This window comes from Vibrio zhanjiangensis (assembly GCF_030161235.1).
GTDB lineage: Bacteria > Pseudomonadota > Gammaproteobacteria > Enterobacterales > Vibrionaceae > Vibrio > Vibrio zhanjiangensis.
Map to the genome: position 1 here is coordinate 1 of NZ_BSPW01000094.1, position 54,329 is coordinate 54,329.

A 54,329-nucleotide genomic window follows, 5' to 3' on the forward strand; every position below is an offset into this window, starting at 1 on the left:
GTTAACGTAATGACAAAGTCGCTTGGTAATTAAGGTACGACAGAATCGCTTGGTGATCACACGAGGTGGGTTTGGGGGACGCTCCTCAAATGGACAATCGTACCACACTGGCGGCAATTGGCAGCAAGCGTCTGCGACTGATCAGCTTGGTGATGCCTACAAACTTCTGGGCATAGATAGCAGTGCTGATGCAAAGGCTGTTAAACGGGCACACAGAAAACTGATGAATGAGCACCATCCTGACAAACTTATGGCAAAAGGTCTACCACCTGAGATGATGAATGTTGCTAAGGAGAAGGCTCAGGAAATTCAAAGTGCTTATGATCTAATTAAAAAAGCGAAAGGTTTTTAGTAGAAAAGCATCTAGTCTAAATTTGGCAAAATAAAAAGCCTGATGAAATGTCATCAGGCTTTTTGTATTTGGTGGCCCCTCGCAGATTTGAACTGCGGACCAATCGATTATGAGTCCTAGAGTAGTTGTTTCTATCAATTCTCGCCTAATCTCACATTAGTATTATTGTCGTTTAAGTTCATGTGCTTACTGTCTTTGTGGTTCTTGTCTATTCTCACGGTATGTCATTCAGGTACACTCTTATTTGACTAATAACTTGACTATGAACTTGCCATAGTCAAATAACATACAGTGTTATACAGGTGTAGGATGGGTGTTTTAACAGTTTCAGGAATAACAGGGCTAAAGCCGAAAAGTAAGCCATATTACGAGTGGGACTCTGATGGTGAGCGAGGGACGGGTAAGTTAGGGGTTCAAGTTACCCCTAATGGAACAAAGCGATTTACTTTCCGCTACTTCACGGACAAGAAAGCTAACTTTATCCCTTTGGGGCAGTTCCCTGAATTATCGTTGTCAGATGCTAGGAAGAAACGTAAAGAGTATGGTGAATTGCTGCTACAAGGCATTGACCCCAAAGAACATATCGAAGCCACCAGCAAAGCCACTGAGCAAGCGAAACGGGAAGAAGCTAGAAAAGGTACGTTAGAACAGCTTTTTAACTCCTACACTTTTCAGATGAAGAAAGACGGTAAGCGAACCTATCGGCAAGTGCTTGAGTCATTAGAACGCAATGTCTATCCGCATATTGATAAAACCACCAAGGCCAAGGACGCAACCACCCATGACTTTATGTTGGTGCTGGCTGATATGATCAAGCGTGATGCGACAACTCAATCGAACCGAGTTCGTAGCTATTTGATGGCGGCGTATAACTACGGACTATTTCACGATAACGACCCTGCAAACTTCATTGATGAGGCTAAGTTTGGCCTAACAGTAAACCCAATCGCAGCGATACCAAAGCAGAAACACGCTGAGCGAGTCGGTGAGCACTATCTCAACCACACCGAAGTAAAACAGTTACTTGATGACCTTGAGCATGTGTTTGACCGCTTCAAAATGGGCCATTCAATCCGCAACCTATTAGCATTGTGTTTTTATACTGGTGGTCAGCGACCTTATGAACTGATTTCAAGTCGTTGGGATTCAGTAGACTGGCAACAGAAAACCCTACTCATTACTCCAGAATTATCAAAAAACAAGCGTTCGCACATCGTGCCATTAACCGATAGTGCTTTGCTGATTTTGCAGCGTCAACAAGAGCAATCACCAGAGAGCGATTACATATTTCCACATCGCTTTGAAAACAAGCCGATGCGCACTGATTCACTTTCACAAAGCATTACTCGTTATCGTGAAGCCACGTCACTTGTACGCCCGTTTGTTGCTCGTGACATTCGTAGAACATGCAAAACCTTAATGGGTGAGCTGGGTATTGGTAAAGACATTCGAGACAGGTTACAGAACCATGCGCTCAATGATGTGAGTTCAAAACACTATGATCGCTATGAGTATTTACCAGAAAAGCGCATAGCATTGGAGGCGTGGGAAAATAAGTTGAATCAATCTGAGGTTGATAACGTTGTAATGTTCGGGGGTATAGATGCTAAATAAAGACCAAAAGCAAGCCGTTAAACAATGGCTGAAAGACCATTCCATACCCGAGCAGGATTGGGATTTTATCTTCACTTCATTAGGATATGATCTTTGGGAAGTAAAAGGCCAAGAAAGCTATGCAGAGCAGCGAAAACAGTTAAATAAAATAGAGAAGAAAGCTACAGCCTTACTCAACGCATTGAATGAACTATCGTGGGAATTATCAGAAGAACTACATAATGAGTTAGAAACTCAATATGATGATAGGTCAGATATACTCATCGATGAAGATGAGGATGAAGATGAGGATGAAGATGAGGATGAAGACAGCGAGTCAGGCTTTGAATTTAGAAGTGAATTTGAAAAGGGGCTAGACGAAAATTTAGAGAAATCAGAGTTACTCTACCTTCACGATAAAGAGTTAGATGATTGGTACTCAAAAGTGCCAATTGATGGACAGGCCAATATATTCAATTACTTGGAAAGGCTTATAACTTCAAGTCAAAACCTCATAGAAACTAAAGCATCAAGTCGTGATAATGAACTTTACCCGTTATTAGTACTAAGTTGCGAGCGAATCGGTGAAAGGCATGATGTTACGTTGAACGAAGAAAGCATAAAACTTTTTATTTGTGCCTGTACCAGTAAAGATAGAGAAGCAGTACATCGGCAATGGCAGCGATTGAAGGTTACGACTTCTAAGAAGGTAGGCACTCAATTCAATGAGGTTGTGGATCTTGAGACAGAAATTGCGGCTCAATATGAACAGCAGTGGAAAACTATTTTTGATCACAAGCTCAAATCAGATGGTGGGGTAGCTCCTATGTGGATTCATTGGGAGTTAGTTGAGCTGTTTAACGAAAGCCAATCGGAAAACGATTACCCTAGTTTTTTGCAAGATGTACTTGATAAAGGGGTTGGGGACATTTTGAAAAAATACGGTTTAAATTGTCCCTTACCTGATTGAGAATACTTGAAATAATCTCACCACAATCAAGAACCAATAGGAGGTACGATTGTGGTAAACCCATCCAAATATCCATCTAAATTTGACCGTGTATTAAGCGCTGATGAAGTTGCTTTTATTCTAGGTAAATCTAAGAAGACCCTGTGGCGTTTATGGCGCAAACAAAATGCTTTCCCTAAACCTATCTTGATCGCAGGGCGTTGCTGTGGCTGGCGAGAAAGCACTGTTAACCGCTTTCTAGAAACTGGGGAGGTTGCATAATGCTGTATCGTGACCGAATCCAACAGTTAGGACTGCCAGAGTATAAAGGGGGTAAGCATCGTCACTATTTGATGATGTTGCTCATTCAAGGCTATCGTATCAATACTCGCTTGTGTCGATTCATTGGAATAGGCAATCTGCATAGTGAAATATCCACCCTAAAGGAAAAGTACCGTTTTCCTCATTCAAAAAAAATGGGTTTAGTTGCTGATCCTGTTACTGGTGAAGTGCCACCTAAAGAGGTGCTGATCGTCTGGATGAGCGAGGCTCAGAGAAAGGATTACCTTGCTAGAAAGAAAGCCCCCAATCGTAAGCCTAAAAGCAGATGATTGAGAGCTTATCTGTGAATATGCTGGTGGATTGAATCTTGGCGGAGTCGTCCACCAGTCAAAACAGCATAAGCGAGAACTGACGCAAAAGCCATCAATTCACGGTGGCTTATTATCTGTCCCTACGTGAGAACTCATTTCTAGGTTTTTTAGGCTGAATTTTTGCAAGCCAATTTAGGTTAGGCAGTACAAGCCTAAAAGCCAAAGGTTAGCAAGGTTGATGTAAGTGCTTGCTAACTTAGGTTCTTGGGTGGGGGTATTTCATAATATCTATAGGGCATTTAACTGTTACCTATGCGATACCTATCTAATTCACCATATATAAAGCATCAAGGGCAAATTTGGTCGGTTAATGCTGGTGACAAATATCAAATCAGCCCTAAACACATAAAGCGCATCATAGAGCAACTTAACTTGATGTGTGCAAAGTATCGGCGTGTGTTTGTGGTGGTGTTTGATTTACACATGAACAGCTATACCGAAGATAACCAGATTATTAGCCATTTCCAGCGCAAGCTGTTTGCCAGCATCAAATCGAAGTATCAAGTTAAAGACATTGGTTTTGCGTGGGTGCGAGAGATGGAGAAAGCCAAGCAGCAGCATTATCACTATGCGTTGTTTCTCGATGGCAAACAGATTCGACACCCCGATACACTGTTAGACGTGATTCAAGAAAAGTGGATGTTCGCTGGTGGTGGTCATGTATATACGCCTAAGAACTGCTACACCATGATTTTGAAAAATGACTTTGAGGCAAAGCAGCAGGTTATCTATCGGTTGTCGTATCAGGCAAAAGAGCGCGGTAAGGGTTATCGAGCACCGCAAGCCAAAGACTATTCAACCAGCCGCTTAAAACCCTAAGTTTCTAATCTATTTCGTATGGCCCAAAGTGCCTTTGTGCTTCACCGATACCAAAGCGCTGGTTAATGTCGTCAAATATAGATTGATGGAGGGATTTGATTTGTGAGTCTAATTGGCGGTATTTCTGCCAGTGCTGCCCCTTGCGTTTAAAATGACCGTCAAAGCGGAAACCAAAGTTTTGAACCTTTGCCAGTAGGCGATCTAATTTGCGGTATTTACGTTCGCTGGTGCTTTCTGATTGGCTTTTATAGTGGAGGCCATGACAACAGCGACACGCCGCAACACCACCCTTAAAATAAAGCTGCTTGCGGTTCTGAGAGCATTTAGGGCATTGCAGATAAACACGTTCACCACCAAGGTTAACCGCTTGCCTAATTAGAGTTAGTTCGTGGCGATGGCTTTTGCCTCGTAGCTCATAACTGACAATGGCAATGTCACCAAAGAACCCCCAAGAGAAGCCCCATAATTGAAAGCCATTGCGGGAAGCCTTAGTTTGACCCGTTGAATTGTCTCTAACCATTTCCTTTTTATGCAAGGCGGTTAGGTCAAGGCATGGCACATCATCGGTATAAGTTCTAGTTTGCTGTTTCATATCGTTTCCAATCGTATTGATTTAATTATAACCGATTGAATAGGCGAGATTTTGGAAGAGGAGATTTACGCGATAAATTCTAATGCGAAAATGAAAGGCACGTAGTCCTTATTTGACTAACTATTTGACTATGTAATGACAGACATAAAAAAAGGTTAGTAAACACTATGCTTACTAACCTTCTAGAATATGGTGGCCCCTCGCAGACTTGAACTGCGGACCAATCGATTATGAGTCGACTGCTCTAACCACTGAGCTAAGGGGCCTTTGTAGGTCCAAGATTATAGGGGATGATGATCGGGCTGTCTAGAGACTATATAGGGTAATTTAGCCTATATTTTATCCACTTAAACTGTTTGATTATAAAAAAGGCGAGCATGTGCTCGCCTTTTGACCTGACAGGTTAATTATTCATCTAAGAAGCTGCGCAAAGTTTCTGAGCGGCTAGGGTGGCGAAGCTTACGCAGTGCTTTCGCTTCGATTTGTCTGATACGTTCACGAGTTACGTCGAACTGTTTTCCGACCTCCTCAAGAGTGTGGTCAGTATTCATATCGATACCAAAACGCATACGAAGAACTTTGGCTTCACGAGGTGTGAGGCCTGCTAGAACATCTTTTGTCGCAACTTTTAAGCTTGTAGAAGTTGCTGAGTCTAAAGGGAGCTCCAGAGTTGTATCTTCGATAAAATCCCCTAAATGCGAATCTTCATCATCGCCAATTGGGGTTTCCATTGAAATAGGTTCTTTCGCAATTTTAAGCACTTTACGAATTTTATCTTCGGGCATTTGCATGCGCTCTGCCAGCTCTTCTGGGAGTGGTTCTCTACCCATTTCCTGTAGCATTTGACGAGAGATACGATTCAGTTTATTGATCGTCTCAATCATGTGTACCGGAATACGTATAGTGCGAGCTTGATCGGCAATAGAACGAGTGATCGCTTGTCGAATCCACCATGTTGCATAAGTTGAGAACTTATAGCCGCGGCGGTATTCAAACTTGTCAACGGCCTTCATCAAGCCGATATTACCTTCTTGAATCAGATCCAAAAATTGTAGACCACGGTTGGTGTATTTTTTGGCGATTGAAATGACAAGACGTAAGTTAGCCTCGACCATTTCTTTCTTCGCTCGGCGTGCTTTCGCTTCACCGATAGACATTCTGCGACTGATGTCTTTTATACTTTGAACCGTTAAAGAAGTTTCGTCTTCGATCATTTTAAGTTTCATGATTGAACGACGTATATCTTCCTCATTATGCCGAATTTTTTCTGCATAAGGTTTATCTGATGATAGAATTTCATCTAGCCATGCTTCGCTTGATTCGTTGCCGGTGAATAAAGTGATAAATGACTTCTTCGGCATCTTGGCGTATTCAACAGAGGCTTTCATAATCAAGCGTTCTTGAGTACGAACACGTTCCATTGAAGTGCGTAACTCGTCAACTAAATAGTCAAACTGTTTTGGCGTTAGGCGGAACTCTTTGAAGACATCCAAAACAAGTTCATGGGCTATCTGAGCTTTCGGGCTTTCGTTGCCGAACTCATTACAAGCTAGCTGATAGTTTTGGAAGGTATTCCGTAGTGAAGTGAATTTCTCGAGTGCGAGTTCAGGATCAATGCCTGTTTCCTCTTCCTCTTCCTCGCCATCTTCATCATCGTCATCGACATCTTCGTCGTCTTCATCATCCAAATCTGACTCAGCAAGCTCTGAACCTATGTGAGTTGCTGTTGGCGCTGTTGTTTCATCAGCATTTGGATCAACGAAGCCTGTAATGAGATCAGTAAGGCGCAGTTCTTCAGCTTGAACTTTATCGAACTGCTCAAGAATGTAAGGAATGGTTCCCGGATATTCAGCAACAGCATGTTGAACTTGGTTAATACCATCTTCAATGCGTTTTGCAATATCGATTTCGCCTTCACGAGTCAGTAGTTCTACTGTTCCCATCTCGCGCATGTACATACGCACTGGGTCCGTGGTACGGCCAATTTCATTTTCTACGCTAGATAATGCTGCTGCAGCGGCTTCTGCGGCATCTTCATCGGTAATAGTGTCATCGTCATTCAAAGCGAGATCATCGGCATCCGGTGCGGTCTCTACGACTCGAATGCCCATGTCGTTGATCATTTGAATGATGTCTTCAACCTGCTCAGAATCTACGATTTCTGCTGGCAGGTGGTCATTAACTTCTGCGTAGGTCAGATAGCCTTGTTCCTTGCCTTTAATGACAAGTTGTTTTAGCTGTGACTGCGGATTTTGATCCATAGACGGTATCCAACTTAGTATCTGGTGAAGGAATTAGTATGCGAGTGCAAACCACATATAATAACACATTAAATTGTTGCTGACTATTCGAACAGGGTTACGCCTTTTAAATCTAGCATTAAAGCTAGCAGCTCCCTTCTTTCTTCGGTTGATAAACCGACACTTCTTTCTTTGGCCTGCAGATCTTCAATCTGTTTTTCGACACACTGAGCTAATATTTTATCCAGTGAATCTAAAAAAATATCTTGTTCATTGTCTTGATCAAGCGGGATTGCCCATCCTGCTAAGCGAGACAAAAGAGCCTCATGGCTCGTATTTCGCCAATGCTCGATGAGTTGGCCTGTAGTTATATTGGGGTGTTGATGGCAGTATTCAAGCACCTCAATGAATAATCTTAATCCGGGTACGGACAGCTCTCTTACTGCTGATAGATCCGGTACCATTTGAGCATAGCTTGGATTTTGAATAAGCAAAGCAATCACTTCACGCATTGGTGTTCGTTTTAGTTCTTTGTGGGGCTGAGGTGTTTGATCTTTATGCCTTATTCTCGGTTGGCGTCTGTAGCTGTCAAAGCCAGTTATCTCATCCAATCTCTTTTCCAAAAGTTCTTGGAAGTAGGGATCAGGAATTTTATCGATCAATACGCTGGCGTATGCTCTGAGTGCTGATTTACCCTCATGGCTACCTAAGTTAAGGCTATGAATATCAATTAAATTTTCAAAAAGATAATGAGAAAGTGTTATGGCGTTGTTTACTTTATCTTCAAATGATTCTTTGCCGTGCTTACGAATATAGCTATCAGGGTCTTCGCCATCTGGAAGGAATAAAAATTTGAGTGTGTTGCCCGTTTTTAGATATTGCAGTGCATTTTCTAGCGCACGCCAAGCAGCTTCTCGACCAGCTCGATCGCCATCATAACAACATATTACAGTGTTTGTTTGTCGAAACAGTACTTGGATATGATCACCTGTTGTTGATGTACCCAGTGATGCTACAGAGTAATTGATACCATACTGAGCCAGTGCCACCACATCCATATAGCCTTCAACAACCAATATTTGAGGGGGCTCGCGATACGCCTGCATCACTTCATAAAGGCCGTATAACTCTTTCCCTTTATGAAAGATGTCGGTTTCTGGTGAGTTTAAGTATTTCGGTGTGCCGTCACCAATGATTCTGCCGCCAAAGCCAATAACTCTTCCTCTTCTGTCACGAATAGGAAACATGACTCGACCGCGAAAACGGTCATATCGACTGCCTTTATCGCTTTCTATTAGCATTCCACCAGATAGAAGCATGGCTTGATTTTGGGGTGTTTGACCAAAATTCCTTCGAACGAGATCCCATTCATCAGCGACATAGCCAATGCCGAACTTTTTAACGATCTCACCAGAAAGCCCTCTATCTTTGAGGTAGTCTATCGCAATTTTACTACTCGCAAGCTTTAATTGGTCGCGGTAAAAATTGGCAATACTTAGCATTAAGTCATAAAGACTACGCTTTTGTTGGCTGCTTACTTGTGTTGTTTTGGTATGAGGTGTGCTATTTTGACGTTGTTCTCTAGGCACATCTAAACCTAGATAGGAGGCAAGTTCGTCAATCGCTTCTGGAAACTCTAATCTTTCGTATTCCATCATGAAATCGATGGCGTTGCCGTGTGCGCCACAACCGAAACAGTGATAGAATTGCTTTTCCTGACTGACACTAAATGACGGTGTTTTTTCGTTGTGAAATGGGCAACATGCACCGTAGTTTTTGCCTTTTTTTTTGAGCTTCACACGAGCGTCAATGATGTCGACGATATCGAGTCGAGCAAGCAAGTCATCAATAAAGCTTCTGGGGATTTGTCCTGCCATAAACCTCTAGAATACGAAAAAAGAATAATCGGCTAGATACAAACAAGCCGTGCTTTCCTTAGGTTAGCACGGCTTGTTGCAATGTGATGTGGGCATTTAGCCAAGCTTAGCGCGAACTAAACCACTTACTTTACCCATGTCTGCACGCCCTTGAATTTGTGGCTTTAGCACACCCATTACCTTACCCATATCTTGCATGCCAGCTGCTTGTGATTCAGCAATTGCATTTTCTATTAATGCAGTGACTTCTTCATCAGTCAGTGGTTGAGGCATGAACTCTTTGAGTACTGTAATTTCAGCTTGCTCAGCGTCAGCAAGGTCTTGTCGACCTGCGGATTCATACTGGGCGACAGAGTCGCGACGTTGTTTAACCATTTTCGTCAGCACAACGAGAATATCATCGTCGTTCAGAGTAATCCGTTCGTCAACTTCACGTTGTTTGATAGCGGAAAGAGCTAAACGTATTGTGCCAAGGCGTAATTTATCCTTGGCTTTCATCGCTAATTTTTGCTCTTCTTTGAGACTGTCAATCAGAGCCATAACTAAATTCCTTTTCGAACTTAGTTAATTAGTACAAGCGAACGCGACGAGCGTTTTCGCGAGCTAGCTTCTTAGCATGACGCTTTTGAGCAGCTGCTTTAGCGCGTTTGCGAACAGTAGTTGGCTTTTCGTAGTGCTCACGACGACGCACTTCAGAAAGAATACCTGCTTTTTCGCAAGAGCGTTTGAAACGACGTAGAGCAACGTCGAACGGTTCGTTTTCACGTACTTTAACTATTGGCATATGCCTTTCACCTCGGGGGTTATTCATTAATGCTGAATTTAAGTACCTAGCGTCAGTGCTGGGTCAATAGTCAGCTTGATCAAAAATGGTGCCGAATTTTAATCCGATCATATAGGGTTTGTAAAGCCCTTTGTCGTCAATCGCAAACTGCTCATGACTAACTATAAGGGTAGCAGTCAATCCAAAGCTTAAATAAACAGTCTATCTACTGGGCTATTTTGACAATCAGCACACAAGATTTGTTTGCCATGCAAAGCCAAGGTAAGATTGCGCTAATGAAAAATTACAGAATAAGGCACCTAGGTTAACCATGCGCATTATTGGTATTGAAACCTCGTGTGATGAAACGGGCATCGCGATTTATGATGATGAGAAAGGGTTACTTTCTCACCAGTTATACAGTCAAGTAAAACTCCATGCTGATTATGGTGGAGTGGTGCCTGAACTCGCTTCTCGAGATCACGTTAAAAAGACGATTCCACTAATAAAATCTGCAATGGCAGAGGCTGGTATTTCGCCTCAAGATGTGGATGGTATAGCTTATACCGCGGGCCCTGGTTTGGTTGGGGCATTATTGGTAGGAGCGACGATAGGTCGCAGCCTTGCTTATGCTTGGGGAGTGCCCGCTGTCCCTGTACACCATATGGAGGGGCATCTACTTGCACCTATGTTAGAAGATAACCCGCCGCCTTTTCCCTTTGTTGCTGTGCTGGTATCTGGTGGACACTCTATGATGGTCGAAGTTAGGGGAATTGGGAATTATAAAATTCTAGGCGAGTCGATTGATGATGCTGCCGGTGAAGCTTTTGATAAAACAGCCAAATTAATGGGACTGGATTATCCTGGAGGGCCAATGCTGTCCAAATTGGCCGAACAAGGTACGCCGGGAAGATTTAAGTTTCCTCGCCCAATGACCGATCGTCCGGGTTTAGACATGAGTTTTTCTGGTTTGAAAACATTTACAGCTAATACCATTGCCGCTAACGGCAGTGATGAACAAACACGAGCAGACATTGCATTAGCATTTGAGGAAGCGGTGTGCGCAACCCTTACCATCAAATGTAAGCGTGCGCTTGAACAAACAGGACTTAAGCGAATTGTCATTGCTGGTGGTGTCAGTGCCAATCGTAGGTTACGTTCTGATTTAGCTCAGCTGGCCGATAAAATAGGCGGTGAGGTTTATTATCCTCGCACTGAGTTTTGTACTGATAATGGTGCCATGATTGCGTACGCAGGTATGCAGAGACTCAAAAATGGTGAAGTATCCGATCTGTCAGTACAAGCCGTTCCTCGTTGGCCAATCGATCAACTTAACCCGATAGACTAAGTTGATCACTGCCAATAGGCCATTTGTCAAAACTGGCTTTTCTTCTTGCTCCCTTATCATGGGAGATAGCTTGAATCTCTGTATTAGGTATAGCGAACGGAATTAAGTATGAATAAATTCCTGGTAGATGATCACCAAATGACTTATCTGGATGTTGGGCAAGGGCCAGTGATCATCTTTGGTCATAGTTTTCTAATGGATAGTCAGATGTGGTGGCCACAAGTCGAGATGTTGAGTCAGCAATATCGATGTATTGTGCCTGATTTCTGGGCTCATGGTGAGTCCCAAAATGCGCCCCCCTTAACCAAAACGCTGAAAGATTATGCGAAGCAGATTATCGCTTTGATGGATCAAATAAAGGTTGAACAATTTTCCATTGTTGGCTTATCACTTGGTGGAATGTGGGGGGCAGAAATAGTGGGCTTGGTTCCTGAGCGTGTTCAATCTTTGGTGTTGATGGATACTTTTGTTGGTTTAGAGCCCGAAGTTGCCTATGAAAAGTGTTCGGCCATGCTGGAAAATATTTCATCGGCGCAGCGAGTCTCTCAGGCCATCATAGAGGCACTTATTCCGATATTTTTTGCAAGAAATGCCGAACAAAACACTCCTGAACTGGTCGCTTATTTACGTCGCAGTTTGTCGAACATCAAAGGTGATAGAGCTATTGAAATTGCGCGAATAGGGCAGATGGTATTTGGTCGTCGTGATCAGTTTAGCGATATTGAACAATTTGACTTACCAGTGTTAATCGCTGTTGGTCAAGAAGATGTGGCTCGGCCAGTTTTGGAGTCTTTTCTTATGCATGACAGTATTGCAGGCTCTGAACTGGTTCAAATTCCGCAGGCTGGGCATATATCAAACCTAGAGCAGCCTGAATTTGTCTCAAGAATGCTATTAACTTTCTTCGCCAAAGTGTTCTCAGATAAATAGTCTGAGCTTGGGGGAATACCTTGTTAGAGTTGGTTTTTTTGACTGATTTTGGGCTCGGTCCCTTCTAATAGGCGGCGAATGTTTTTATGGTGTCGAAAGATAATTAAGCAAGACAGCATGGCAACGGGCAAGGTGTACTGTGGTTTAATCATCCATGTATAGAAGGGTGCTAATAACACAGTGGTAATCGCTGCGAGCGAAGAATAGCGAAATAATATGATGACCGTTAGCCAAGTCGCGATGAGCAATGATGTTAGCGTCAGACCTATCGGAGCAATGGCTCCTAAAGCAGTCGCGACTCCTTTTCCTCCTCGAAAGTGGAAGAAAATAGGGTACATATGTCCCAAGCAAGCGGCAATCGCAATTACCCCAAGGAGAATCGGGCCAATATCCAAAAAGTAGCCAGTCCAAACAGGAATCGTTCCCTTGAGCATGTCACATAAAAGTACAGCTATGGCTGCTTTTTTTCCGCCAATACGCAATACATTGGTTGCGCCAGGATTTTGAGACCCGACACCACGAGGATCTGGATGTTTCAGAATTCGACAAATGAGCACGGCACTTGAGATCGAACCCAGAAGGTAAGCAAAGATGATCATCATTGGAGCAATAGTGGTCATAGTGTCGTTACTCGCGATAAAGAGGTGTTAGCTGAGAAAGTAATTGTTATCATATAGCGCTTACAGTACTCAAACTACCGAGCTAAAGCCGTTTGAAGAAAATAGTACGACTTTTTATTAAATTTGGGTATCCGACCTCTCATTAGGAATCAAAACGCATGGATAAAGTATTTATCGAGCAGTTAGAAGTGATCACGACGATAGGTGTCTATGACTGGGAACAAAGCATTAAACAAAAGCTAGTGCTTGATATTGAAATGGCTCATAGCAACCAAGCCGCAGGTAAAAGTGACAATGTGGCTGATGCTCTTGATTATGCCGAGGTGAGTGCAGCAGTACTTTCTCATATAGAATCAGGCCGTTTTTTTCTGGTAGAGCGTGTTGCTGAAGAAGTGGCAGAATTGATTATGCAACAGTTTGGTGTGCCTTGGGTGAGAATTCGTTTAACTAAGCCTGGTGCAGTTGCACAAGCATCTGGTGTGGGGGTCGTTATTGAGCGAGGTCAGCCATGACAAAAGCATACATTGGGGTTGGCTCCAATATAGACAGACGTAAACACATTGAGGCGGCGGTTCTTGAGCTAAAAGAAATTGGCCAAAACATACGCTTGTCAACAGTTTATGAATGTGAAGCCGTGGGCTTTGATGGTGATGCTTTTTATAATCTCGTCATTGAGATGGAAACGTCCTGCGACCTGATGGGCTTCTCACAGCGACTGCGTAATATCGAGCTCAAATGGGGGCGTGAAGATCGTTCAGGAAAACTTCAATCACGCACGATTGATTTGGATATTATCTTATTTGGTCAACATGTATCTGAGAAAACGCCAGAGTTGCCTCGCAGTGATATTTACAAATATGGGTTTGTCATAGAGCCGCTTCGTGAGTTGTGCGCTGAGTTGACAGTACCCAATGATGGTCGAACGATCGAACAAATATGGTCTGAATTGTCCTACCCAGAAACCTTAACCAAAATTGACCTTTGGTTTTAATTATCAATCTAACTGAGATTCTAATGAGTTACTTTGAAGCTTTCATTCTTGCCTTGATACAGGGCTTTACCGAGTTTTTGCCCATTTCTAGTTCCGCACACTTGATTTTGCCATCCGCAATATTTGGCTGGCAAGACCAAGGATTGGCTTTTGATGTAGCTGTGCATGTGGGTACACTTGCCGCAGTCGTGATTTATTTTCGAAAAGAAGTGCTTACTTTATTCTCAGCTTTTTTGGCCTCAATATTTAAAGGTGATCGTAGTAAAGAGGCAAAATTGGCATGGATGATTGTTATTGCGACTATCCCCGCGTGTGTCTTTGGTCTGTTGATGAAGGATTTTATTGAACTGTATTTACGCAGTGCTTGGGTAATTGCGACCACGACCATTATTTTTGGCTTGCTACTTTGGTATGTTGACCGATGCGCTTTGCTTACTAAAGATGAATATCAAATGGATCGAAAGAAGGCGTTATTGATAGGTATTGCGCAAGCATTGGCAATGATCCCTGGGACGTCTCGTTCTGGTATAACCATTACAGCAGCCCTTTATTTTGGGTTTACTCGCGAAGCCGCTGCTCGATTCTCTTTTCTGATGTCGATACCAATTATTCTTCTTGCCGGAGCCTATTTGGGTTTAAAGCTTATGAGCAGTGGAGTAGCCGTTGATACTAATATACTTTATACGGGGATCGTGACGTCTTTCGTCAGTGCTTATGTATGCATTCATGTGTTTCTTAAACTCATCTCGCGTATGGGCATGACGCCATTTGTTGTTTATCGCTTAGCGCTGGGACTTGGGTTGATTGTGTTTTTATTAGCATCGTAAATCTCGTTATTGGACCCAATCATACTGTCGCGAGATTGGTGACATTATGGTATACATGAAGTTCGAATCTCTGTCATTGTTAGAATTGTTTATGCGAATTTTTGCCCTTGTTTTATTGCTATTGTTAGGCTGGTTGCAGTATACGCTGTGCCTGGGCAAAAACGGTATTTCTGATTTTAAGTCTGTACAGGCTGAAATTGAGGTTCAGCATCAAGTTAATGGTAATTTGCAAAACAGAAATAGTGAGATGTTTGCTGAAATCGATGACCTTCGCCAAGGCTTAGACGCGATTGAAGAACGTGCGCGTCACGAACTTGGCATGGTCAAAGAGGGTGAAACATTTTATCGAATTGTTGAAGAGAACAACTAATTATGAATCAACAATCTACCATTATCGCTCTTGTGCCAGCTGCTGGTGTGGGAAGTCGTATGGGTAAACAGCTTCCTAAGCAATATCTTGTGATCAATAACAAATGCGTACTTGAACATACCGTGGATAAGTTGCTAGACCATCCTGATATCGACAAAGTGGTGGTGGTACTTAGCGAAAACGACACATATTTCCCTCATTTATCCATTGCATGCAATGACAATGTACTGACCGTTGTTGGTGGGCAAGAGCGAGCTGATTCGGTTTTGGCTGGTTTGACTTTCATATCTGAGAAAGTAACGTCTGATTGGGTGATGGTCCATGATGCTGCGAGACCCTGCTTTAGCAAAGAAGATATAGATAACTTAATTGAAGCGTCATTGAATCATGCCGTTGGCGGTATTCTGGCCTCTCCCGTGAGAGATACCATGAAAAGGTCAAACCCAGCGGGTGACACTGAACATACAGTTGATCGAGAGAGATTGTGGCACGCACTGACCCCACAAATGTTTCGGACAGAGCAACTGATGACAGCGATAAGTGAGGCACTATTGAACGGTGTCAATATCACAGATGAAGCATCAGCTATGGAATGGTCTGGTTATTCTCCTGCTCTTATCAAGGGGTCGATGGAAAATATAAAAATAACTCAACCTGAAGATTTGGCTCTGGCTGAATTCTACCTAACCAAGAATAAAGGATAATTTATGATTCGTATTGGTCACGGTTTTGATGTTCATAAATTTGGTGGAGATGGTCCAATTATTATTGGTGGCGTGTCTGTTCCGTATAAAAATGGTTTAGTTGCGCATTCTGATGGTGATGTGGCTCTGCATGCTCTATCTGATGCTTTGCTTGGTGCTATCGCCGCTGGCGATATCGGTCGTCATTTTCCTGATACTGATGATAAATGGAAAGGGGCTGATAGCAGAAGCCTGCTCCGCGATGTTTATCGAAAGGTTAAAGAGGAAGGGTATGTGCTTGGTAATGCCGATGTGACCATTATTGCTCAGGCTCCCAAAATGGCCCCCTATATTGACGCCATGTGTGAAACAATAGCATTAGATCTTGAAACCGATATCGGTAATGTGAACGTAAAAGCCACGACAACTGAGCAGTTAGGCTTTACGGGACGTAAAGAGGGCATTGCGACTCACGCCGTTGTGGTACTGTTAAGGCACAAGTAATAGCGCTTATACTAATAAAAAATCAATAGCTTATGTAGTGAAAACTTTATGATTGATATTCTATCTTCTTTTGCTTATTTAAACGGCAGCCCCATATCAACTGGTAAATTGAAAGTTGAAGCAAGACATTTTCAGGTCAAAGAAAACTTAGGATTCGACTTCTCTGGTGAAGGTGAGCACCTTATGGTGCGTGTGAGAAAAACCGGAGAAAACACCAGTTTTGTTGCAAATGAATTGGCAAAAGCATGTGGGGTAAAATCAAAAGATGTCAGTTGGGCAGGACTAAAAGATCGGCATGCGGTTACAGAGCAATGGTTGAGTGTTCACTTGCCCAAAGGAGGTATCCCTGATTTTAGTGCATTTCTTGCTCAGTATGACAGTATAAAAATCATTGAAACGAAACGTCACAATAAGAAACTTCGTCCAGGGGACTTGGCTGGCAACCACTTTAAAATCACTCTAACAGAGGTAAGTGATATTGCAGATGTGAGTCAACGTTTACAAGCCATCAGTCAGAGTGGCGTGCCCAACTATTTTGGAAGTCAGCGTTTTGGGCATCTTGGAAACAACCTTGATGAGGCTAGACGCTGGGGAAGAGAGAATGTTCGCACTCGAAACCAGAATAAACGAAGCTTATATTTATCAGCAGCGAGATCATGGATTTTTAATACTATTGTCTCAGACCGTATTGAGCAAGGTTTATTTAGCCGAGTGGTCGAGGGGGATTGTGTCCAAACTGACGACAGTATCATAGTTGCTGAAACGCAAAAATTGGTCGCCTTAAATGAAAGAGTTGAAAAAGGTGATGCATTCATTACGGCTGCAATGGCAGGGGATAATGATTTACCTACTTGCTCACAAGCGCGTTTGATTGAGCAGCTCAAATTAGACGCTGAACCGGACTTGATGGCGTTAATAAGAGGGAATCGCATGCGACATGAGCGGCGCAACATATTACTCAAGCCACAAAACTTAACTTGGAGCATTGATAGTGATTCTATTGAGTTAGACTTTTCTTTGGACGCGGGATGTTTTGCGACAGCCTTGATTCGAGAATTGATTCAGGAGCAGGAAGTGGAGCGTAGCTACTAATGACTGACAAGGCTTTAAAAATATTGCTCAGTAATGATGATGGAGTACACGCAGAAGGCATACATACTATGGCTCAAGTATTGAGCGAGTTTGCAGAAATCACCATAGTTGCACCCGATCGCAATCGTTCAGGAGCCTCGAATTCACTGACTTTGGAGCAGCCACTACGAGTCAAAGAGCTGTCTGAACGTGTATATTCAGTCCAAGGAACGCCAACCGATTGTGTTCATTTTGCCTTGAATGAATTGATGAAAGATAATCATCCGGATCTTGTTTTGACAGGTATTAATCACGGTGCCAATTTGGGTGATGATGTCCTGTATTCAGGGACAGTCGCAGCTGCCATGGAGGGGCATTTTCTTGGTGTTCAGTCGATGGCCTTTTCGTTGGCGGGGAAAATTCATTTTCTAACGGCGGCTCTCGTAGCCAAAAACATGGTCAAGCAGCATCTTAAGGTCCCTATTCCGACAAATAAGCTTATTAATGTCAATGTACCCGATTTGCCATTTGATGAACTGAAAGGGAGCTGTGCAACTCGCTTGGGGGCTCGTCATCATGCTGAGTCTATGATTAAGCAGCAAGACCCACGTGGGTGTGATATATACTGGTTAGGTCCTCCAGGGAGAGAACAGGACGCTGGTGAAGGAACGGATTTCTATGCAATTGAGCATGGCTTTGTCTCGGTGACCCCAATCCAGGTCGATCTCACCGCCCATGAGTCACTACCCACGATGAATAACTGGCTACAGGACAAAGATTAATGACTAACCCTAATGCCGAACGGTTAATTAATTTTCTTATTGCTAGTGGAATCCAAGATAAACCCGTCATCGATGCGATACACTCGATTCCTAGGGAGCAATTTGTTTCTCAAGCAATGCAGCACCAGGCTTACGATAACAATGCTCTCCCAATCGGTCAGGGGCAAAGTATTTCTCAACCCTATATCGTAGCCAAAATGACGGAGTTGTTGGAATTAACGCCAAAGAGCAAAGTGTTAGAAATTGGTACGGGCTCAGGATACCAAACCGCTGTTCTCGCTCAATTGGTCGAGCATGTGTATTCGATTGAACGGATAAAATCGTTACAATGGGAGGCCAAGCGTCGCCTCAAGTGTTTGGATATTTATAACGTTTCGACCAAACATGGCGATGGGTGGAAAGGATGGCCGACTAAAGGTCCCTTTAATGCCATTATTGTGACAGCAGCAGCAGCCTCTGTTCCCCCAATTCTATTGGAACAGCTGGATGATGGTGGGGTTTTAGTGATTCCTGTTGGTGAAGATGAGCAGCGATTGTTAAAAATCACTCGTCGAGGAGAGGATTATTTATCTCAGGTGGTAGAAGATGTGCGCTTTGTTCCTTTGATCGCTGGTGAACTCGCTTAACTATGATTTGTAGGGCTAAATCCACTCTTTTTTTTATTCCAATCTTGAGCGCAATACTGGCTGGCTGCTCTGCTCACTTCCCTGCACCAGTTTCTGGCTTAAATAAAGATTACGCCAATATCTCCCGAGGTAGTTACCGGGGGAGCTACTACCAAGTAGAGAAAGGGGATACCTTGTATTTTGTTGCATATGTCACAGATAAGGATGTAAATGACATTATTCGTTACAATGGTTTAAAAAAGCCTTACACCATTTATCCGGGACAAAAACTGAAGCTTTGGCAACCTGCCTATAAACCTCCTATGTACGGTGGGGCGGGCGTTTCAGCGGTATCCATGCCTGTTGTTGTTGCATCAACTTCGGTCCCAAGTTCCAATTCAAGTAAAGACTCTAATCAAATAGTTAGTAGCAAGAATACTAAAGATAAGCCCAAATCACCCACAAAAGCACCAGTGAACAAGGTTGATCAATCTTCAGCAAAGGAGTATGTTGGAGCTAAAAGTAAAACAAATGTTAACAAACCCGTCAGTTATGCGAGTCCAAATAGTGAGAAAATTTCTAAATGGTTATGGCCAGCCAAAGGGAGGGTAATTAAAAATTTCTCAGCTGGAGACCAAGGGAATAAAGGCATTGACATTGCAGGACAGCGAGGTCAGCCAATATCGTCGACAGCTAATGGAACCGTTGTGTATTCGGGTAACGCACTCAAAGGTTATGGTAATCTTGTGATCATTAAACACAATGATAACTACCTCAGTGCTTATGCGCATAATGAACGGTTGCTCGTGCACGAAGGACAAAGTGTAACAGCAGGCCAGAAGATAGCAACGATGGGCAGTTCTGGGACTAACAGTGTTCGACTACACTTTGAAATTCGTTATCAAGGTAAGTCAGTGAATCCAAAACGCTACTTACCCTAATACTTTATAGGTATATAGCGACATTAGAAGTAGTAATGTCTTGCTAGCTCGCCAGGGGGAGGCGCTATGAGTATCAGCAATACAGCAACGAAAGTCGAAGAGTTCGATCTTGAAGCAGAAATGGAATCTATTCAGGTCGATGACGTCACAACCACGGGTGACACCCAATCAGAGGATGCAAAAGAAGAGTTTGATGTATCTTCTAAAAGCTTAGACGCAACTCAACTTTATCTCGGGGAAATTGGCTTTTCACCACTGCTTACTGCAGAGGAGGAAGTGTTGTACGCCCGTCGTGCTCTTAGAGGAGATGAGGCTGCTCGCAAACGAATGATTGAAAGTAACCTTCGTTTAGTGGTCAAAATTTCTCGTCGATACAGTAATCGAGGCTTAGCGTTACTTGATCTTATTGAAGAAGGTAACCTTGGTTTAATCCGTGCTGTTGAAAAGTTTGACCCAGAAAGAGGGTTTAGATTTTCAACATACGCAACATGGTGGATTAGACAAACTATCGAACGAGCTTTGATGAACCAGACGCGCACAATCCGTTTACCTATCCATGTTGTCAAAGAGCTCAATATTTATTTACGTACGGCCCGAGAGTTATCTCAAAAACTCGATCATGAGCCAACGGCAGAAGAGATTGCTTTGCAGCTTGATAAGCCAGTTGACGATGTAAGCAAAATGTTACGTCTTAATGAACGTATCAGTTCTGTTGACACTCCTATTGGTGGTGATGGAGAGAAAGCATTACTTGATATTATTCCTGATGCCAACAATTCAGATCCCGAAGTTTCCACTCAGGATGACGATATCCGATCTTCTTTAATAGATTGGCTTGATGAACTTAATCCAAAGCAAAAAGAAGTACTTGCTCGTCGTTTCGGTTTATTGGGTTATGAGCCATCCACATTAGAGGAAGTTGGACGAGAAATTAATCTTACCAGAGAGCGGGTTCGCCAGATACAGGTTGAAGGCCTGCGTCGGTTAAGAGAGATTCTTATCAAGCAAGGACTGAATATGGAGAGCTTATTCAGTATTAGTGAAGAATAAACAAGTTTAATCTTATAAAGCCTTGGTATGATACCAAGGCTTTTTTATAACTCTACTTTCCTTTGGTTTTACGAGGGAAAACCTTGACTAACTTGATTCGGTTTTCCTCCAAATCAACAATTTCCATGGGGTGGCCTGAAACTTTGACACTAATGTGACTTTCTGGGATGTGCTCTAAGTGTTCAAGTATCAAGCCATTTAATGTTCTGGGGCCATCAGTTGGCAGCTTCCACATAAGCCCTTTATTGATGTCTCGTATATTGGCGCTGCCCTCGATGAGGAAGCTTCCATCACCTTGAGGTGTGATCTCATCAGATAGGCTTGGTGCTATTGAGGTGGTAAATTCACCAACAATTTCCTCCAAAATATCTTCAAGAGTGATAAGGCCAATAATATCGCCATACTCGTTAACAATCAGGCCAATACGTTCTTTATTACGTTGGAATTTGAGTAACTGAATGTTAAGCGGTGTACCTTCTGGAATAAAATACACTTCGTCTGCAGCTCTAAGCAGAGTTTCTTTATTTAACTCATTCTTTTCTAACATTAGTCGATAAGATTCTCTTAATCTCAGCATGCCAACCACTTCATCTATCTGGTCTCGGTATAACACAACCCGTCCATGTGGCGAATGGCTAAGCTGTCTGACAATAGACTTCCAATCATCATTAATATCAATTCCAGTAATTTCATTTCTTGGAATCATGATATCGTTGACTGTCACATGCTCTAGATCCAGTATTGAAATTAACATGTCTTGGTGTCGTCTGGGGATAAGGCTCCCCGCTTCATTCACTACCGTGCGTAGCTCTTCAGAGCTTAAGTGGTCATCACCGCCATGATTGGCTCGAATTCCTAATAGACGAATAAAACCATTGGTGATGAAGTTGACTAATAAGACTAAAGGAGACAGCAGCTTCATTAAGATGCTTAATAGAACACTACTTGTGTAAGACACTCGTTCTGGATATAGGGCTGCCAGAGTTTTAGGTGTCACTTCAGCAAACACAAGAATCACCATGGTGAGTGCTCCAGTTGCAATAGCCACACCAATATCGCCGTATAACCGCATACCTAATATAGTTGCGATAGCAGAAGCTAAAATATTAACTAGGTTATTACCAATGAGAATTAATCCGATGAGGCGATCGGGACGATCAAGTAGCTTTTCTACGCGCTTAGCGCCTTTATGACCGTGGTTGGCTAGATGCTTGAGTCGGTATCGGTTCAAGGACATCATGCCTGTTTCTGAACCTGAAAAATATCCTGAAATAACGATAAGACATGCGAGTAGGGCAAATAATGCGCCCGTTGATATGTCGTCCAAAACTGGTTTTTTCCTTTTGAAGTTTGATTAATTTATGACTCAAGCCAAGCGTGAAGTCAATCTCAGGTAGTAAGCAAAACATTGTAAAAGAAAGGTGCACACTATGCACCCTTAAATATCCTAGTTAAGAATAACCTCTCGAACAAACCGACTGCCAAAGTAGGCCAGAGTTAGCAAGAAGGCGCCCGCAACCGCAAACCAAGTGACCTTGCGACCTCGCCAGCCTTTTTGGTAATGGCCCCAAAGTAAAATTGAGTAAACGACCCAAGCAATAAACGACAGGATAGCTTTATGTGCTTTTCCTTGAGCAAACATATCTTCAACAAAAACAAATCCGGTCAATAAGGTTCCTGTGAGCAGTAGGTTTCCAATGAGAATAATTCTAAACAACTGCCTTTCGACCATTAGTAGCGGGGGTAAATTGGAATTTATGCTCAATGCTTTTTTCGATTTGAGTTTGTGATCTAGCCAAGCCAATTGCATGGCGTAGAGTGCTCCAATAGTTAAGGTTGAATACGAAAATAGTGCCAACGAGATATGGATGAGTAATTTAGGGTCTTGCTCCAAATGTGTAATGAAGGTGCTGGGTAAAAAGGCGGCCCCAGAAAGGTTTATTGCTGCGAAGCTGTATACCACGGGGAGTAAAAACCACAAACGTGTTTTTAGCATTGCCAGACTCATTACTAGAGAAATAATGAAACTTATCAAGGATGCAACATTAAGAATACTCAGGTTTTGTCCGGAGCTTTCAATGATGAGATCACTTAACAACCAGCCATGGAAGGCCAATGCCAAGAATGCACTGGCTGAAACCGTTTTGGTGCGAATGCCGACCTGATGTACTAGGCCTGGAACTATAGTTGCAATTGCTAAAACATAAAGTAGTGCAGCAGCAACGGCGATGATGTTGTCCATGCTTCTCTGTTGTCTGGTGAATTTTTGATAAATTATACCTTGCATAAAAAGCTTGGGCTATGACTTATGTAGTTGATTTGTGTGTTGTGAGAGATCAAAAGTGATTACAGCAGTGCAAAGCGGTGACTGGCTAAGGTATACTCACACTAATTTTGTCGCCAATTGATAGGTGACGGCGCTTAGAGTCGCTCAGATAAAGAGACTAAAATGTTTGATAATTTAACGGATCGATTATCCAAAACCCTGAAAAATATCAGTGGGAAAGGTCGTTTGACCGACGACAACATTAAAGACACATTACGTGAAGTACGTATGGCTTTACTGGAGGCAGACGTTGCGCTTCCTGTCGTACGTGATTTTGTAAAGCGTGTAAAGGAAGGTGCAGTCGGTGTTGAGGTTTCAAAATCGCTCACCCCAGGACAGGAGTTCATTAAGATTGTTCAGTCTGAACTTGAAGCCGTTATGGGGGAATCCAATGAAGCACTTAACTTAGCCGCTCAGCCTCCTGCTGTTATTTTGATGGCTGGTCTTCAAGGTGCCGGTAAAACAACCTCTGTTGGTAAACTGTCCAAGCTTTTAAGCGAAAGAGATAAGAAAAAAGTTCTTGTTGTTTCTGCTGACGTGTATAGACCCGCTGCGATCAAGCAGTTGGAAACACTAGCATCGGATGTTGGCGTTGATTTTTTCCCCTCTTCAGCCGACCAAAAACCGCTTGATATTGTTAATGCAGCAATAGATCACGCCAAGAAAAAGTTTTATGACGTTTTGCTGGTCGATACAGCGGGCCGTCTAGCGGTTGATGAACAAATGATGGCTGAAATTCAGCAGTTGCATACGGCCATTAAACCAGTTGAAACGCTGTTTGTTGTTGATGCGATGACAGGACAAGATGCAGCTAATACCGCGAAGGCATTTGGGGATGCACTACCGCTGACAGGGGTTATTCTAACCAAGGTTGACGGTGATGCGCGTGGTGGTGCTGCACTGTCTGTTCGCCATATTACCGGCAAACCGATCAAGTTCTTGGGTGTTGGTGAGAAAACCGATGCTTTAGAAGCATTCCACCCTGAGCGTGTTGCTTCTCGTATTCTTGGTATGGGAGATGTTCTTTCTCTTATCGAAGACTTGCAACGTAATGTCGATACTGAGAAAGCAGAAAAGCTGGCGAAAAAATTCAAAGAGAAGAAAGGTTTTGATCTTGAAGATTTTCGTGAACAACTTGGACAGATGCAAAATATGGGTGGAATGATGGGAATGCTGGATAAATTGCCCGGCATGTCTCAGTTGCCGACCGATATGAAAGATAAGGTTGATGATAAGGTGTTCAAGCAGATGGAGGCCATTATCAATTCGATGACGATGAAAGAACGCCAGCGCCCAGAGCTTATTAAGGGGTCTCGCAAAAAGCGTATCGCTGCTGGTTCTGGGACTCAGGTTCAAGATGTTAACCGCCTACTTAAGCAGTTTACTCAGATGCAAAAAATGATGAAGAAAATGCAAAAAGGCGGCATGAAAGGCATGATGCGTAATATGCAAGGAATGATGGGCGGTATGGGCGGTGGTTTTAATCCATTTGGTCGTTAGTTACTAACCAATTAAAAATTCAAGGTGTTAGATAGCTCACAAAATGATGACAGCTTTCCTATCTTGATAAATAGGTCGTTTGATTGGTGAAAAAATAGCTAAATACCTTGCAATACTGCGGAATAGGAGTAAAATTCCGGAGCTTTATTTTGGCACGAGACCCCAAACTGTTTCATATAAACGGTTCTTGGGGTTAATTTTATTTTTGAGAAAGCAAAGAGGACGACATGGTAACCATTCGTTTGGCACGTCACGGCGCGAAGAAGCGTCCATTTTATCAAATCGTAGTAGCGGACAGCCGCAATGCTGCAACTGGCCGTTTCATTGAGAAAGTGGGTTTCTTTAACCCAACGGCTAAAGGTCAAGAAGAAGGTCTACGTCTAGACCTAGATCGCGTTAACCACTGGGTTGGTCAAGGCGCATCTCTATCTGACCGCGTAGCTAAGCTAGTGAAAGACGCTCAAAAAGCGGCTTAATTCTTTAGATTTAAGAAGAAGTAATTAGCTTATGTCGATGAAAGGTAAAGAAACAATGAGCAGCGATAAGATTGTAGTAGGTAAGTTTGGTGCTTCTTACGGCATTCGTGGCTGGCTTAAGGTTTTTTCCTACACAGACAATACTGAAAGTATATTTGATTACGCACCTTGGTTTATTAACCAAAAAGGTGAGTGGGTAGAGCACAAAGTTGAAAGCTGGAAGCGCCATAACAAAGGTTTGGTGGTAAAGCTGGAGGGTTTTAATTTGCGTGAAGAGGCGCAATTATTGACCAACTTTGAAATTGCAATTGACCCTGCTGTATTGCCAGAATTGCCAGAGGATGAATTCTACTGGCGTGATCTTATAGGAATGCAAGTAGTCACTGATAAAGGCTACGATTTGGGTATCGTCTCTGACATGCTTGAAACGGGTTCCAACGATGTTTTGGTGGTAAAAGCGAATCTAAAAGATGCTTTTGGTCAAAAGGAACGACTAATTCCGTTCCTTGAAGAGCAAGTAATCAAATTAATTGATCGACAAGCTCAACGGATCGAAGTTGACTGGGATCCTGGATTCTAACTCCAAGTAACGGAGCGAGTGAACCAAGTTTATATTGGTGAAAACATGTGGGTTGGCATAATTAGCCTTTTTCCTGAAATGTTCCGCAGCGTTACTGATTATGGGGTAACAGGTCAAGCGGTTAAAAAAGGTCTTTTATCAGTAGATACGTGGAATCCTCGGGATTTCACTCATGATAAACATCGTACTGTCGATGATAGACCTTACGGTGGTGGCCCCGGTATGTTAATGATGGTACAGCCTTTGCGCGATGCTATCCATGCTGCGAAAAAAGCCTCACCGGGCAAGACGAAAGTTATCTACTTGTCTCCTCAAGGTCGTAAACTCGATCAAAAAGGGGTCGAAGAACTGGCAAGCAATGAGAACTTGCTTCTTATTTGCGGTCGTTATGAAGGGGTAGATGAGCGTATCATCCAATCAGAAGTTGACCAAGAATGGTCAATTGGAGATTTTGTGATGACGGGCGGTGAAATACCAGCCATGACGCTGATTGATTCTGTCTCAAGGTATATACCTGGAGTACTAGGAGATTTTGCGTCAGCAGAAGAAGATTCTTTTGCCAATGGTTTACTGGATTGCCCCCACTATACGCGACCAGAGGTGTTGGATGATCATCCAGTGCCTGAGGTACTGACGTCTGGTAACCATAACAACATTCGTCGCTGGCGACATAAGCAGTCGCTGGGTCGTACTTGGCTGAGAAGACCAGAGCTCCTGGAAAACCTAGCTCTGACTGACGAACAGGAACAATTACTGGCCGAGTTCATAAAAGAACATAATGATCAGTAACCTATTAAATTTAGTATCAGTTTATTCTAGGAATATTGAAAATGAGTAACATCATCAAAGCTCTTGAAGAAGAGCAAATGAAAAAAGACCTACCTAACTTTGCACCTGGTGACACAGTCGTTGTTCAAGTTAAGGTAAAAGAAGGTGATCGTGAGCGTCTACAGGCTTTTGAAGGCGTTGTAATCGGTATCCGTAACCGTGGTCTACACTCTGCATTTACCGTTCGTAAGATTTCTAACGGTGAAGGTGTGGAGCGTACGTTCCAAACTCACTCTCCAATGGTTGATAGCATTGAAGTTAAACGCCGTGGTGCAGTACGTCGTGCCAAGTTGTACTACCTACGTGAGCGTTCTGGTAAGTCAGCTCGTATCAAAGAGAAACTTGCTAAGAAGTAATGCTTTAACTAGCGTTCTCATAGTATTAGCGGAGACCAGTTGGTCTCCGCTTTTTTGTATCTAAGAACATCGATCCTAGTTGAATCAATGCTGTTCTTCAGACCAACCATCGGCATCAGACATGTCCGGTGCCCCAGGAATCAAATTTTCTTCATCGGCCCAATCTCCGAAATCTATCATCTGACATTGCTTGCTGCAAAATGGCCTGTAAGAGCTATTTTCTTCCCACTTGACGTCCGTACCGCACTTTGGGCAAGGGACGGTAAAGGTTTTGGACATGACGATCCTCTTTACGAAATACTTATCAAAGGTTAGCTGCAAACAGCCAATCGGAACTCGATATTATCGCAGGAAGCTTGTCCTGAAGCAAAAAAGATAAATTTGATAGCAAAACGATTCTTGTGGCCTGAAATCATAGGGTAGACACCGTACTCCATTGGAATTTCCAAGCGTAAAATATTGGCGTCCTCAGCATCACTTTGATAAAAGCCCGCTCGCGCTTCTTGCTGGTGGAAATGCCCTGTTTCTCGTGTTAGGCGTAACCAGAGGTTAAGGGCGTCTGTTAAAGGCTTCAGATTTTCTAGCCATTGTCGACTGTCTTCAGTTTTTTGCTTTAAGGGGAGGTGCAACCAATGATGAAGAGCAGGTAAATCGAAGCAGCATGAACCTCCCGGCAGATTAAATCTTTGTCTGATTGTACTTAGGAAGCGATCTTCTTTTAGGCTCTGACCAAACCGCTCGGCAGCCATGAGCTTACTGTGAACTTCATCTACTTCGGCCAAAATATTATTCAGCATCTTTTGGTCAACATCTTCAACATGTAGCCATGAACGATAGGAAAGACGCTGCTTTTCAATATCTTTAGCCAATTCACTTTTGAGTTGGATTTGCTCAAAAATCTCAAGTAGATCAAATAGTGAGCGAAAAAATAACAGGTGCTGCATATCATCACTAAATTGTGATGACATATTTAATTGATTGAGCAAGGCTTCAACGCGCAAATATATGCGTGTCTTCTCGTTTAATGGATGTTCAAAATAGTGCGTTGTCATTCCATATAGCCTTAGATTGTTCTTCCCTTATTCTGACCGATTTCTCATACTTAATTCTAGATACTTTTTATGTAATTCTGTGATTTGAGGCAAAAGTTCTTTGTTTTTTGCATTATTTTTAATCACATCATCGGCAATTGCGAGCTTCTCGGCACGGCTTGCCTGAGCCGCAATGATGGATTGAGCCTGTCCAAGATTAACCTTATCTCTTTCCATTGTTCTTTGTAACTGCGTTTGTTCATCGACATCAACGACCAAGACTCTATCAGTCAAGTTTTGTAAGTTATTCTCGACTAATAATGGTACTACGAGCAGTACATATTGCGATGAAGCTTTAGCAATATCGACTTTCATTTTTTCCCTAATCATAGGGTGAAGTAACCCATTGAGCCATGTTTTGTTTTCTTCGCATGTGAAGACTATATCTCTTAGTTTAGCTCGATTTAGTGTTCCGTCACTCAATAAGATGTTTGGGCCAAAACGAGAACTTATACTTTCTAACCCTTTAGACCCTTTTTCGACGACTTGTCTAGCGATAATATCAGCGTCAATAACGTCGATACCAAAGTGCTGATTAAATAGATTCGCTACTGTGGTTTTGCCACTCGCAATACCACCAGTTAATCCGACAACATAAGACATATCAAATTCCAACAATTTGAGCAAAATACCAGTTTACAATATCTTTTCCCCAAATCGCACCAATCCAGCCTGCGATAGCAAGGTATGGACCAAAAGGAAATGCTCTATCTATTCCTTGCTTTTTCATGCGCAATTGTATGAGGCCGAATATGAGCCCAACAAAAGAAGAGAGTAAGATAATCATGGGTAAATATTGCCAACCTAGCCAAGCCCCTAGAGCTGATAACAGTTTAAAATCACCATAGCCCATTCCTTCCTTGCCCGTAATGATTTTAAAGAGCCAATAGACTGACCACAAACATAAGTAGCCTGCAATGGCGCCTACAACCGAATCTTGCAGTGTCACAGGACTTATTCCCATCAAAGATAGAGTAATACCTGACCAGACAAGTGGCAGAGTCAGTTGGTCAGGCAAAAGCATGGTATCCAAATCAATAAACGTGGCTGCAATCAGGACAAAGGTAAAAAAGAGCAGGGCAATAGAAAAATAGCTAACATCAAATTGATATGCTATCACAAAGCAAGAAAGCGCCGATATCAGCTCAATGAGAGGATAGCGTACGCTTATTTTTTCTTGGCAATGGTGACATTTGCCTCTTAATATTAACCAACTCAGCAAAGGGATATTGTCACGTATGCGAATTGGCGTTTTACATTTTGGGCAGTGCGAACCTGGAGTGCTGAGGTTAAAATGGTCTACAGGCGGTTTAATTTGAGATTCAGGGAAGCAATCAGCGCACTCTTTGCGCCATTCATATTCCATGATCTTAGGTAAACGATGAATGACAACATTGAGAAAACTTCCGATGATCAGGCCGAATAAAGTGGCTAGGGCTGGAAATAACCACGGGTAGTAAATAAACAGATCCATATTTGACTCAACCTATTGGGGAAGCTGGCAGTGGCTTAAGAGGGTTATATTAGCCCATTACACTCACTAAGTTAAAGATGGGCAAGTACATAGCGATCACTAAACTGGATACAATTGTACCAAGTATCACGATCATAATGGGTTCAAATGCTTGACTCATACGCTCAATGGTCTTTTCAAGCTCACGTTCATATTCATTTGCTATTCGATGGAGCATGTCTGTAAGTCTTCCTGACTCCTCCCCCAACATAATCATTTGCATCATAAATTGAGGAAAAACGCCACTTTGACGCATTGCTATGTGCAAAGCTTGACCAGAATTTACCTCCTCAGTCACGACATCGATCATTTTTTGATAGTAGGTGCTTTCGCATGTTTGTACGGAAGCATGCAAACTTGGTGTGATAGGTAGCCCAGAATCGCAGCAGGTGGCCAAGGTTCTACAAAATTGGGTAAAACAAGTCAAATTGTGAAGATTACCAATATAAGGTAGATGTACTTTTACACTATCTAACCATTCTCGACAACGGCGAGAGTGGTGGTATCCATGGAGAATCAACCAAATAGTTAAAGTAATCGTTATCCCGATATAAGGCCCGTAATTTTGAGTCGCTTGTGATAAATAGATCACTTGCTGAGTAAACCAAGGTAGAGGGGCATTGTGATTTGAAAACATTTGCTCAAGTTCAGGAATAACTTGAGTTAGCATGAGTATGGTAACGAGTAAGGCCGTCCCAAGTACTAAACAAGGATAAATAGCGGCGGTTAAAGCCTTTGAACGAATATACTCAAGTTTCTCTCTATGGCTGGCTATTCGTTCTAACGATTCAGCGAGTCTCCCTGTCTTTTCTCCAGCGTTAACAATCGCTAGAAATATAGGGTCGAAATGGTCAGAGGATTGTTTAAGAGCTTGAGTGACGGATAAACCCGCTTCGAGTTTTTGCCGTATTTGCCAAATAAGAGCGGTGATTCCCGCTTTTGCTGAAGTGTTTGCAATGAGTTTTAGTGAGGTAGTAATTGGCAGCCCAGCATCTATCATGCTTGACCACTGGCGACTCAGGCGAGTGATATCCTGTTTATTGAATCTTTCTTGTATCCGTTTGTTGAAGGGCAGTGGCTGTTTTAAGATTAGTCGAACATCAATGTTTTGTTCGCATAAATATTCGAGCACCTGTGTTTGGCATAGGGCGACGACTTTCCCTCGTTTTTTTTGGCCTTTTGAATCTATTCCACGCCAAAGATAATAGTTTAATTTTGGAGTAGGCATATGAATACTTATCTTATCATGCCAAGACTCGTTGGACTTCTGCGTAGCTAGTGACGCCTTGACAAATCTTCTCCATTCCAAGTCGGTAGAGTGGGGTCATTCCTTGCCTTTTTGCGATCTTTTCTAATTCATGTACGGGGGCATTTTTCAGAATCGAATGGCTTAACTCAGGAGTGATATTCAGCATTTCATAGATACCGATTCGCCCTAAATACCCTTGATTGCATGCGCTGCAACCCTCATTACTCGCTTGGTAACAGGAGGATTTTTCTAACTCGGAAGCGTGATCTGGATGATCCGTTGGGGATTTGCACAAGGGACAAAGTCTGCGTAGCAACCTCTGAGCGATAACTAGAATAAGAGAGGTCGCTATATTGTGCGGCTCTATACCTATATTTTTCAGTCTATCAATAGCTTCTGTGCTTGAATTTGTGTGCAGAGTAGCGAGAACAAGATGACCAGTTTGCGCCGCTTTAGTGGCAATATCCGCCGTTTCTTTATCTCGTATTTCTCCAACCATGATGACATCTGGATCTTGACGGAGAAAAGCACGTAGAGCTTCAGCAAAGCCAAATCCTATCTGAGGTTGAATCTGGACCTGATTGATTCCAGATAAACTGATTTCAATGGGATCTTCCGCAGCTGCAATATTGCGGCTTTGATTGTTTAGTATAGTGAGTCCAGTGTATAAAGACTGAGTTTTACCGCTCCCAGTTGGTCCGGTAATAAGGATAAGGCCTTGGGGCTTGTTGAGGGCCTGCTCGAAAAGTAGGCGCTGTGAATAGCTATAGCCAAGCACTTCAAGATCTAGACTGATGACCTGATTATCGAGAATTCTCAACACCACTTTTTCACCCCACATAGTGGGTAAAGTGGACATTCGGATGTGAATGGGCGTGGATTCTGCTAGATTGAGAGTGATGCGGCCATCTTGAGGCAAACGGCGTTCAGAAATATCAAGCTGAGCTAAAATTTTTAGCCTAGCGACGAGTCTTTTACAAATTTGGTAAGGAGGCTGCTCGACTTCGATGAGCAAACCATCACAGCGAAATCGGATTCTAAACCACCCATCATAAGGCTCAAAGTGGATATCCGAGGCTTTTTTCCGTACAGCCTCGACAATTATTTGATGTATGTAGCGACTAATTGGAGAGCTGTCTTGCTCAACATCCGGTCGTATCTCTCCTTCATCAGCAATTAAATTCTGGAGGTCATGAAGGCTTATATTATCCTTTCTGTGTGTCAGGTTTCCCTTATCCGATCCTAGTAATGACTTTATGGTAGAAATGAGTAGGCTTATATCGATGAGCACGGGCTTTATATGGAAGCCTGTCGTGAAATAAAATGCTTGCTCTATACTCGAATCTGACGGATCGGTAACGGCGACAACGAGTCTATTATTTTGTATTGCTAGGGGTAATGCTAAGTGCTGGCGGATTAGATGGTTAATCGTCCACTGCTTACAACATGATTGATAATCAAATCTTTCTAAGCTGACAATGGGAAGGTTGAAAAGCTTACTCAGAGCCTCCGTCAGTATCTTAGAAGTGACATTATCAAATTCCATCAGCGCCGAACAGACATCGGTTTTATTGTCTGCCATGGCAGCAAATGTTAATTTCACTTGTTCAGCACTGATTATATTGGCGCTGTGCAAAAAATCGGGAAGCTGAGTCATTTTTAGCTCTCTGGACACCAATGCTGGCTATCAATGCCAGTACATTCCAAGCGCCAAGCTAGCCCACTTATGGATACGTTGCTAGTCAGTGAGAGAGTGGCGTCTGCAGGTAGTGAGCCTTTTGCATTTGTTGCTGTCGCCTTGATGATATTTTCTCCACCAACCGCAAGAGCTTCAATCGAGTAACCGCTGAAGTCTTGCTTTAGTGGTACGCCGTTTTTGCCAGAAGTGCATTGTTGTGCTTCCCCTGTCGTGGATGCACAAATACCAACGGCCATTTTCATCGCCGACATAGTGCTTAATATTTCACTTGCATGGGCGCGTTTGGTGTAATTTTGATAGGTCGGAACGGCAAAAGATGACAAGATGCCTATGATGGCAACAACTATCATCAGTTCAATGAGGGTAAAGCCAAGTGATGTTTTCATTGTGGCTAACACCATTAATTGTTTGTGTAGGAAGTTACTATCGATAATATGAAAACAAACAGACATCGGCATGGACAATAGAATAAAGGGGTGAAAGCTGTTGGCTCAATTAATCACTTGTCCACATAGCGGTTGCATAGTGGTTAGAATGACGAGCAAATTTTCTATTGCTAAGGGAATTGAGTAAATGGAAGAGAGAGTTGTAAGCTCTCTCTGAGACTGCTATTTGAAACGCATCGATAAGTCTAACGCTTTGATGTGTTTTGTTAATGCCCCCACCGAAATATAATCTACGCCCGTTTGCGCGTATTCTCTTAATGTCTGCAAAGTGACATTTCCTGAATTTTCCAAAGCTGCGCGACCTGCATTGATTTTAACTGCTTCACGCATCATGTCTGTGGTGAAGTTATCCAGCATAATAATATCGGCACCAGCATCAATGGCTTCTCTAAGTTCTTGTAAGCTTTCTGTTTCGACTTCAATAGGCTTACCTGGGTGCAGCTGCTTTGCCGTATGTATGGTTTGAGTAATACCCCCATTGGCAATAATGTGGTTTTCTTTGATAAGGTAAGCATCGAACACGCCAATACGATGATTAAAGCCCCCTCCGCATGCGACCGCATATTTTAACGCGCTGCGTAAGCCGGGAATCGTTTTACGGGTATCGAGTAGACGGCAGCCAGTTCCTTCAAGTTGCTTGGCATATTGAGCTGTAATTGTCGCGCATCCTGAAAGTGTTTGTATGAAATTCATGGCATTTCGTTCGCCAGTGAGTAAGGCTCGTGATGGGCCAGAAAGGTGACAAAGAACTTGGTTTGGCTCAACTTCTTCTCCATCTTTAACGTACCATTCAATTTTAACTTCATCACCCAGTTGCTTGAACACTTCATCTGCCCAATCGCGCCCACAAAATATCCCATGTTCACGAGTTATTATGGTTGCTTCATTATGGGCGTTTTCTGGGATTAAACTTGCGGTAATATCTGCAGCTGGATCAAGTGTGCCACCCAAATCTTCTTTAATTGCTTCTGTTACCGAGCGAGATATTTCCTGTGGCAGTTGTTGTTTCAAATACTCGAGACGTTCTTTGCTGTTATGGGGATGTTTCATCACAAATTTAATAGGCAGTTGTACATGAGAGAGGCATGATACGATGAGTAGCAGGGAAATTCAGCCATTATTCTGGTATTAAATGCTTAAAACTCTCAAATCAAGAACTTAACAACAATTTAGGTAACTAGAGATGATAGATGAAGATGGTTGGTACATAGGAGCACGGCGTGTTCCTTCTCCTTTTTCTGATTGCCGACCAGATGTCGAAGATATTTCTTTGCTGGTGATTCACAATATCAGTTTGCCGCCAGGTCAGTTTGGAGGACCTTTTATCGAGCAGTTGTTTACTGGTCAGTTAGAGCGTACGGCACACCCTTTTTTTGAAACTATTTATCAAAGCAAGGTGTCGGCTCATTGTTTGATTCGGCGAGATGGTGAAGTGGTCCAGTTTGTGCCATTCACTGCAAGAGCTTGGCATGCGGGTGTTTCAAGTTTTGCAGGACGAGAGAAATGCAATGACTACTCAATCGGGGTTGAACTCGAAGGCAGCGACTTTGTTGCTTACACGGATGAGCAATATCAGTCCCTCGCTCATTTAACTGCGTCGATACAAAATCGTTTTCCTCATATAACCGCGTCTAGAATTACTGGACATCAATATATAGCACCGATGCGAAAAACAGACCCAGGTTTGGTTTTTGATTGGCAAAAGTATCTGGGGAGCATAAGACGATGACCTTGTCTGTGTCATGTCAAAAAGAACTTAATATTTTGGCTTAGATTGGAAGATTGATGCCGCTGCATCAATCTTTAACCTTGTTAGAGCGTTTCTTGATACTCAACTAAGATTTGTTCAATCCATGTTGCTATGCGCTCGTCACTGAGCTCGTATTGAGAGTCTTCATCCAGAGCAAGGCCAACAAATTGTTTTCCGTCATTGGTTAGCGCTTTGGATGCGTCGAATTGATAGCTTTCATCATTTGGCCAATAACCAATAAAGTTGGCGCCTGTTTTTTCTAGCTGTTCATGCAGCATTCCCATCGCATCTAAGTACCACTCACCGTATCCTTCTTGATCGCCTAATCCGTATAATGCAACGGTTTTTCCGCTAAGCGATAAGCTGGCAATGTCATTCCAAACTTCATTCCAGTCTTCTTGGATCTCCCCAAAATCCCAAGTCGATATACCTAGAATGAGTAAATCATAATTCGCCATCTCGGCCAATTGGGTTTGTTTGACATTAAAAATATCGACCAAATCTTCGCCTAAAATAGCTCGCATCTTTTCTGCGGCCATTTCGGTATAGCAGGTGGTTGAACCGTAAAACAGACCAATTTTCATCACTTTCTTTGCCACTCATACAAACGAATAGCGAATTCTAACCACAAAATGACGAGCTTTGCAGCGAATATACACAATAAAAAGCAATTTTTATGGCTTTATTATCGTATGCCACTAACATTGAGCACAAATCTTACCGATGGGGAGTGAATGTGTCAGATAAGGTGTCTCTCGAGCAGGGGATAGTCGAGCAGTTTCTTGATGCGATGTGGATGGAAAGAGGGTTGTCTGAAAATACTCTGGCATCATATCGTAACGATCTATCCAAGCTTATCCAGTGGATGGATGACAATAATTACCGTCTTGACTTCATCAGTTTATCTGGACTTCAGGACTATCAGAGTTGGCTGATGGACCAAGGTTACAAACAGACTTCTCGTGCAAGGATGTTGTCGGCTATTCGACGATTGTTCCAGTACCTCCATCGTGAAAAAGTGCGAGGTGATGACCCGAGTGCGCTTTTGGTCAGTCCTAAATTGCCCAAACGTTTACCGAAAGATTTAAGTGAAGCGCAAGTTGAAGCATTGTTAAATGCCCCCGATCCTGAGGATGCGATGGAGTTGAGAGATAAAGCCATGCTTGAATTGCTTTATGCCACTGGACTTCGAGTAACTGAACTTGTTAGTTTAACGATGGAAAATATAAGCCTTAGGCAAGGCGTTGTGCGCGTCACTGGTAAAGGCGGAAAAGAGCGCTTGGTCCCAATGGGGGAAAATGCGGTTGAATGGATTGAAACTTTTATCCAAGATGGGCGGTCTGAGTTGCTAGGAGAGACAACATCGGATGTGGTGTTTCCGAGTAAAAGAGCTCGTCAAATGACGCGTCAGACTTTTTGGCATCGAATTAAGCATTATGCCATTATTGCTGGAATCGATACTGATTTGTTGTCGCCACATGTATTGCGTCATGCTTTTGCCACCCACTTGCTCAACTATGGGGCAGATTTGAGGGTTGTGCAAATGTTACTGGGGCACAGTGACTTATCGACAACACAAATTTATACTCACGTGGCAACGGAAAGACTAAAACAGTTACACAGTGAGCATCATCCAAGAGCATGAGGGGAATGCCCTTTTGCCGTTAAGTACAAGGTGAATTAAATGAGCGTATTGCGCCGAATGACTCTTCTTACCCTTCCTTTGTTAGTCGCTACTCAGGCATTTTCAGCAACGGATACAAAGTTAGATAAGACTCAACTTGAAAAGCGTTTCTCTAAATTAGGTTTGGAGATCAACAAGGTTGTACCAGCTGATATCAAAGGCTTGGTTGAGGTTCAAACGAGTGGTGGGGTGCTTTTTGCTTCGCCAGATGGTGAATATTTTTTAGCAGGGACATTGTATAAGCTAGATAAAGATGGGCAGTACGAAGATGTATTGGCAAAGCGTCAAGCACCGATCAATGCGGCTAAAATCGATGCATTTAAAGACAGTATGATCGAGTTCAAAGCTGACAATGAGAAGTATGTTGTCACTGTTTTTACTGATATTACTTGTGGTTATTGTGTGAAGTTACATGGTCAGATTGACGACTATAAGGCTCTTGGTATCACGGTTCGTTATATGGCCTATCCTCGTCAAGGAGGCACAGGTTCTGTTGCTGATCAAATGGCAACCATTTGGGGAGCTGAAAATCCTCAAAAAGCGATGAATGATGCAAAAGAGAAGCGTCAATTCCCTGAAAAAAGCAAAGATTTCGCTAAGTATCAAGAGATTATCAAACAACATTATGCCTTGGGACGAGAGCTCGGCATCAGTGGAACTCCAGCGATCTTTTTACCTGGCGGTGAAATGGTTGGTGGATATCTGCCACCAGATCAAATGCTAAAACGTCTACAGCAGGCTCAAAAGTCATAATACTGCCTGCAATGGCCACCTTGTTTAACATTGAATACCAGTATGATGAGGTGGCTGTTTAGTAACAAATAGCCACTGATTACCCAGCCTAAAGCATACAATCCTCAAAGATATATTTATGATAGAAATTCAACGTCGTCCAGAGACTGATCCTGCCATGCTTGAGGCTGATATTACGCCTCTTCTCAAACGCATCTATATTGCTCGTGGTATAACTCATCCAGATCAATTAACAACAACAGCCCGAGCACTACATTCATTTCAGAAACTCCAAGGAATTGAAAGCGCAGTTGAGATTTTGTATCAAGCTATCTTAGCAAATAAACGTATTATCGTTGTCGGAGACTTTGATGCAGATGGCGCAACCAGTTCAGCATTGTCTGTACTTGCGTTACGAATGCTTGGATCACCAAATGTCGATTATTTAGTACCCAATCGGTTTGAGGACGGCTATGGATTGAGTCCTGAAGTGGTTGACCAAGCTATCGAGATTGGTGCTCAGGTCATCATGACCGTGGACAACGGGGTATCTTCTATCGAAGGGGTGCGATACGCCAAATCGCAGGGATTAACGGTATTAGTGACGGATCACCACTTACCGGGTAGTGAACTTCCGATCGCAGACGCCATGGTTAATCCGAACCTGGAGTCTTGTGCCTTTCCATCTAAAGCTTTAGCAGGGGTGGGAGTGGCGTTTTACTTGATGATGGCTTTGTGTGTTTATATGCGCAATGTGGGCTGGTTTTCTCAACAAGGCATACCAGAACCAAAATTAATGGAGCTCCTTGATCTTGTTGCCTTAGGTACTGTGGCTGATGTGGTCCCTTTGGACGGAAATAATCGAATTCTGGTTCATCAAGGGCTACAGAGGATTCGAGCGGGTAAAGCGAGACCAGGAATCCAAGCCTTAATCGAAGTGGCAAAGCGTGATGCGAGAAGGCTTGTAGCGGCCGACTTTGGGTTTGCGCTAGGTCCACGGATTAATGCTGCTGGTCGTTTGGACGATATGTCATTTGGTGTTGAGCTTCTACTCACAGATAATATTCATGCCGCGCGGAGAATGGCGAGTGAATTAGATGGCCTGAATCAAACTCGAAGAGAAATTGAAGAAGGGATGAAGCAGGAAGCAATGGCATTTTGCGAGCGTTTACAATTTGGTGAAAGCCAAATGCCATATGGCTTAGTGCTATTTCAACGCGACTGGCATCAAGGGGTGATAGGTATCTTAGCATCCCGAATCAAAGAAAAATTTCACCGTCCCGTGATTGCTTTTGCTGATGGGGGGGATGGTCTACTAAAAGGCTCGTGTCGTTCGATTCCAAGTTTGCATATGCGAGATACACTCGATCGCATTGATACACAAAATCCAGGATTGATTATTAAATTTGGTGGTCATGCCATGGCGGCGGGTCTCACCATTTTAGAAAAAGATTTTGAGCAATTTGCTCAGCTGTTTGATATTGCTGTACAAGCAGAGCTCGATGATGCTGCGCTCAAGGGAATTATTCTCTCTGACGGAGAGCTCAAGCCTGAAGAGTTTTCCATGCATACGGCGGAACAATTGCGTTCAGCAGGGCCGTGGGGGCAAGCGTTTCCCGAGCCAATATTTGATGGTGAATTCAAGCTTCTTCATCAAAAGTTAGTAGGAGAAAAGCACCTAAAACTCATGCTGGAGCCATTGCACAAAGGTCATCCAACTAACATTATGATTGATGGTATCGCTTTTAATGTTGATTTGCGGCGTTGGCCTGACGCATCGGTAAAAACGGTTCATTTAGCCTATAAGCTTGATATTAACGAGTTTCGAGGCAACCAGTCTTTGCAGCTTATGATAGATCACCTAGAAGCTAAATAGTGGCTATCAAACTCTTTCTGTGTATTGGAGAGGTTTGGCCGTTTTATTTTGGTGGCATTCTTAACAGGCTGTTACTCTGGCCAGTTTCTTAAACTCTTTCCCTTCGCTGAGGTTCTTGAGCCAGATATCAGGCTTAAGGGCGATAACACAACATGGTGAGTTGTTCTAAACTTGAGCGATAGCTGATTCATTATTGACTTGTTTGTTTTTTGTAATTGGTCAGACCAATAGGGTTGCTGTTTTAATCAGCTATTGTTATCAAAGTGTTGACACTTATGTTGTTCAATGATGTGGGTCAAATTTTGACTGGAACTTGCGTTTTAATTATGTTAATTTCGTCGCCAATATGAAATTGGTAATACCAATTGACTGCGAAGAAATAGAAGAACAATAACTATGGCTTATCAAAGGATTCGTCAGCCTAAGCTTTCCGATGTGATAGAACAAGAATTGGAAAGGCTGATAGTGGAAGGAACCTTGTCTCCGGGGCAACAGTTGCCGCCAGAGCGAGAACTGGCAAAGCAGTTTGATGTTTCTCGACCCTCAATCCGAGAGGCTATTCAACGTTTAGAAGCTAAGCGTCTTCTGACTCGACGCCAAGGCGGCGGTACATTTGTTAGTGAGAAAATTTGGACGAGTTTCTCCGATCCTCTGCTAAATTTATTGTCTAGCCATTCGGAAACACAGTTGGATTTACTTGAAACGCGTCATGCGATGGAAGGTATTTCTGCGTACTTTGCAGCAGTTCGTGGAACCGAACAGGACTTTGCCCGCATTCAAGCATGCTTGAAAAAAATCAGCCAAGAACAAGCGAAAAAGAATGTTGAGGCTGAAGCGACTGCCGTGATGCAGTTCTTGATAGCGTTAACGGAAGCTGCGCATAACGTGGTGTTGTTGCACATCGTCCGTAGTCTGGCGCCGTTATTGGAGCAAAATGTCCTACAGAATCTCAAACTCTTACATCGTCGCGATGAAGTAGTTGAAAAAGTAAGTAAACACAGAGCTAATATTGTAGATGCGATTGTTTCCGGTCAGCCTGAAAAGGCACGTGAAATGTCACATTCTCACTTAGCTTATATTGAAGAAACATTGTTGGATTTGAGTCGTGAAGAATCTCGTCGTGAGCGTTCTTTGCGTCGAATTCAGCAGGGTAACGACTCATAAGAGCGTTACTTAAAATAAGTAGATCCAACCAACAGAAGGATAGATCGCCATGTCTGATATGAAGCATGACGTAGATGCACTCGAAACTCAAGAATGGTTACAGGCTCTTGAGTCAGTGGTACGTGAAGAAGGTGTAGAGCGTGCTCAGTACTTACTAGAGCAAGTTCTAGATAAAGCACGTCTAGACGGTGTTGACATGCCAACTGGAGTCACAACGAATTACATCAATACGATTCCAGCAGATCAAGAACCCGCTTACCCCGGTGACACAACGATAGAGCGTCGTATTCGTTCCATTATTCGTTGGAACGCAATCATGATAGTCTTGCGTGCTTCGAAGAAAGACCTTGACCTTGGTGGTCATATGGCATCTTTCCAGTCTTCTGCAGCGTTCTACGAAACATGTTTCAACCACTTTTTCCGTGCTCCCAATGAGAAAGATGGTGGTGACTTAGTTTATTACCAAGGCCATATCTCTCCTGGTATATACGCACGAGCCTTTGTGGAAGGTCGTTTAACGGCAGAACAGTTAGACAATTTCCGTCAAGAAGTGGACGGGAAAGGTATTCCATCCTACCCACACCCTAAGCTGATGCCTGAGTTCTGGCAGTTCCCAACGGTTTCTATGGGCTTAGGTCCAATTTCTGCTATCTATCAGGCTCGCTTCCTGAAATATCTTGAAGGTCGCGGTCTTAAAGATACCTCTGAGCAGCGTGTTTACGCTTTCTTGGGTGATGGTGAGATGGATGAACCTGAATCACGTGGTGCGATTTCTTTTGCTGCGCGTGAGAAGCTAGACAATCTATGTTTCTTAATCAACTGCAACCTACAGCGTTTAGATGGCCCTGTAATGGGTAACGGTAAGATCATTCAAGAGCTTGAAGGCCTATTCAAAGGTGCTGGCTGGAATGTGGTTAAAGTGATTTGGGGCAACAATTGGGATTCTTTACTGGCTAAAGATACCACAGGCAAATTGCTGCAACTTATGAACGAAACCATTGATGGTGATTACCAAACCTTCAAAGCCAAAGATGGAGCCTACGTTCGTGAGCATTTCTTTGGTAAATATCCAGAAACAGCGGCGCTTGTTGCTGACATGACAGATGATGAGATCTTTGCCCTTAAACGCGGCGGTCATGAGTCATCCAAGCTTTATGCGGCATACAAGAATGCAGAGCAAACTAAAGGTCGCCCTACTGTGATTTTGGCGAAGACAGTGAAAGGCTATGGGATGGGTGATGCTGCTGAAGGTAAGAATATTGCTCACCAAGTTAAGAAGATGGATATGACGCATGTTCTGTATATGCGTGATCGCCTAGGCCTACAAGACCTTCTAACGGATGAAGCGGTAAAAGAGTTGCCTTATTTAACCTTGGAAGAAGGTTCAAAAGAGCACGAATACTTACACGCACGCCGCAAAGCACTCAAAGGTTACACTCCTCAGCGTTTACCGAGATTCAGTCAAGAACTTCAGTTGCCTGAATTAGAAGAATTTGCGCCACTGCTTAGTGAGCAAAAGCGTGAAATCTCGACCACAATGGCCTATGTACGTACCTTAAATATTCTGCTTAAGAATAAAGGTATTGGTAATAATATTGTTCCAATTATATGTGATGAAGCCCGTACTTTCGGTATGGAAGGCTTGTTCCGCCAAATTGGTATTTATAACCCTCATGGTCAGGCATATACGCCAGAAGATCGTGGTGTGGTCTCATACTACAAAGAGGCTACCTCTGGACAAGTACTTCAAGAGGGTATCAACGAACTGGGTTCGATGGCTTCTTGGGTAGCTGCTGCAACATCATATAGCACCAACAACCTACCAATGATCCCGTTCTATATTTATTACTCAATGTTTGGCTTCCAACGTGTGGGTGATATGGCATGGATGGCAGGTGACCAGCAAGCTCGTGGTTTCTTGCTCGGCGCGACCGCGGGTCGTACAACCCTAAATGGTGAGGGTTTGCAGCATGAAGATGGCCATTCACACATTATGGCGAATACGGTTCCTAACTGTATTTCTTATGACCCAACGTTTGCGTACGAAGTTGCGGTTATTATGCAAGATGGTATTCGTCGTATGTACGGGCCACAGCAAGAGAATGTCTTCTACTACCTAACATTAATGAACGAAAACTACGAGATGCCAGCGATGCCTGAAGGGGCTGAGGAAGGCATTCGTAAAGGTATCTACAAGCTTGAAAGTTATTCAGGTAAGCGTGGTAAGGGTAAAGTTCAATTGATGAGCTCTGGCACTATCATGAATGAAGTGCGTAAAGCCGCGCAAATATTGAGTGATGACTACGGCATTGCATCTGATGTCTACTCAGTGACTTCTTTCAATGAAGTAACACGAGATGGACAAGCGGTTGAGCGCTTTAACATGCTTCATCCAGAATCAAAACCTCAGGTGCCTTATATTACTCAGTTAATGGGTAAAGAGCCTGCGATTGCTGCCACAGACTACATGAAGAACTATGCTGAGCAAGTTCGTGCTTTCATGCCTTCTGAGTCATTTAAAGTACTTGGTACTGATGGTTTTGGCCGTTCAGATAGCCGTGAAAACCTGCGTCGTCACTTTGAAGTAAATGCTGGATACGTGGTTGTTGCCGCATTAACTGAGCTTGAAAAGCAAGGTAAGGTCGATAAATCTGCGATCACTGAAGCAATTAAAAAGTTCGATATCGATACTGAGAAAACTAACCCGTTGTACGCTTAATTAGAAAGGTAGATAAGAAATGGCAATCGAAATTAATGTACCAGATATCGGTGCGGATGAGGTTGAAGTTACTGAAATTCTTGTAAGCGTTGGTGACAAGGTTGAAGAAGAGCAGTCTCTTATTACTGTCGAGGGTGATAAAGCTTCTATGGAAGTGCCTGCATCGACAGCCGGTATTGTTAAAGAGATCAAAGTCGCTGAAGGCGACAAAGTATCAACAGGCTCTCTCATTATGGTGTTTGTTGCAGAAGATAGCGCAGCTGAAGCTAAGCCTGCTGCCGAAGTATCTCCTGCTGTTGCCCCAGCGTCAGTTTCTGAACTTAAAGAAGTTCATGTCCCTGATATTGGTGGCGATGAAGTGGAAGTGACTGAAATCATGGTCTCTGTCGGTGATAGCATCACTGAAGAGCAATCACTTCTCACTGTTGAAGGCGATAAAGCGTCAATGGAAGTACCGGCGCCATTTTCCGGCACACTAAAAGAGATCAAAGTCGCTAGTGGTGATAAGGTGACAACTGGCTCTTTGATCATGGTATTTGAAGTTGCAGGTACAGGCGCTCCTGCGGCGACGGTTGCAGTCGACACTCCAGTAGCTGCAGCACCATCAGCCTCGGCCGTAAAAGAAGTCAATGTGCCGGATATTGGTGGTGACGAAGTCGAAGTGACTGAGATCATGGTTGCTGTTGGCGATACAGTGGAAGAAGAGCAGTCTCTAATCACTGTTGAAGGTGACAAAGCATCTATGGAAGTTCCGGCACCATTTGCAGGGACAATTAAAGACATTAAAATTTCTGCTGGTGATAAGGTTTCTACTGGTTCTCTAATTATGGTCTTTGAAGTTGCAGGTGCAACACCAGCGCCCGTTGCAGCACCAACCTCTGCTCAAACACCAGCTCCGGCTGCCAGTGCTCCTAAATCAGAAGCGGTGGCACCAACGGCATCTGGTGATTTCCAAGAGAATAACGAGTATTCGCATGCCTCTCCTGTGGTGCGTCGCTTAGCGAGAGAATTTGGTGTAAACCTAGCTAAGGTCAAAGGTACTGGTCGTAAGAGCCGTATTCTTAAAGAGGATGTTCAGTCATATGTAAAAGAAGCGCTGAAACGTCTTGAATCTGGTGCGGGAGCAGCGTCGGGTAAAGGCGATGGTGCAGCGCTTGGTTTGCTACCATGGCCAAATGTCGATTTTAGCAAATTTGGTGAAACTGAGATTCAGCCACTTTCTCGTATCAAGAAGATCTCTGGTGCTAACTTGCATCGTAACTGGGTGATGATCCCTCATGTAACTCAGTGGGATAATGCAGATATCACAGAACTGGAAGCTTTCCGTAAAGAGCAAAACGCGATTGAAGCGAAGAAAGATTCTGGCATGAAGATTACACCTCTGGTGTTTATCATGAAAGCGGCAGCGAAAGCTCTTGAAGCTTTCCCAGCGTTTAACTCTTCTCTATCTGAAGATGGTGAGAGCCTAATTCTGAAGAAATATGTCAACATAGGCATTGCTGTAGATACACCGAATGGTTTAGTTGTGCCTGTGTTTAAGGATGTCAATAAGAAAGGCATCTATGAGCTATCTGAAGAGTTAATGCTCGTGTCTAAAAAGGCACGTGCTGGTAAGCTGACCGCTGCAGACATGCAGGGTGGGTGTTTTACCATATCAAGCCTAGGTGGTATTGGTGGTACAGCATTTACCCCTATCGTTAATGCACCAGAAGTGGGTATTCTTGGCGTGTCTAAGTCTGAGATGAAGCCTGTGTGGAACGGTAAAGAATTTGAGCCGCGTCTACAATTACCTCTGTCTCTTTCATATGACCACCGTGTGATTGATGGTGCAGAAGGCGCGCGTTTTATCACCTATCTAAACGGATGTTTGTCAGACATTCGCCGTTTGGTTCTTTAACGAAAACGTGTTACTTAGAGGCGGCTATTTGAGCCGCCTCTGTTACTAGAAACGTCCAGCAATTAGGTTGAGATAAGGTTTTCCTTACTGAATTGTTGGCTAGCTCACAGGCTAAATGGAATTGCTTTTCACACCATTAACATCTCTGTAAACTGTTGGCGGTCTGAAAATAACTGTTTAAAACTAACCACTATTAAACATAAGAATTAATACCCACTCGCCTGTTAGGGATAATGACTACAAGAGGTCAAAATGAGCAAAGAAATTAAAGCCCAAGTTGTTGTACTTGGTTCTGGTCCTGCTGGTTACTCCGCTGCATTCCGTTGTGCAGATTTAGGTCTTGAAACCGTACTTATCGAGCGTTACAACACTCTTGGTGGTGTATGTCTTAACGTGGGTTGTATCCCATCGAAAGCACTTCTTCATGTGTCTAAAGTCATCGAAGAAGCGAAAGCGATGGCAGAACACGGTGTCGTATTTGGCGAGCCAAAGACAGACATTAGCAAAATACGTATCTGGAAAGAGCGCGTCGTTAACCAGTTGACTGGTGGTCTTGGCGGAATGGCTAAGATGCGTAACGTCACAGTTGTTAATGGCTATGGTAAATTTACAGGGCCTAACTCCATTCAGGTTGATGCTGATGGTCAATCGACAGTCGTTAACTTCGATAATGCAATCATTGCTGCAGGCTCTCGTCCTATTAAACTGCCGTTTATTCCGCATGAAGACCCACGTATTTGGGATTCTACGGATGCACTGGAACTAAAAGAAGTGCCAGAGAAACTCCTTATCATGGGAGGTGGTATCATAGGTCTAGAAATGGGTACTGTATACCATTCACTTGGTTCTAAAGTCGATGTCGTAGAGATGTTTGACCAAGTTATCCCTGCGGCTGATAAAGATATTGTTAAGGTGTACACAAAACGTGTTCAAAACAAATTCCATCTAATGCTTGAAACCAAAGTGACGGCAGTGGAAGCGAAAGAAGACGGCATCTACGTATCTATGGAAGGTAAAAAAGCACCAGCAGAAGCAGAGCGTTATGATGCGGTTCTTGTTGCCATTGGCCGAGTACCGAATGGTCAATCATTGGATGCGGAAAAAGCAGGGGTTCAAGTGGATGAGCGTGGTTTTATCAATGTAGATAAGCAGCTGCGTACCAATGTTCCTCATATCTTTGCAATCGGTGATATCGTCGGTCAGCCAATGCTAGCTCACAAGGGTGTGCATGAAGGCCATGTCGCTGCTGAAGTGATTGCTGGTAAGAAGCATTACTTTGATCCTAAAGTTATTCCTTCAATTGCGTACACTGAACCAGAAGTGGCATGGGTTGGCAAAACAGAGAAAGAAGCGAAGGAAGAAGGCATTAAATATGAAGTGGCGACTTTCCCGTGGGCTGCGTCAGGCCGTGCCATTGCGTCAGATTGCGCTGATGGTATGACTAAGCTTATTTTTGACAAAGAGACTCACCGTGTAATTGGTGGTGCAATTGTTGGTACCAATGGTGGTGAACTACTTGGTGAAATTGGTTTGGCAATAGAAATGGGTTGTGATGCTGAAGATATTGCATTGACCATTCATGCTCACCCAACGTTGCATGAATCTGTGGGACTTGCTGCTGAAGTCTTTGAAGGCTCAATTACCGACCTTCCAAACAAAAAAGCAGTGAAAAAGAAGAAGTAACTTCGTTTTGAATATCGAAAAGCCGCTGATATGTCAGCGGCTTTTTTATTTAACCAACAGATGCAAAAAAGCCGAGTATCGATTGTTACTCGGCTTTCGTTTCAGCTAAGGTGTTACTTGTATATACAAAGCATGTTCAAGTAGCTTTGTGTTAAGCGGTTCACTGAATCATCATCTTGGGTGCGGTTCGCTTGTACGAACAATGAGTAGCAGATACCGTGGAAAAGTGTGGCTAAATCTGCTGGGTCATGTGTATCGCAGACTTCGCCTCGTTCGATTGCTTTAACAAACATGTTTTGAACCAATAGTTGGTTGGTGCGATTTGTTGAAACAAACAGTGGCCATACTTCATCACGGGTTGATGCACTCCACTCGAACCAAACTTTTAGCCAGTGACAGTCGCTGACGACTAAGTCCACCATTGCAGAAGTAAGGTTACGAAGGTTTTCTTTAGCGTGAATATCGAGATCGATATTGTCAGATAGGAAGTTAGAGAATTGGCGCACGACGTAGTTTAATACATCATCGACTAAATCTTCTCGCGTAGGGAAGTAATTAAATACTGTTGCGACAGAAACTTGAGCAATTTCTGCGATATCTGCGTGACCACCGCGACCAATACCACGACGAGCGAACACCTCTAATGCAATTTCCATTAGTTGCTGCTTACGTTTTTGCGGAGAAAGGCGCGTACGCGGTCTTTTAGCTATAGAATCCATAGTTATATTTCCTTGCCAATTGAGTTGTATATTTGGGCTTATGCCCTAGTTAGAATATTATTATTGCTTTCGCACCTATGAGTGTAATGGTGCATATCAATTAGGTCAACGATTTCAGTTTATTTAATAATCATTTTTATTAATACCGTGCTTGAGATCATGAAGTTGCATATATTTATTGCACGCTTTAATCAGGCAAACGTTTTACCTATGCCATACTGGTGCTAAAATATGTGCCAAAATCTTGGGTTGGTACAAAATTCCTTGCCTAATGCATTTCCATTAAACGAAAAAATGAGATTGATATGAAGCATACAGTAGAAGTGATGATTTCGGAACAAGAGGTTCAAGCACGGGTAAGTGAATTAGGTAAGGAAATTACCCAGTATTACCAAGGCAGTGAAAATTTAGTATTGGTTGGTCTGCTGCGAGGTTCGTTTGTTTTCATGGCGGACTTGGCGAGGAAAATTGAATTAACCCATCAGGTCGACTTTATGACTGCGTCGAGTTATGGCAATAGTATGGAAAGCTCTCGAGATGTGAGAATACTGAAAGATCTTGATGATGATATCAAAGGCAAGGATGTACTGATCATCGAAGATATTATCGATACAGGAAACACACTCAATAAAATACGTGAGATATTGTCTTTACGTGAGCCCAAATCGATATCTATCTGTACTCTGTTAGATAAGCCTTCACGTCGTGAAGTAGAAGTACCAGTGGATTGGGTCGGCTTTGCTATTCCCGATGAATTTGTTGTCGGTGTCGGTATCGATTACGCGCAAAACTACCGTCACTTACCTTATATTGGCAAGGTAGTACCACAAGAATAACGCTATATTGTTGCTGAAGTTGCTACAAGCCCCTTTAACGCAAGGGGCTGAGTCTTTTTACCAGAAATTAGCCAAGAACTGGTGATGATAATATTTTGCTCAAGGCTTCTCGATGACCTGATTCTAGAGACTCACGATCAGAGCAGCGTACACCTAAGTCTTGTAACTTACCATTGCCTATCCCATAGACAACGCCGTGTATTTCAATCTCTTGGCCGCGTTCCCAAGCACCCTGTAAAATTGTTGAATTACCCAAGTTATACACTTGTTCAGCAACGTTAATCTCACACAATTTATCTCCCCACTGTTCACGAGGTAAAGATTCAATCTGAGTTTTGTATTTATGATAGTTGTCGCGGATGTGCAAGAGCCAGTTATTGATTAGGCCTAACTGAGGGTTGTCGATTGCGGCATTCACACCACCGCATCCATAGTGGCCACACACAATGATGTGTTTCACTTTAAGAACTTCAACCGCGTACTGTACTACTGATAAACAATTCAGGTCGGTATGAATGACTTGGTTGGCAACATTTCTATGTACGAATAGCTCGCCTGAATATAAGCCAGTAAGGCGCTCTGCGGGAACTCGGCTATCAGCACAGCCAATCCAAAGAAAATCAGGATTTTGTCCTTCTTTTAGTGTTGCAAAGTACTCTGGTCGTTCAGCCTTAATGGATTCAGACCATTTTGAGTTGTTTTCAAAAAGCTGCTTTATTTCCGGCATTTTTCAATTATTCCTTAACGAGCCTTACACCACTATACACAATCTTAGGTCGTCCTTCTCGTTAAATTACGGTAATAAAGAACTCATCTGATGTCTCCAGAAAGCTTACCATTTGAGAGGGTAAGTAATGCTGTTTACTTTTCACTGTGCAGTAGGTAGGGTATTTTTCTATATTTCCAATTTAATCGAAATATTAATTGTGTAAGTATGGATTCAGAGATAAACTCATAAGCAGCCGTAGTGTTTTGGCGGTATCGGATCACTTTTTAGTCATCAAGGTACTTTTTCCCAGCTATCCCAAACTGCGAGATACTACAACTTTATATTATTAACAGTGAATACTATGTACGCATTAGAAATACAGCAGCTTCGCAAGACATACTCGGGTGGACTTGAGGCATTGAAGGGCATCAGTCTAAATGTTACCCAAGGCGACTTTTATGCCCTTCTTGGCCCTAATGGTGCCGGTAAATCGACCACTATTGGGGTGATTTCATCTTTGGTTAACAAAACTTCTGGTATTGTCAGGGTATTTGGCTTCGACATTGACCAAAGTCTTGAGTTAGCTAAGCAGCATTTGGGGCTGGTTCCACAAGAGTTTAATTTCAACCCTTTTGAGACTGTCGAACAAATTGTACTTCAGCAAGCCGGTTACTATGGAGTTCCTCGTACACTTGCCAAAGAGAGAGCACAAAAATATTTAACGCAACTTGAGTTGTGGGATAAGAAAAACGAGCGTGCTCGTCATCTATCTGGTGGAATGAAAAGACGCTTGATGATTGCAAGAGCCTTGATTCATGAGCCTAAGCTGTTGATTTTAGATGAACCGACGGCGGGTGTTGATATTGAGCTTCGCCGCTCGATGTGGGAATTTCTCAAGCAGATTAATCAGCAAGGAATTACGATTATTCTCACTACTCATTACCTTGAGGAAGCCGAAATGTTGTGCCGCAATATAGGCATCATAAATAAAGGTGAGCTTATAGAAAACACCACAATGAAGGCTTTACTTAACAAGTTACATGTTGAAACCTTTATTTTTGATTTAGAAGAAGAGGTGACCGTAGCTCAGTTGGATGGGGTCATTAGTCAGAGTATTAAAAATGGTTCATTGGAAATTGAAATAGAAAAGACTCAAGGGCTGAACACAATTTTTAGTCAGCTAACCGAACAGGGAATTAAGGTCTTATCGATGCGGAATAAGTCAAATCGTTTGGAAGAGCTGTTCGTAAATATTGTTCGTCAAGGAGGCCAATAGCATGCATCGTTTATATTGGACTGCATTTTGTAGCCTCATGAGTAAAGAAATACACAGGTTCACTCGTATTTGGGTTCAGACCTTGGTCCCACCAGCGATCACTATGACTTTATATTTTATAATCTTTGGGAGTTTAATAGGGTCGAGAATTGGTGAGATGAATGGCTTTAGTTATATGGAATATATAGTGCCAGGACTCATCATGATGTCGGTGATCACTAACTCCTATTCTAATGTTGCTTCGTCATTCTTCAGTGCAAAGTTCCAAAAAAATATCGAAGAACTCCTTGTCGCCCCCGTTCCTAATTATGTGATCATATTAGGCTTTGTTATGGGAGGCGTTGCTAGAGGGTTATTAGTAGGGCTGATTGTGACCGTGGTATCACTGCTTTTTGTTGATCTTCAAGTTGATCATTGGGGCGTGATTATTATGACCGTCTTTATGACGTCAATAGTGTTTGCACTTGGGGGCTTGATTAATGCGGTATACGCAAAAACCTTTGATGATATTTCTATTATTCCTACCTTTGTGCTGACTCCGCTCACCTACCTTGGGGGCGTATTTTATTCAATAAGCCTGCTGCCTGAGTTTTGGCAAGGAGTATCGAAGATTAATCCTATTATCTATATGGTCAATGCGTTTCGTTACGGATTTTTGGGCATTTCTGATGTTGGTATAGTGACATCATTTAGTGTGTTGACGGTTTTTGTCGTCTTTCTCTACGCGATTGCACATTATTTAGTCACTAAGGGGATTGGACTAAGAAGTTAGGGACATTGATGGGTCTTAAGCAGAAAATAAAAGCTGGATGCTAGGTCCAGCTTTTTCACATTGACGGCCGAATTAGTCTGCGTTTTCTGAAGCCGACTCTGTAGGATGCTCTTCGTGTGTATCTATGGTGAGTTCAACCACTTGGTTGTCAATAAGTCGAGCTTGACCCAAAAAGGCTGACATCAGGATAACGGCTTGATTTGTTTCCGCTGTCACCATGCCTAATGTGTTTGAATCACGAATAAAAATTTCATCTGGCTGGAGCTCTGCAGCTCTGAGCTGATCGCTAGCATCTTCGATAATTGACGCATAATCGTTTCGTCCACCACGCATGGCACTACTGATCCAGCGCATAGTGCGGGCTAAGACTGGTGCACGCTGGCGTTCATCAATGGTCAACAGGTTGTTGCGTGAGCTCATGGCAAGGCCATCCATTTCACGAACGGTCGGTACGCCGATGATCTCAATATCCATGGCAAGATCTTGTGTCATTTTGCGAATGACGGCTAGTTGTTGGAAGTCTTTTTCACCAAAGCATGCGATATCGGGTTGAACAATATTGAATAACTTGGTCACCACAGTGGCAACGCCACGGAAATGCCCTGGACGAGAGGCCCCTTCGAGGATGTTTGACAAGCCTGGCACATCAATAAAAGATTGTTTGTCTGTTCCATTTGGGTAGATGACTTCAGGAGTAGGCGTGAACACCATGTCAATACCATCATTGGTTAATTTGTTGAGATCATCTTCAAGTGTTCTAGGGTAGTTGTTCAGATCGTCACTACGCTCAAATTGCATAGGGTTGACGAAAATACTGACGATGACGACATCGGCCAGCTCGCGCGCTTTACGCATCAATGTGAGATGACCTTCATGCAGATTACCCATCGTAGGGACAAAAGCGATACTGCGTCCTTCACGTTTATGCAGTTTGATTTGTTCGCGAAGCGTGACAATTTCAGTAAAAGTTTGCATCAGTTAACTCCTTATGCAATTGTGTGGGCATGGCTTGGGAATGCGCCACGTTCAACTTCGTCTTTGTACATGGCGACCGCTTTGCGCAGATCTCCAGTTTCAGCAAGGAAGTTTTTTGAAAATTTAGGTATGTAATTTGCGGATATTCCGAACATGTCGTGCATAACAAGGACTTGACCGTCCGTCATATTGCCTGCTCCTATTCCTATTACAGGAACATCACAGACTTCTGTAATTCGCGCAGCGAGGTCTCTGGGAACACATTCTAATAAAATAATTTGGGCTCCGGCAGCTTGTAGAGCAATAGCATCACGAACCATACGTTCTGCTTTATCTTGCTCACGCCCTTGAACTTTATAGCCACCCAAAATATGAACTGACTGTGGGGTTAATCCTAAATGAGCACAAACAGGCACCGCACGCTCGGTTAGTACTTTCACCGTATCGATTAGCCAATCGCCTCCTTCAATTTTAACCATGTTCGCTCCTGCACGCATGAGCTTAGCGGCATTTTCACAAGCTTGCTCAGGTGTCGCGTAACTCATGAAAGGCATATCAGCCATTAGCAGACAATTAGGGCTACCGGCCCGCACACAACGTGTGTGATAAGCGATGTCTTCGATGGTTACTGGCAAAGTATCAGATTGACCTTGTAAAACCATGCCTAAGGAGTCTCCCACTAGAAGAACCGGCATTTCTTCACTTTCGAATAGTTGAGCGAAGCTAGCGTCATAAGCTGTAGAAGTAGCAAATTTACGACCTTCCTGCTTCCATTTCATCAGATCAGATATGGTAACTTTTTTCATGATTTTTCCTTTCAGGAGTTGGCTATGATTGCCAAACACGCAGACCATTTTTTGAGACAATAGACAACAAATCTTCTAGTCTGGTCCCACATGGGAGAGTGATACTGGGCGCAATGTCAGCGAGCGGATATAGTACGAATTCTCGTTCCTTCATTCCATAGTGTGGAATGGTTAGGCGCTCTGAGTCGATGACTTCATTTCCGTAAAGAAGGATGTCTAAATCTAGGGTACGAGGTCCCCAGCGCTCATCTTTGCGGATACGCCCTTGTTCTTGTTCAATAGCCTGAGTGCAATCGAGTAATTCAATGGGTGTTAATTGTGTGTGAATTTCGACAACAGCATTAATGTAATCAGGTTGATCTTGCGGCCCCATAGGGGGGCTAGTGTATAGCATAGAGCAATTGATAAACTCAGATTTTGGTAATTGTTTCAGTGCGTTAATTGCATTATTTGCTTGAGCTATTGGGTCGGATAAATTACTCCCAATCGCTATATAGACCGTGGTCATGAAGATGAAACCTTGTTCTTTTTGTTCCGAAATGGCTTGCGGCGACGTTTTTTATTATGTTCTGGTGTCTCAGAGTCTAAATCGGCGACCATAGCCTGCCTCATTTCGCGTCCCGCATTTTGAAACGTCTGCCACCACTTGGCAAGTTGTTCTGTTTCACCTGTTTCAATTTCTGCTCTCATTTCGAGGAAATCAAAACCCGCTCTAAACTTGTTTAACTCCATTAGACGTGCAGCGCGCTTGCCATTTCTGCGTGGTAGGCGAAGTTGCAATTGCCATATTTCTCGGATAGTTGCAGTATGACGGCGCGGGATCGCTATGGTCCGAACTTGTTCATCTAGGATATGGTTACTTGCTTCCATCACGGCATCGTATTCAGAAAGTTTACGTTTTGCCATTAAGATGTCAGCACGCGCGAGAAGTGGGTACCATAACATGGCTGCAAACATGAAGGCAGGATTAATACGCTTACCTTGCTCGATTCGTATGTCAGTTGAATCTAGAACCAAATCAAGCATTTGTTCAGTTTTTGATGAGTAATCTTGGGTGAAATCTTCGGCGATTAATGGAAACAGCTGCTGAAATAGGTTGTACTCTCGCATCAGATGGTAGGTTTCCAATCCATAACCTGACTGTAGCATTTTTAGAGATTCTTCGTACAAGCGTGCAGCTGGAATATCTTGCAAAAGATGAGACATCTCTTCAATAGGAGCCGCTGTGTCTTCTTCGATATCAAAGTCTAATTTCACGGCAAAACGAATGGCACGTAGCATACGCACTGGATCTTCACGATAGCGTGTTTGTGGGTCGCCTATCAAACGCACCAATCGTTCTTCTAGATCTTCATGTCCACCTGCATAGTCATGAATGGCATAATTATCTATGTTGTAGTACATAGCGTTAATCGTAAAGTCGCGACGTTCTGCATCTTCGTCTATGGTGCCATAGACATTGTCGCGTAAAAGCATGCCTTCTTTCGATTGCTGAGAGATATTTTTAGTGCTTTCTTGATGATGGCCACGAAAAGTGGCGACCTCGATAATGTCTCGGCCAAACATAATATGTGCAAGACGAAAGCGGCGGCCAATAAGACGACAATTTTTAAATAGTTGGCGTATTTGTTCTGGAGTCGCATTGGTTGCTATATCAAAATCTTTCGGTCTTTGATCCAGAAGTAAGTCCCGTACACCGCCACCGACAAGAAAGGCGTCAAAGCCTGCACCATGAAGTCGGTACAATACCTTCAATGCGTTGTCACTGATGTGTTTACGAGAAATATTATGTTCTTGGCGCGTAATAACGTTCAGAGATAACTCTGGATAGACGTCGTTTTTATTTGGTGTTTGGTCGTTTTTCTTCATTTGCATCAATTACTCGTATTTCTGGCGGCTCTCATCACCAGTACTCGAGTGTGCCTATTGGCCTGGCTTATGGTTCCGTTTATGCCGTTTGGGCTAATTTCGCGGCTAATAATAGCCTACAGCGAGCTATTTGAGAATCGCGGTGTTATTTCTGTTGCATCTGGCAGTTGATCAATTGTGATCACCAAGCGATTCTGTCGTACCTTAATTACCAAGCGACTTTGTCATTACGTTAACT

The 54,329-nt window shown here is 43.1% G+C and carries 57 protein-coding genes, 1 tRNA gene and 1 pseudogene; 35 read left to right on the forward strand and 24 right to left on the reverse strand.

The window, feature by feature from the left end:
- Positions 1–61: 61 nt before the first annotated feature.
- The 6 genes and pseudogenes from QQK21_RS20040 to QQK21_RS20065 form a co-directional block, all read left to right on the forward strand.
- A pseudogene (locus QQK21_RS20040) lies at positions 62–352 on the forward strand (DnaJ domain-containing protein); the annotation flags it as partial.
- A 309-nt stretch (positions 353–661) separates the two neighbouring features.
- Positions 662–1,966, forward strand: a complete 1,305-nt coding sequence (locus tag QQK21_RS20045; protein WP_284193942.1) for a tyrosine-type recombinase/integrase — start codon at positions 662–664, stop codon at positions 1,964–1,966.
- Positions 1,956–2,915 carry a hypothetical protein gene (locus tag QQK21_RS20050; RefSeq protein WP_284193943.1) on the forward strand — a complete coding sequence of 320 codons (960 nt, stop codon included), beginning with the start codon at positions 1,956–1,958 and terminating at the stop codon, positions 2,913–2,915. The genes QQK21_RS20045 and QQK21_RS20050 overlap by 11 nt, the downstream gene beginning before the upstream one ends.
- Before the next feature lie 51 nt (positions 2,916–2,966).
- Complete coding sequence (locus QQK21_RS20055; RefSeq protein WP_284193944.1) at positions 2,967–3,176, forward strand: helix-turn-helix transcriptional regulator; 210 nt, start codon at positions 2,967–2,969, stop codon at positions 3,174–3,176.
- Entirely contained in the window at positions 3,176–3,505 is a 330-nt protein-coding gene (locus QQK21_RS20060) for a hypothetical protein (protein ID WP_284193945.1), read from the forward strand. Before QQK21_RS20055 ends, QQK21_RS20060 begins: the two co-directional genes overlap by 1 nt.
- A gap of 294 nt (positions 3,506–3,799) precedes the next feature.
- Positions 3,800–4,366, forward strand: a complete 567-nt coding sequence (locus tag QQK21_RS20065) for a YagK/YfjJ domain-containing protein (protein WP_284193946.1) — start codon at positions 3,800–3,802, stop codon at positions 4,364–4,366.
- A 4-nt stretch (positions 4,367–4,370) separates the two neighbouring features.
- Here the strand turns inward: QQK21_RS20065 and QQK21_RS20070 are convergent, their stop codons facing one another.
- The 6 genes from QQK21_RS20070 to rpsU all read right to left on the reverse strand — a co-directional run bounded on the left by QQK21_RS20070 (position 4,371) and on the right by rpsU (position 9,859).
- On the reverse strand, positions 4,371–4,958 hold the full coding sequence (locus QQK21_RS20070; protein WP_284193947.1) for a hypothetical protein: 588 nt from the start codon (positions 4,956–4,958) through the stop codon (positions 4,371–4,373).
- Between the two features lie 190 nt (positions 4,959–5,148).
- Positions 5,149–5,224 (reverse strand) — tRNA-Ile (locus QQK21_RS20075).
- 141 nt (positions 5,225–5,365) lie between these two features.
- Positions 5,366–7,219 carry an RNA polymerase sigma factor RpoD gene (rpoD, locus tag QQK21_RS20080; RefSeq protein ID WP_284193948.1) on the reverse strand — a complete coding sequence of 618 codons (1,854 nt, stop codon included), beginning with the start codon at positions 7,217–7,219 and terminating at the stop codon, positions 5,366–5,368.
- 83 nt (positions 7,220–7,302) lie between these two features.
- Positions 7,303–9,075 carry a DNA primase gene (dnaG, locus tag QQK21_RS20085; RefSeq protein WP_284193949.1) on the reverse strand — a complete coding sequence of 591 codons (1,773 nt, stop codon included), beginning with the start codon at positions 9,073–9,075 and terminating at the stop codon, positions 7,303–7,305.
- A 96-nt stretch (positions 9,076–9,171) separates the two neighbouring features.
- On the reverse strand, positions 9,172–9,615 hold the full coding sequence (locus QQK21_RS20090) for a GatB/YqeY domain-containing protein (RefSeq protein WP_284193950.1): 444 nt from the start codon (positions 9,613–9,615) through the stop codon (positions 9,172–9,174).
- 28 nt (positions 9,616–9,643) lie between these two features.
- Positions 9,644–9,859: a 30S ribosomal protein S21 gene (gene rpsU / locus QQK21_RS20095; RefSeq protein ID WP_004396009.1), complete on the reverse strand. Its 216-nt coding sequence runs from the start codon at positions 9,857–9,859 to the stop codon at positions 9,644–9,646.
- A 310-nt stretch (positions 9,860–10,169) separates the two neighbouring features.
- Here rpsU and tsaD point away from each other — a divergent pair, with 310 nt between their 5' ends.
- Both tsaD and QQK21_RS20105 read left to right on the forward strand, forming a co-directional pair.
- The gene (gene tsaD, locus QQK21_RS20100; protein WP_284193951.1) at positions 10,170–11,186 is read left to right on the forward strand and encodes a tRNA (adenosine(37)-N6)-threonylcarbamoyltransferase complex transferase subunit TsaD; all 1,017 of its coding nucleotides are present in this window, start codon (positions 10,170–10,172) and stop codon (positions 11,184–11,186) included.
- Between the two features lie 108 nt (positions 11,187–11,294).
- Positions 11,295–12,116: an alpha/beta fold hydrolase gene (locus QQK21_RS20105; protein WP_284193952.1), complete on the forward strand. Its 822-nt coding sequence runs from the start codon at positions 11,295–11,297 to the stop codon at positions 12,114–12,116.
- A 23-nt stretch (positions 12,117–12,139) separates the two neighbouring features.
- On the opposite strand, the gene plsY is transcribed toward QQK21_RS20105, so the two are convergent.
- Positions 12,140–12,736, reverse strand: a complete 597-nt coding sequence (plsY, locus tag QQK21_RS20110; protein WP_284193953.1) for a glycerol-3-phosphate 1-O-acyltransferase PlsY — start codon at positions 12,734–12,736, stop codon at positions 12,140–12,142.
- Positions 12,737–12,894: 158 nt separating this feature from the next.
- Between plsY and folB the strand changes: the two genes are divergently transcribed.
- The 11 genes from folB to rpoS all read left to right on the forward strand — a co-directional run bounded on the left by folB (position 12,895) and on the right by rpoS (position 20,560).
- Positions 12,895–13,248 (forward strand): bifunctional dihydroneopterin aldolase/7,8-dihydroneopterin epimerase, encoded by a 354-nt coding sequence (gene folB / locus QQK21_RS20115; RefSeq protein ID WP_284193954.1) that lies wholly within the window; start codon positions 12,895–12,897, stop codon positions 13,246–13,248.
- On the forward strand, positions 13,245–13,727 hold the full coding sequence (folK, locus tag QQK21_RS20120; RefSeq protein ID WP_284193955.1) for a 2-amino-4-hydroxy-6-hydroxymethyldihydropteridine diphosphokinase: 483 nt from the start codon (positions 13,245–13,247) through the stop codon (positions 13,725–13,727). The genes folB and folK (QQK21_RS20120) overlap by 4 nt, the downstream gene beginning before the upstream one ends.
- 23 nt (positions 13,728–13,750) lie before the next feature.
- A complete protein-coding gene (locus QQK21_RS20125; RefSeq protein ID WP_284193956.1) occupies positions 13,751–14,554 on the forward strand; it encodes an undecaprenyl-diphosphate phosphatase in 804 nt (267 codons plus the stop codon).
- Between the two features lie 91 nt (positions 14,555–14,645).
- Complete coding sequence (gene ftsB, locus QQK21_RS20130; protein ID WP_284193994.1) at positions 14,646–14,924, forward strand: cell division protein FtsB; 279 nt, start codon at positions 14,646–14,648, stop codon at positions 14,922–14,924.
- A gap of 2 nt (positions 14,925–14,926) precedes the next feature.
- Positions 14,927–15,628 carry a 2-C-methyl-D-erythritol 4-phosphate cytidylyltransferase gene (gene ispD, locus QQK21_RS20135; RefSeq protein ID WP_284193957.1) on the forward strand — a complete coding sequence of 234 codons (702 nt, stop codon included), beginning with the start codon at positions 14,927–14,929 and terminating at the stop codon, positions 15,626–15,628.
- A 3-nt stretch (positions 15,629–15,631) separates the two neighbouring features.
- Positions 15,632–16,111, forward strand: a complete 480-nt coding sequence (gene ispF, locus QQK21_RS20140; protein ID WP_284193958.1) for a 2-C-methyl-D-erythritol 2,4-cyclodiphosphate synthase — start codon at positions 15,632–15,634, stop codon at positions 16,109–16,111.
- A 48-nt stretch (positions 16,112–16,159) separates the two neighbouring features.
- Entirely contained in the window at positions 16,160–17,203 is a 1,044-nt protein-coding gene (gene truD / locus QQK21_RS20145; protein ID WP_284193959.1) for a tRNA pseudouridine(13) synthase TruD, read from the forward strand.
- Positions 17,203–17,964 carry a 5'/3'-nucleotidase SurE gene (gene surE, locus QQK21_RS20150; RefSeq protein ID WP_284193960.1) on the forward strand — a complete coding sequence of 254 codons (762 nt, stop codon included), beginning with the start codon at positions 17,203–17,205 and terminating at the stop codon, positions 17,962–17,964. The genes truD and surE overlap by 1 nt, the downstream gene beginning before the upstream one ends.
- Entirely contained in the window at positions 17,964–18,590 is a 627-nt protein-coding gene (locus QQK21_RS20155) for a protein-L-isoaspartate(D-aspartate) O-methyltransferase (protein WP_284193961.1), read from the forward strand. The genes surE and QQK21_RS20155 overlap by 1 nt, the downstream gene beginning before the upstream one ends.
- A 2-nt stretch (positions 18,591–18,592) precedes the next feature.
- Positions 18,593–19,510 (forward strand): peptidoglycan DD-metalloendopeptidase family protein, encoded by a 918-nt coding sequence (locus QQK21_RS20160; RefSeq protein WP_284193962.1) that lies wholly within the window; start codon positions 18,593–18,595, stop codon positions 19,508–19,510.
- Between the two features lie 66 nt (positions 19,511–19,576).
- A complete protein-coding gene (gene rpoS / locus QQK21_RS20165) occupies positions 19,577–20,560 on the forward strand; it encodes an RNA polymerase sigma factor RpoS (protein ID WP_284193963.1) in 984 nt (327 codons plus the stop codon).
- 52 nt (positions 20,561–20,612) lie between these two features.
- Here the strand turns inward: rpoS and QQK21_RS20170 are convergent, their stop codons facing one another.
- Both QQK21_RS20170 and QQK21_RS20175 read right to left on the reverse strand, forming a co-directional pair.
- Positions 20,613–21,887 (reverse strand): HlyC/CorC family transporter, encoded by a 1,275-nt coding sequence (locus QQK21_RS20170; protein WP_284193964.1) that lies wholly within the window; start codon positions 21,885–21,887, stop codon positions 20,613–20,615.
- 120 nt (positions 21,888–22,007) lie between these two features.
- A complete protein-coding gene (locus tag QQK21_RS20175) occupies positions 22,008–22,802 on the reverse strand; it encodes a cytochrome C assembly family protein (RefSeq protein WP_284193965.1) in 795 nt (264 codons plus the stop codon).
- A 207-nt stretch (positions 22,803–23,009) separates the two neighbouring features.
- On the opposite strand from QQK21_RS20175, the gene ffh reads away from it, so the two are divergent.
- The 5 genes from ffh to rplS all read left to right on the forward strand — a co-directional run bounded on the left by ffh (position 23,010) and on the right by rplS (position 26,626).
- Positions 23,010–24,386, forward strand: coding sequence for a signal recognition particle protein (gene ffh / locus QQK21_RS20180; protein ID WP_284193966.1), 1,377 nt, complete (start codon positions 23,010–23,012; stop codon positions 24,384–24,386).
- A 227-nt stretch (positions 24,387–24,613) separates the two neighbouring features.
- Positions 24,614–24,862: a 30S ribosomal protein S16 gene (gene rpsP, locus QQK21_RS20185; RefSeq protein ID WP_005438039.1), complete on the forward strand. Its 249-nt coding sequence runs from the start codon at positions 24,614–24,616 to the stop codon at positions 24,860–24,862.
- A gap of 31 nt (positions 24,863–24,893) precedes the next feature.
- Complete coding sequence (gene rimM / locus QQK21_RS20190) at positions 24,894–25,442, forward strand: ribosome maturation factor RimM (RefSeq protein WP_284193967.1); 549 nt, start codon at positions 24,894–24,896, stop codon at positions 25,440–25,442.
- 45 nt (positions 25,443–25,487) lie between these two features.
- Positions 25,488–26,231: a tRNA (guanosine(37)-N1)-methyltransferase TrmD gene (gene trmD / locus QQK21_RS20195; RefSeq protein ID WP_284193968.1), complete on the forward strand. Its 744-nt coding sequence runs from the start codon at positions 25,488–25,490 to the stop codon at positions 26,229–26,231.
- 41 nt (positions 26,232–26,272) lie between these two features.
- Positions 26,273–26,626, forward strand: coding sequence for a 50S ribosomal protein L19 (rplS, locus tag QQK21_RS20200; protein ID WP_045977783.1), 354 nt, complete (start codon positions 26,273–26,275; stop codon positions 26,624–26,626).
- An 84-nt stretch (positions 26,627–26,710) separates the two neighbouring features.
- On the opposite strand, the gene yacG is transcribed toward rplS, so the two are convergent.
- From yacG to nadC, 8 genes are all read right to left on the reverse strand, one after another.
- On the reverse strand, positions 26,711–26,905 hold the full coding sequence (gene yacG, locus QQK21_RS20205; RefSeq protein WP_284193969.1) for a DNA gyrase inhibitor YacG: 195 nt from the start codon (positions 26,903–26,905) through the stop codon (positions 26,711–26,713).
- Between the two features lie 32 nt (positions 26,906–26,937).
- Complete coding sequence (gene zapD / locus QQK21_RS20210; protein ID WP_284193970.1) at positions 26,938–27,678, reverse strand: cell division protein ZapD; 741 nt, start codon at positions 27,676–27,678, stop codon at positions 26,938–26,940.
- Between the two features lie 27 nt (positions 27,679–27,705).
- A complete protein-coding gene (gene coaE, locus QQK21_RS20215; RefSeq protein ID WP_284193971.1) occupies positions 27,706–28,320 on the reverse strand; it encodes a dephospho-CoA kinase in 615 nt (204 codons plus the stop codon).
- 1 nt (position 28,321) lies between these two features.
- Complete coding sequence (locus tag QQK21_RS20220) at positions 28,322–29,191, reverse strand: prepilin peptidase (RefSeq protein WP_284193972.1); 870 nt, start codon at positions 29,189–29,191, stop codon at positions 28,322–28,324.
- Positions 29,192–29,240: 49 nt separating this feature from the next.
- Entirely contained in the window at positions 29,241–30,458 is a 1,218-nt protein-coding gene (locus QQK21_RS20225; RefSeq protein ID WP_284193973.1) for a type II secretion system F family protein, read from the reverse strand.
- A gap of 16 nt (positions 30,459–30,474) precedes the next feature.
- On the reverse strand, positions 30,475–32,136 hold the full coding sequence (locus QQK21_RS20230) for an ATPase, T2SS/T4P/T4SS family (protein ID WP_284193974.1): 1,662 nt from the start codon (positions 32,134–32,136) through the stop codon (positions 30,475–30,477).
- A 2-nt stretch (positions 32,137–32,138) separates the two neighbouring features.
- A complete protein-coding gene (locus QQK21_RS20235) occupies positions 32,139–32,579 on the reverse strand; it encodes a pilin (RefSeq protein WP_431313148.1) in 441 nt (146 codons plus the stop codon).
- A 207-nt stretch (positions 32,580–32,786) separates the two neighbouring features.
- Positions 32,787–33,674: a carboxylating nicotinate-nucleotide diphosphorylase gene (nadC, locus tag QQK21_RS20240; RefSeq protein ID WP_284193976.1), complete on the reverse strand. Its 888-nt coding sequence runs from the start codon at positions 33,672–33,674 to the stop codon at positions 32,787–32,789.
- 133 nt (positions 33,675–33,807) lie between these two features.
- Here nadC and ampD point away from each other — a divergent pair, with 133 nt between their 5' ends.
- A complete protein-coding gene (gene ampD, locus QQK21_RS20245) occupies positions 33,808–34,353 on the forward strand; it encodes a 1,6-anhydro-N-acetylmuramyl-L-alanine amidase AmpD (protein ID WP_284193977.1) in 546 nt (181 codons plus the stop codon).
- 83 nt (positions 34,354–34,436) lie between these two features.
- Here the strand turns inward: ampD and fldB are convergent, their stop codons facing one another.
- Positions 34,437–34,958 carry a flavodoxin FldB gene (gene fldB / locus QQK21_RS20250; protein ID WP_284193978.1) on the reverse strand — a complete coding sequence of 174 codons (522 nt, stop codon included), beginning with the start codon at positions 34,956–34,958 and terminating at the stop codon, positions 34,437–34,439.
- A 164-nt stretch (positions 34,959–35,122) separates the two neighbouring features.
- On the opposite strand from fldB, the gene xerD reads away from it, so the two are divergent.
- The 7 genes from xerD (at position 35,123) to lpdA (ending at position 46,129) form a co-directional block, all read left to right on the forward strand.
- Positions 35,123–36,019, forward strand: coding sequence for a site-specific tyrosine recombinase XerD (gene xerD / locus QQK21_RS20255; RefSeq protein WP_431313149.1), 897 nt, complete (start codon positions 35,123–35,125; stop codon positions 36,017–36,019).
- Between the two features lie 39 nt (positions 36,020–36,058).
- Positions 36,059–36,811: a thioredoxin fold domain-containing protein gene (locus QQK21_RS20260; RefSeq protein WP_284193979.1), complete on the forward strand. Its 753-nt coding sequence runs from the start codon at positions 36,059–36,061 to the stop codon at positions 36,809–36,811.
- A 118-nt stretch (positions 36,812–36,929) separates the two neighbouring features.
- Positions 36,930–38,666: a single-stranded-DNA-specific exonuclease RecJ gene (gene recJ, locus QQK21_RS20265; RefSeq protein ID WP_284193980.1), complete on the forward strand. Its 1,737-nt coding sequence runs from the start codon at positions 36,930–36,932 to the stop codon at positions 38,664–38,666.
- A gap of 396 nt (positions 38,667–39,062) precedes the next feature.
- A complete protein-coding gene (gene pdhR, locus QQK21_RS20270; protein ID WP_284193981.1) occupies positions 39,063–39,830 on the forward strand; it encodes a pyruvate dehydrogenase complex transcriptional repressor PdhR in 768 nt (255 codons plus the stop codon).
- Positions 39,831–39,879: 49 nt separating this feature from the next.
- Complete coding sequence (gene aceE, locus QQK21_RS20275) at positions 39,880–42,549, forward strand: pyruvate dehydrogenase (acetyl-transferring), homodimeric type (protein ID WP_284193982.1); 2,670 nt, start codon at positions 39,880–39,882, stop codon at positions 42,547–42,549.
- Between the two features lie 19 nt (positions 42,550–42,568).
- On the forward strand, positions 42,569–44,446 hold the full coding sequence (gene aceF / locus QQK21_RS20280; protein ID WP_284193983.1) for a pyruvate dehydrogenase complex dihydrolipoyllysine-residue acetyltransferase: 1,878 nt from the start codon (positions 42,569–42,571) through the stop codon (positions 44,444–44,446).
- A gap of 252 nt (positions 44,447–44,698) precedes the next feature.
- Positions 44,699–46,129, forward strand: coding sequence for a dihydrolipoyl dehydrogenase (gene lpdA / locus QQK21_RS20285; protein WP_284193984.1), 1,431 nt, complete (start codon positions 44,699–44,701; stop codon positions 46,127–46,129).
- Between the two features lie 113 nt (positions 46,130–46,242).
- Here the strand turns inward: lpdA and QQK21_RS20290 are convergent, their stop codons facing one another.
- A complete protein-coding gene (locus tag QQK21_RS20290; protein ID WP_284193985.1) occupies positions 46,243–46,848 on the reverse strand; it encodes a LuxR/HapR/OpaR family quorum-sensing transcriptional regulator in 606 nt (201 codons plus the stop codon).
- Between the two features lie 305 nt (positions 46,849–47,153).
- On the opposite strand from QQK21_RS20290, the gene hpt reads away from it, so the two are divergent.
- Positions 47,154–47,684: a hypoxanthine phosphoribosyltransferase gene (gene hpt, locus QQK21_RS20295; protein WP_284193986.1), complete on the forward strand. Its 531-nt coding sequence runs from the start codon at positions 47,154–47,156 to the stop codon at positions 47,682–47,684.
- Between the two features lie 67 nt (positions 47,685–47,751).
- Here hpt and can read toward each other — a convergent pair whose 3' ends face one another.
- Complete coding sequence (gene can / locus QQK21_RS20300; protein WP_284193987.1) at positions 47,752–48,411, reverse strand: carbonate dehydratase; 660 nt, start codon at positions 48,409–48,411, stop codon at positions 47,752–47,754.
- A 343-nt stretch (positions 48,412–48,754) separates the two neighbouring features.
- Between can and QQK21_RS20305 the strand changes: the two genes are divergently transcribed.
- Positions 48,755–49,669 (forward strand): ABC transporter ATP-binding protein, encoded by a 915-nt coding sequence (locus QQK21_RS20305; protein WP_284193988.1) that lies wholly within the window; start codon positions 48,755–48,757, stop codon positions 49,667–49,669.
- Position 49,670: 1 nt separating this feature from the next.
- Positions 49,671–50,441, forward strand: a complete 771-nt coding sequence (locus QQK21_RS20310; protein WP_284193989.1) for an ABC transporter permease — start codon at positions 49,671–49,673, stop codon at positions 50,439–50,441.
- Positions 50,442–50,513: 72 nt separating this feature from the next.
- Here QQK21_RS20310 and panC read toward each other — a convergent pair whose 3' ends face one another.
- From panC to pcnB, 4 genes are read right to left on the reverse strand one after another with little or no spacing between them, the layout of a single operon-like run.
- Positions 50,514–51,416, reverse strand: coding sequence for a pantoate--beta-alanine ligase (panC, locus tag QQK21_RS20315; RefSeq protein WP_284193990.1), 903 nt, complete (start codon positions 51,414–51,416; stop codon positions 50,514–50,516).
- A gap of 11 nt (positions 51,417–51,427) precedes the next feature.
- Positions 51,428–52,222 carry a 3-methyl-2-oxobutanoate hydroxymethyltransferase gene (panB, locus tag QQK21_RS20320; RefSeq protein ID WP_284193991.1) on the reverse strand — a complete coding sequence of 265 codons (795 nt, stop codon included), beginning with the start codon at positions 52,220–52,222 and terminating at the stop codon, positions 51,428–51,430.
- A 22-nt stretch (positions 52,223–52,244) separates the two neighbouring features.
- Positions 52,245–52,730 (reverse strand): 2-amino-4-hydroxy-6-hydroxymethyldihydropteridine diphosphokinase, encoded by a 486-nt coding sequence (gene folK, locus QQK21_RS20325; RefSeq protein ID WP_284193992.1) that lies wholly within the window; start codon positions 52,728–52,730, stop codon positions 52,245–52,247.
- The gene (pcnB, locus tag QQK21_RS20330) at positions 52,727–54,097 is read right to left on the reverse strand and encodes a polynucleotide adenylyltransferase PcnB (protein WP_284193993.1); all 1,371 of its coding nucleotides are present in this window, start codon (positions 54,095–54,097) and stop codon (positions 52,727–52,729) included. Before pcnB ends, folK (QQK21_RS20325) begins: the two co-directional genes overlap by 4 nt.
- Positions 54,098–54,329: the final 232 nt, after the last annotated feature.

Excerpts from the sequence above, each read along its gene's own strand:
- QQK21_RS20045 (WP_284193942.1), top strand. The coding sequence starts at position 662 with ATGGGTGTTTTAACAGTTTCAGGAATAACAGGGCTAAAGCCGAAAAGT.
- QQK21_RS20050 (WP_284193943.1), top strand. The coding sequence starts at position 1,956 with ATGCTAAATAAAGACCAAAAGCAAGCCGTTAAACAATGGCTGAAAGAC.
- QQK21_RS20060 (WP_284193945.1), top strand. The coding sequence starts at position 3,176 with ATGCTGTATCGTGACCGAATCCAACAGTTAGGACTGCCAGAGTATAAA.
- QQK21_RS20065 (WP_284193946.1), top strand. The coding sequence starts at position 3,800 with ATGCGATACCTATCTAATTCACCATATATAAAGCATCAAGGGCAAATT.
- QQK21_RS20070 (WP_284193947.1), bottom strand. The coding sequence starts at position 4,958 with ATGAAACAGCAAACTAGAACTTATACCGATGATGTGCCATGCCTTGAC.
- rpoD (WP_284193948.1), bottom strand. The coding sequence starts at position 7,219 with ATGGATCAAAATCCGCAGTCACAGCTAAAACAACTTGTCATTAAAGGC.
- dnaG (WP_284193949.1), bottom strand. The coding sequence starts at position 9,075 with ATGGCAGGACAAATCCCCAGAAGCTTTATTGATGACTTGCTTGCTCGA.
- QQK21_RS20090 (WP_284193950.1), bottom strand. The coding sequence starts at position 9,615 with ATGGCTCTGATTGACAGTCTCAAAGAAGAGCAAAAATTAGCGATGAAA.
- rpsU (WP_004396009.1), bottom strand. The coding sequence starts at position 9,859 with ATGCCAATAGTTAAAGTACGTGAAAACGAACCGTTCGACGTTGCTCTA.
- tsaD (WP_284193951.1), top strand. The coding sequence starts at position 10,170 with ATGCGCATTATTGGTATTGAAACCTCGTGTGATGAAACGGGCATCGCG.
- QQK21_RS20105 (WP_284193952.1), top strand. The coding sequence starts at position 11,295 with ATGAATAAATTCCTGGTAGATGATCACCAAATGACTTATCTGGATGTT.
- plsY (WP_284193953.1), bottom strand. The coding sequence starts at position 12,736 with ATGACCACTATTGCTCCAATGATGATCATCTTTGCTTACCTTCTGGGT.
- folB (WP_284193954.1), top strand. The coding sequence starts at position 12,895 with ATGGATAAAGTATTTATCGAGCAGTTAGAAGTGATCACGACGATAGGT.
- folK (WP_284193955.1), top strand. The coding sequence starts at position 13,245 with ATGACAAAAGCATACATTGGGGTTGGCTCCAATATAGACAGACGTAAA.
- QQK21_RS20125 (WP_284193956.1), top strand. The coding sequence starts at position 13,751 with ATGAGTTACTTTGAAGCTTTCATTCTTGCCTTGATACAGGGCTTTACC.
- ftsB (WP_284193994.1), top strand. The coding sequence starts at position 14,646 with ATGCGAATTTTTGCCCTTGTTTTATTGCTATTGTTAGGCTGGTTGCAG.
- ispD (WP_284193957.1), top strand. The coding sequence starts at position 14,927 with ATGAATCAACAATCTACCATTATCGCTCTTGTGCCAGCTGCTGGTGTG.
- ispF (WP_284193958.1), top strand. The coding sequence starts at position 15,632 with ATGATTCGTATTGGTCACGGTTTTGATGTTCATAAATTTGGTGGAGAT.
- truD (WP_284193959.1), top strand. The coding sequence starts at position 16,160 with ATGATTGATATTCTATCTTCTTTTGCTTATTTAAACGGCAGCCCCATA.
- surE (WP_284193960.1), top strand. The coding sequence starts at position 17,203 with ATGACTGACAAGGCTTTAAAAATATTGCTCAGTAATGATGATGGAGTA.
- QQK21_RS20155 (WP_284193961.1), top strand. The coding sequence starts at position 17,964 with ATGACTAACCCTAATGCCGAACGGTTAATTAATTTTCTTATTGCTAGT.
- QQK21_RS20160 (WP_284193962.1), top strand. The coding sequence starts at position 18,593 with ATGATTTGTAGGGCTAAATCCACTCTTTTTTTTATTCCAATCTTGAGC.
- rpoS (WP_284193963.1), top strand. The coding sequence starts at position 19,577 with ATGAGTATCAGCAATACAGCAACGAAAGTCGAAGAGTTCGATCTTGAA.
- QQK21_RS20175 (WP_284193965.1), bottom strand. The coding sequence starts at position 22,802 with ATGGACAACATCATCGCCGTTGCTGCTGCACTACTTTATGTTTTAGCA.
- ffh (WP_284193966.1), top strand. The coding sequence starts at position 23,010 with ATGTTTGATAATTTAACGGATCGATTATCCAAAACCCTGAAAAATATC.
- rpsP (WP_005438039.1), top strand. The coding sequence starts at position 24,614 with ATGGTAACCATTCGTTTGGCACGTCACGGCGCGAAGAAGCGTCCATTT.
- rimM (WP_284193967.1), top strand. The coding sequence starts at position 24,894 with ATGTCGATGAAAGGTAAAGAAACAATGAGCAGCGATAAGATTGTAGTA.
- trmD (WP_284193968.1), top strand. The coding sequence starts at position 25,488 with ATGTGGGTTGGCATAATTAGCCTTTTTCCTGAAATGTTCCGCAGCGTT.
- rplS (WP_045977783.1), top strand. The coding sequence starts at position 26,273 with ATGAGTAACATCATCAAAGCTCTTGAAGAAGAGCAAATGAAAAAAGAC.
- yacG (WP_284193969.1), bottom strand. The coding sequence starts at position 26,905 with ATGTCCAAAACCTTTACCGTCCCTTGCCCAAAGTGCGGTACGGACGTC.
- zapD (WP_284193970.1), bottom strand. The coding sequence starts at position 27,678 with ATGACAACGCACTATTTTGAACATCCATTAAACGAGAAGACACGCATA.
- coaE (WP_284193971.1), bottom strand. The coding sequence starts at position 28,320 with ATGTCTTATGTTGTCGGATTAACTGGTGGTATTGCGAGTGGCAAAACC.
- QQK21_RS20220 (WP_284193972.1), bottom strand. The coding sequence starts at position 29,191 with ATGGATCTGTTTATTTACTACCCGTGGTTATTTCCAGCCCTAGCCACT.
- QQK21_RS20225 (WP_284193973.1), bottom strand. The coding sequence starts at position 30,458 with ATGCCTACTCCAAAATTAAACTATTATCTTTGGCGTGGAATAGATTCA.
- QQK21_RS20230 (WP_284193974.1), bottom strand. The coding sequence starts at position 32,136 with ATGACTCAGCTTCCCGATTTTTTGCACAGCGCCAATATAATCAGTGCT.
- QQK21_RS20235 (WP_431313148.1), bottom strand. The coding sequence starts at position 32,579 with ATGGTGTTAGCCACAATGAAAACATCACTTGGCTTTACCCTCATTGAA.
- nadC (WP_284193976.1), bottom strand. The coding sequence starts at position 33,674 with ATGAAACATCCCCATAACAGCAAAGAACGTCTCGAGTATTTGAAACAA.
- ampD (WP_284193977.1), top strand. The coding sequence starts at position 33,808 with ATGATAGATGAAGATGGTTGGTACATAGGAGCACGGCGTGTTCCTTCT.
- fldB (WP_284193978.1), bottom strand. The coding sequence starts at position 34,958 with ATGAAAATTGGTCTGTTTTACGGTTCAACCACCTGCTATACCGAAATG.
- QQK21_RS20260 (WP_284193979.1), top strand. The coding sequence starts at position 36,059 with ATGAGCGTATTGCGCCGAATGACTCTTCTTACCCTTCCTTTGTTAGTC.
- recJ (WP_284193980.1), top strand. The coding sequence starts at position 36,930 with ATGATAGAAATTCAACGTCGTCCAGAGACTGATCCTGCCATGCTTGAG.
- pdhR (WP_284193981.1), top strand. The coding sequence starts at position 39,063 with ATGGCTTATCAAAGGATTCGTCAGCCTAAGCTTTCCGATGTGATAGAA.
- aceE (WP_284193982.1), top strand. The coding sequence starts at position 39,880 with ATGTCTGATATGAAGCATGACGTAGATGCACTCGAAACTCAAGAATGG.
- aceF (WP_284193983.1), top strand. The coding sequence starts at position 42,569 with ATGGCAATCGAAATTAATGTACCAGATATCGGTGCGGATGAGGTTGAA.
- lpdA (WP_284193984.1), top strand. The coding sequence starts at position 44,699 with ATGAGCAAAGAAATTAAAGCCCAAGTTGTTGTACTTGGTTCTGGTCCT.
- QQK21_RS20290 (WP_284193985.1), bottom strand. The coding sequence starts at position 46,848 with ATGGATTCTATAGCTAAAAGACCGCGTACGCGCCTTTCTCCGCAAAAA.
- hpt (WP_284193986.1), top strand. The coding sequence starts at position 47,154 with ATGAAGCATACAGTAGAAGTGATGATTTCGGAACAAGAGGTTCAAGCA.
- can (WP_284193987.1), bottom strand. The coding sequence starts at position 48,411 with ATGCCGGAAATAAAGCAGCTTTTTGAAAACAACTCAAAATGGTCTGAA.
- QQK21_RS20305 (WP_284193988.1), top strand. The coding sequence starts at position 48,755 with ATGTACGCATTAGAAATACAGCAGCTTCGCAAGACATACTCGGGTGGA.
- QQK21_RS20310 (WP_284193989.1), top strand. The coding sequence starts at position 49,671 with ATGCATCGTTTATATTGGACTGCATTTTGTAGCCTCATGAGTAAAGAA.
- panC (WP_284193990.1), bottom strand. The coding sequence starts at position 51,416 with ATGCAAACTTTTACTGAAATTGTCACGCTTCGCGAACAAATCAAACTG.
- panB (WP_284193991.1), bottom strand. The coding sequence starts at position 52,222 with ATGAAAAAAGTTACCATATCTGATCTGATGAAATGGAAGCAGGAAGGT.
- folK (WP_284193992.1), bottom strand. The coding sequence starts at position 52,730 with ATGACCACGGTCTATATAGCGATTGGGAGTAATTTATCCGACCCAATA.
- pcnB (WP_284193993.1), bottom strand. The coding sequence starts at position 54,097 with ATGCAAATGAAGAAAAACGACCAAACACCAAATAAAAACGACGTCTAT.